Genomic DNA, 57,671 nt, shown 5'->3' on the forward strand with positions numbered 1-57,671 from the left:
GCGCGACGCTCACGCCGCAGGGCAAGCTGATCCTCGACCAGATGGCGGCGGCACTTGCGAAGATGCCGAACCGCACGGTCGACATCATCGGCCACACCGACAACTCGGGGAACCGCACGTCGAACATCGCGCTGAGCCAGGCGCGCGCGGATTCGGTGAAGGGCTACCTGATCACGAAGAGCATTCCGCCGCAGCAGATGACGACGACGGGCGTCGGGCCGGATCAGCCGATCGCGCCGAACGATACGGCGGATGGGCGGGCAAGGAATCGGCGGATCGAGTTTCGGGTGGGGCAGTAGGCGGAGGGCGTTGCCGCCTCGCGGGGCGGCGTTCCCATCGCTTCGTTGGAAGCGGGTCGCGCGGGGCTGTTGCCGCGCAGGCTCTCTAAGCGCTCGCTGGCGGCTGTCGGATCGTGGCCGGCTGCCAGCCTCGTTGTTTCAATCGTCCGTCAATGTGACCGGCTTCCCGTGAACGCGCTCCAGCCGACGGGGTGTGACAATCATCAACAGGATGCTCTTGACGGCAAGGCCCGCGAAGAACAGCGAGCACGGGGTCAGCAACACCGTCGAAAATAACAATAAATCCGCTGACGCCGGCAAAGGTGCCCGTATCCTCACAGCCAGGAACACGGCCGGCGCGGCGAACAGGACGAGCCCCTGAGCGATCCGGGCAATCGGGCCGCGATAGTTCGACAATGTGCTCAACCGCTGCATTGCCGACAGGCTGTACTGAATCTCGCTGCCGGCGTCTCTGAAGGCCTGCACGATGAATTCGGGCTTCCCGAGAACGGCGGATACCTGGCGGGCCGTCATGACAACCCAGAGAAGAGTCCCCGTCACGGCCACAGCAATGCACATGGCGCGAAGCGTCGACGGCATCGGCACGGATGAAACAAAAAATATCCATGAGATACCCGCGGTCCACACGTAGATCGACGCGCTCACGAGAACCGCAGCCACGCCGTATAGCCACAGGCGCCCGCGCCCGTCGTCGACTCTCCATGCGGCGGCCTGGCCGATGCTGGTGGCCAGCGCCACACCAGCGGCGATCTTCCACGGCAGCGAATCGTCGAGAAATAGCGGCGATCCGACCATAACCGCACATCCGATCAGGAATGTGCCGGCGAGCAGGTTCGCTTTGAAAATTGCGAGATATCGATCGTGGATGGTGCAGGGTTCCGTCGTTGCCATTGGCTGCATCGAGTCAAATGCCGTCACGTATTTTCAGGCTGTGGCGGTGCTACGGGAATCTGAGCGTTGCGAAGCGGACGCTGCTGCATGCGGGGCGATATGTGGCCGGTACGACCAGCAACGAATTACAGGTCATTGCGCGAGGATGATTCTCTTGCCGGTTCGCCGCTCAAGCTTCAACGGCAAATACACACGAAAGAATAGCTGCCGCACATAAAAATTCCCGACAAGTGACAGCGTCATTGGAAACGCAAGAAGCGAAAAAACGATACACAACACGTGGGGACCGATGTTCTCGTCAAAAGCGTGCCCCCCAAACGATGCGGCGAAAGGCATCAAAAATACGCAACCACCGACAACGCCCCTCTTTCACGGGATTTCTTGCCGTCAAGCGATCGATATACCCGACACACGAGTGACTCAGAATCGGGTTCCATCAGGCGATCGACGCTCACGAGCCAAGAACGACCTTCTTCCCGGTTTTTCGCTCCAGCTTGATAGCGAGATAAATATGAAAATAAGCAAATCTCACAAAGAATTTCGTCAGAAGCCAGCAAGTGATAGGAAGCCCTATCGCCGACAAGATAATAAACATCCCGTGCGGCCCACCATTCCCTTCAAAAAGCCGGGCTGACAACATGGAATATCCGATAAGAATCGGACCGACCACCGAGACCAGCCAATATGGGACTACAATCGACTTCCCTGGGCCGTCCAGCTTTCCAATAACGGAATCGGACTCATCTGGATACACGACACAATCGCCTTCGTCCTTGAAGAGCTTTTGAAGCAATCCAAGCCGAGCATTTTCCCGAGCAAAGGCAGCCCACGACAACCAGGCCCAGGTTGCCACCACCAACAAGCACATCAAAAGTGCAATTGCACGAATTGCAACCGACATCGGCGCAAAACAAAAATAAAACAACCAGTACGAGCCGAGCAGCATCCACGTCGGGATAAACCCGACACACACCGCACCCCCCTCCCAAATCAACCGCCTCAATCGCCGATTCAGAAAATAATGCACATACAAAAACAGGGGACACCCGATCTCCAGCACCAAGGCAATGACCCAGGGTAACCTGGACGACCAAAAACCGTTGAACGCATGTCAATATATGATTATCGGGATGATTCCAATTACCAATCCGATTTTGGCGACTAACGGATGATCATCAATCCGAGTTCTGTCGCCTTTCCCTGTATCGCCAGAGCTACGCATAGAAACAGGTTTCATGGCGTTGCTCCGAGCGGAAACACTTGCCACGACGACTGCGAATAAGAATTCCCGTAATCTCCAGGCAATTTTTTCTCCGGCTGAGCGCCAATCAAAATATATAAATCCGCAATATCCCTATTGAGCTTCACAAGACTGAAAATGATCACCACGACATCGCCCGTAATCACAATTAATGCGACAGCTCCAAGCGCAACTGTGCCAATAGAAGCACCAACCGCGCCCCTCCTGCAAACCGCAACGAGACGATCCATGTCGTGATGAATATTGTCATCCAAATTTGGGACGTGTCCGAGACGACGGATGCAAAGAGTTTCCCCAAATCGCTCTTCGGCGGCCCATCAACGATTGACGGCTCATAGTCTTGATGCCATGCCATATAGTCCATCGCGATCGTTACGCCCAACCCCTTAGCTGTCTGCCGATTCGGGTAATGCCAATTTGTTTGCAGTCACCCTAGCGGCACGCCTGGGTCCAGTCAACAATCCGGCGCCCTCGCGATCGTCATTACCTTGGTCTCCTTGGACATTGTTTCATATGCGTCCAGTCGATGCGGGAAACGTCGCAACGCTGCCGAATTGGAGCGCGAACGTGCAGAAGCTGCTCGGCGCGCATCTCATTCATGACTTGCAAGCTACGCGCAATGGGCATTTGTCTCACCACCCGGAGCGCGCATCGTAAGCATTGAATGCATATGCTGTGAATTGTTACCACCACATAAACTTGCTGACTACATCGCAATCAATCGGACAGTCACGTAGCGAGAAGGACTTTCTTCCCAGTCTTTTTCTCAAGCTTCAGTGGTAAATACACTCTAAAAAAAAACGATCGCACACACGCGTTTCCAACCAGCCAAACAGATAGCGGAAATCCAAGGACCGATAAAACAATACACGCCATATGAGGGGCGATGTTTTCTCCAAAAATATGATTCGCAGTCATCCCAAATACCGCAGCAAAAGGCATCATATATCCAACTATCGAAAGAAGCGACCCTTTCAATGGATTTCTCGACGTTAATTTATCGATATAACCGATAAGTGAATTTCTGAAAATCAAATTCGAGCCATCGTCGTAATAAATTGTATTCACGACCGCCTCCTTCCTGGCGGCCCGACGGAAATCCGATAGAACCATGAAAGAGTGCCATCCGATAATTGAAAAACAAACAAGAATCACTGACGCCTTCAAATCACCTGACATCGGAATGCTGGATATATAGAATAGCCACGCAAACGCTATCATTGCCCATGGGGCCAATGCCAAGACAGAAACAACACCTTCAACCCAAAGCCTGCGCGACCGCCGGTTCATTACATAATGAATATATATAGCAATCGACACAAAAACCTGAGCCAACAAGACCGACTTCCACAATGAGGCAGCCATCACACCCATTTGAGAAAGCACATAATACATGGCAACCACGATCATGGAGACAGCCAATTCGAGCACAGCCAGCTTTCCATGCATATCTATCGGAGAGCCGCCATCCGCGGAGTCATCACCAACATTAGCTTCCATCATTCTCGAACCCAAACTCCCAACGAAACCAAAAGCAAATCTTAGGGAAGAAGCATCCATTGCGATCCGGAATAATAGCCGTCGTATTCTTTCGGCAACTTCTCCTCGAGCACCCTTCCTGCCTTCCGCACCATAGCTTCAATTTCATCGGCTATAGCCTTGGGATTATGCAGCAACAATTTTACAAATTTTTTCCCGCGAACATCGAATAAATAATCCACAACCCAGCCAACACTAAAAACGAACAAAAATCCACCTATTGCCAATGCACCAACCGTTACCCCTGTCATCGCCGCCAACGCCACAACAAGAGCGTTAACAAGGCTTATTGCCGCTCCGACCAGTGCCGCCTTGAATGCATCCACCAACAATATGGCAATCAAATCTCGAAAATCCTGATTTGGATCTGCGAACCAGACAAAAGTATCTATGCCAGCCCCAATAAAGAATGCGACCAGTGCATTTCCAGAAAAGGATCCCTTGCCTGCGTTCCACGCAGCCGCCCCTACAGATGACCATGACCCCGCCCCTCCGGCGATCATCGCAACCTTCGTCCCGGCCTGCACTTCACGCGTGTAGCCAGCCAACAGGAAGCCTACTGCTTTCCAGTCTTCCGGTCCCGTGGAGAACATGAGTACGGTCTCACGACCACGCTTGGCAAGATGAAATGCTCTATCCCAGAATTTTCGCGCCCACGCCTCTTTGCCCCAAAAGGCCTCTTTGGCATACATAAGCTCATTGCTTACCTGCATCAAGAGCCAGTTTCTCGAAATTATATCACCCGGATTGGGAATGAATTTGAAAGGTTTATCGCCTTCCTTAAAAAATTCGAGCACCCAATTAGGCTCTTCAACCCCAGTATTTCTCTTCACACTAAACATGTGAACCGAGTACTGAATTTCCCGACCATCTTTAGAGACATTTAACGCCTCATTCGAATAAATATTCGCAGAACCCGCTTCCGATCTTTTAGATTGAAACGGACTATCGCTCAACTGACCGGACGAGCCATTAGATTGCGCTTGACGTGCACGATCCAGAGCCGACATTAGAATTGGCGACGGCGGCGTATCGTCCAGCACTCCCGCATCCGAAATCCGGACTAAATCCTTCGCCCATTCCTTGTCGTTGTGGAGCGTAACCAGAACCGGTGCCGGCTTGTCCTTCGGATCGTCCGAACAACCGTTCGTGCAGTCCATCTTGCTGATCGGGTAATGCCCCAGCACCTTTTGGCCCTGCTTGAGAATCAGGCTCCCCTCGAAATTACGGCCGATCCAGATGTGACACGACTCCCCGTCCTTGAACGTCGTCTCACCGGTATTCACCTTTCGCTTCGTGTCATAAAAGCGCCCAGTCGGTCGATCGGGATGCGTCGTCGTGACGGTATACGTCGCGCCAGCATGAAGCTTGATGTCGAACACCACGTCCCGATGCTTGCGCAACAGCACCGTCAGATCCGTCTCGGCTCGGCAGCTCACTGCCTCCCCCGGCAAATCAATACAAACATTATGCTGAACAAGCGGCCTGCCCATTTCACTCTCCCGTCCGTTTGACCTGGCTGGCCACGAACTCGTCAAAATCGATGTTCTTCAATTCCGCCCGGCCTTCCGCGTCGAGCGCGACGCTATGTTCGGTCCCGTCCTCGGTCGCGAACTTGATCGGCTCCCCGTGCGGCACGTTGCCGTCGGCGTCGACATAGCGAATCCGCATGTCCGCCTTGCGGCCCTCGGCCTTGAACGTCTTGTGCATGCTCGTCGGCCCGCTGAATGCGTGCTGCCCGCCTTTCACGTCGATCTGGCCCGGTGCGTGGATCTCGATGTTGCCGTCCTTGATCCGGACATACGCGCCGCCCGCCGTCAGCAGGATCTCCTGCTTCGCGACGCCTTCGATCGATGCCGTCGCCGACAACACCTTGATCGCCTTCTGCGCAATCATCTCGACGTTGTCGCTGTGTGCCTGAATCTCGACCGGCCCCTTGCCGGCGAAGAGCTTCATGCCCGCGTTCTGCACGAACAGGCTGAGCTTGTCCTTGACGCTCGCCACCAGCGACTTGCCGCTCGCGAGATGCGTGCTTTGACCGCTGACAAGGTTCACGTGCCGGTCCGCTGCCACGTGCGCGCTCTGCTGCGACGACACGCCGATCCCCGCCGGGCTCGCGAACAGCATCACCGGCTCCTTGAACGCATTCGCGTCACCCGTCCCGCCGCCCGACGTCCTGCCGCCCGACGATGCCCCCGTCACGCTGTTCTTCGTCGCATCGGCGAACTGCTTCAATGCGTCGTGACCGGGGCCGAGGCTTTCGGCCTGATGCATTTCACTGGCCTGCGACATCGCTTCCAGCAGCCCATCTGCATCGGTCAGTTGGTCCCGCGCCTCGCTCGCATCGAGCGGCTGGCTGTTCGCCTGCTTCGGATGCGTCGTGACGTACAGCCCCTGCCCGGCACGCACGGCACCATACGCATCGGTGCGCAAGTCGAACCCCGAGCCGAGATACGCACCCCGCGTGTTGCCGTTCTGCTCGATCAGGTAGCCGAGATGCAATAGCGAATTCGCACTGCTGCTGAACAGGCGTGCACGGTTCTGGCCGGTCGCGTCGTCGAGCACCATCTCGTTGTGCCCCGACCCCGCGTACTCTTTCGACCGGAAGCCCGACAGGATGCCGTCGCTATGCCACTGCGGCTTGGTTGCCCCGTTGTAGACGCGATGCATGACGATCGGCCGGTCGCAGTCTCCGCCGATGTAACCGACCAGCACTTCCTCGCCGACCCGCGGAATATGGACGGCGCCGTAGCCGCCGCCGGTATCCGACTGCACGACACGCATCCAGCACGATGCGGTTTCGGTGCCCCCGTTCTGCCGGTCCCAGACGAACATGACCTTGATGCGGTTCAGCTCGTCCGTATACACCTCTTCGCCCTTCGGCCCGACGACGACGGCCGTCTCGAGCTGCATCACGGGCTTCTTGTGCTCGAACGGGCTGCGATACGGCACCGTCGCACGTTGCGCTTCGACCTCGACGAGATAGAACCCGGCCGAACCGTCGTCATGACCCACTTCGAACGAAACAGCCGAACCGTGACCGGCTTTCGCCTGCGCAAGCCGCGCCTGCAGGCTGTGCGGGAAGTTCGCTTCGTGGTCCGAGATCGGCAGGTTGTTCTCGATGTACCGCGACACCTTCAAGGCCGCAAATTCCCGGTCCTGCGCCGAATCGCGGTCGTGCTCGGGATGGTCCGCCAGCGTGAAGCGCCGCCCCGCGTCGATCCCCCGCACGCCGCCCACGCCGAAGAAGCGTTTCGCGCGCGACTCCCATTCCTCGAGGCGGATCTTCGACAGATGCTCGCCGCGGTCCTGCCCCGCGTACGTGTATGCGCCGGTGTATTCGTAGATCTCCGTCTGGCCCGGCAGATCGCCCTGGCCGGCCTTCGTGGGCAACGTCGTGCCGTTCGGATTGCCGGGCGTCGACGGCGATTTGTAATCGAACGTGCGCGTGGTGTGCTGCGAACTCTGCAAGGTGCGCGACGCGGCCCACTGCGTGAATCCGGTGGCTTCGCTCCCGGCCCCCGAGCGGTCGAACCGGACGATATTCGGCGACACTTCGTCGAGCGCGTGCAGGTCGTCGGTGATGACGAGCGTGTGCGCGCCGCCGTCCTCGGCGTGCCGCCAGAACCCGAACAGCCCTTCGTCTTCCATCAGGCGATGCACGAAGTTCCAGTCGGTTTCGCTCTGGCGACAGTAGGACCGCGACGGCAGCGGCTTCGACAGCGCAAACTGATAGCGCCCCTTGGCCTGTGGATGCGTATCGAACACGTCGGCCAATATCGCGTCGACCGGCTTGTCCTGCCAGTACCGCATGTCGCTGCGGAACTTGAGGAAGTGCATCCACGAGGCAAAGGTAAGCTGGTAGCCCGACAGGCTGCCGTCCGTGCCGAGCCGGCGCGCCGTATGGACGTAGCCGTTGATCGGGAGATACGAACGGTCCACCTGCTGGATCCACAGCGTCATCGGCTGCGCGATCAGCGTCTTGAGCTCGACGTCGCTCGCGGTGGACACGAGATCGAGCGTCACGCTGAAGTCTCGGCCCAGTTCGGAACAGATCACGGCCCGGCACGGCACCAGCGCGTTGTTCGGCAGCGACGGGATGTCTGTCTTCAGCAGGCGATCCTGCTGAATCAGGCCACCGCGAATCGCCTGCGCCAGTTCTGTCATGTTCATGCGTCACTCATCTTCTTGTTTGCCGCGGACCCGCCCGGGTCCGCGCTCTCAGGAAAGAGCCCTTCTCTCACCGCACGACGGCGTCCGGGCACGCGTCACGCGCGCCGCCACCACATCGTCTTCACGACTGCTCGTCCGGCCTCACACCCAGCAACTCACGAATATGCGACAGCGAGCCGTCGTCCTTCACGACGCTCTCGAGCCACTTGTGCAACGGCATGTCGGCCCATTCGGCGGCCTTGTCGGCGAGATACGCGACCGGGCTGTGCGGCTCGGTCTGGCGGAAGTAACGGGCGACCGCGCGCAACTGGTCGACGGCCTGCGCACGGTTCTGGATGCCGGCGATCATCTGCGTCACCGGGGCGCGCGGAACGGGCTGCGGCTGCACGTGAGTCTCCTCCGTCTGGATCGGGTTGCCGAACACCGGCTCGATGCGCTCGGGCTGCGCCTGCTGTGCCGCCTGCGTGTGCGGCGCGCTGCCCGTATAGCCCTGCTCGCGCGCAAAGCGCTCGGCGAGCCGGTACACGGTCTCGAACGCGTCGCGCGCCTGCCGGAAGCTCGGCGCCGAATCGCCCGCGCGCTCGACGAGCCGTTCCTCGAACGCATCGAGCGCGAACTCGAACGCCTTCAGGTTCGCGAGCAACGCGGTGTAGAACGCGATCGACGTCACGCGCCGCGACGAATCGATCTGCTCGATCGACGGCTTGCCGCGCGCGATGTCGTCCGCATGTTCGGGGTCGCGCTTGATGGCCTGCGCGACGTGCTGCGCCACTTCCCAGTCGAGCGTGCTGAACGCGTTCGACGCGCCGTCCGTCATCGGCACCGCGCGCAGCAGCTCGGCCGTGCGGCCGGACAACCACGCGACGTTGCCGAGCCGGTGCTCGGTGTCACCGTCCTCGGGCAACGGGTGCACGGTGTCCCAGAAATCGCGGCACAGGCCCTCGAGCAGCGCATAGCCTTCGGTGAGGCCGGTGATGCCGTCCTCGAGCGCGAGCGCCTCGGTCAGCCACACGGCGAGCCGCAGGTCCTTCGTGCGCGTGCGCAGCAGCTCGCCCGCATGGTCGACCACGAAGCCCCAGTCGGCCTCCTTGATCTCGGTCACCCACTCGCCCTGGTCGAGCGTCGGATCGTCGTAGCGCCGCGCATCCTGGATCGCGTCGAATTCGTTCGAAAACAGCAGGTCGTCGCCGCTGGGCGACGCATCGCTGATCGGCGTCAGCAGCTCGGGGAGATTGATCGGCATGGTTCGGTCAGTTCATCAAATGCTTGCGTTGCTCGGCCGCGCTCATTCGACGGTGTACGTGAATTCGCCGGCCTCGTCCGCGCGCACCGCGATGCGCGCGATGGCCTCGCCGTCGGCGATCCGGCCGAGCACGTGGCCCGCGATCTCCGGCAGCAGCGTGCCGTTCAGGATGTGGTCGACGTTGCGGGCGCCCGAATCGACCTCGGTGCAGCGCGCGAGCACCGCCTCGACGAGCGACTCGTCCCATTCGAACACGGCCTTGTGGTTCGCCTCGATCCGCCGGCGGATCCGCTCGAGCTTCAGCTCGATGATCTCGGCCAGCACGTCGTCGGAAATCGGGTAGTACGGCACGACCTTCATCCGCCCGAGGAACGCGGGCTTGAAGGTCTTGTACAGCTGCGGGCGCAGCGTCTCGGCGAGCGCGTCCGGATCGGGCAGCTCCTCGGCCGGCTTGTTCAGGCACGCCTGCATCACCGCGGATGAACCGACGTTCGACGTCAGGATGATCAGCGTGTTGCGGAAGTCGATCTCGCGGCCTTCCGCATCGTCCATCGCACCCTTGTCGAACACCTGGAAGAACATCTCGAGCACGTCGGGGTGCGCCTTCTCGACCTCGTCGAGCAGAACGACGGAATACGGGTTGCGGCGCACGGCCTCGGTCAGCACGCCACCTTCGCCGTAGCCGACGTAGCCCGGCGGCGAGCCCTTCAGGCCCGACACGCTGTGCGCTTCCTGGTACTCGCTCATGTTGATCGTGACCATCTTGCGCTCGCCGCCGTACAGGATGTCGGCCAGCGCGAGCGCCGTCTCGGTCTTGCCGACGCCCGACGGCCCGACGAACATGAACACGCCGCGCGGCTTGTTCGGATCCTCGAGGCTCGCGGTCGCGGTGCGCACGCGCTGCGCGATCGCTTCCAGCGCGTGGTCCTGGCCGATCACGCGCGCGGCAAGCAGCGGCTGCAGGTTCATCACGGTGTCGATCTCGTCCTTCACCATCCGGCCGAGCGGAATGCCCGTCCACGCGGCGACGATCTCGGCCACCACGTGGCCGTCGACCTGCAGCGGCACCATCGGCTCGCCGCCCTGCAGTGCGTGCAGCGCCGCGACGCGTTCGGCGAGCTTGTCGCGGGTGGCCTGCACGTCGACCGGCTGGCCGTCTTCCGACGGGCCGCGTGCCTTGTCGAGCGCTTCGCGCAGTTCGGTGATCTCGGCGACGATCGCGCGCTCGGCTTCATAGCGCGCCTCGTCCTTCGCCAGTTGTTCGAGCGCCGTGTCGCGCGTGCCGCGCAGCTCGCCGAGCCGCTCGTCGTGCGACGCGCCGCCCGCTGCCTCGCGCTCCAGCGACGCGATCTCCGCGTCGATCCGCTCGATGCGCTTCTTCGTGTCGTCGATCGCCGCCGGCGTCGCGCTGTGCGCGAGTGCGACCTTCGCGCACGCGGTGTCGAGCACGCTGATCGCCTTGTCCGGCAGCTGGCGGCCGCTGATGTAGCGATGCGACAGGCGCACGGCCTCGGTGATCGCATCGTCGAGGATCCGCACGTTGAAGTGCTTCTCCATCAGGCCGGACATCCCGCGCAGCATCGCGGCCGCGAGCGGCTCGCTCGGCTCCTCGACCTTCACGACCTGGAAGCGCCGCGCGAGCGCCGCGTCCTTCTCGAAGTACTTCTTGTATTCGCTCCACGTCGTCGCGGCGATCGTGCGCAGCTCGCCGCGCGCGAGCGCCGGCTTGAGCAGGTTCGCCGCGTCGTTCTGGCCGGCCTGGCCGCCCGCGCCGATGATCGTGTGCGCCTCGTCGATGAACAGGATGATCGGATGCGCGCTCTTCTTCACCTCGTCGATCACGCTCTTCAGGCGGTTCTCGAACTCGCCCTTCACGCTCGCGCCGGCCTGCAGCAGCCCCATGTCGAGCACGTGCAGCGCGACACCGCGCAGCGGCGGCGGCACGTCGTCGGCCGCGATGCGCAGCGCGAGCCCCTCGACGACCGCCGTTTTGCCGACGCCGGCCTCGCCGGTCATGATCGGGTTGTTCTGGCGGCGGCGCATCAGGATGTCGATCGCCTGGCGGATCTCGGCTTCGCGGCCGATCACCGGGTCGATCTTGCCGTCGCGTGCGCGCTGCGTGAGGTTGGTCGTGTACGTGTCGAGCGCGGGCGTCTTCGACGGGCCGGCCGCAGGGGCGAAGCCGTCGGCGGCCGGCGCGACGTCGCTGCCTTCGTCGTCCGCCTGACGCGGTTCGGCTTCGCTCGAGCCGGCCATGATCTCGTCGAACTTGTGCTTCAGGTCCGTCACGTTCATTTCCGCGAACTGCGACGACATCCGCTGCGCGAACTGCGCGAGATCGGGCGCGGTCAGCAGCGCGAGCAGCAGGTGCCCCGAACGGATGCGGCCGAGCTGCGAGTCAAGCGACGCGATCAGCCAGGCCTGTTCGAACAGCGCGATCAGGTGCACGGAAAACACCGGCGTGCGCGTGTTGCCCGTCTTCAGGCGCGTCAGTTCGCGCTCGAGATCGGCGTGCAGCGCGTGCGGATCGACGCGGCTCGCGCGCAGGGCAAGCGGCAGGTCGCCCGTCGCTTCGTCGAGCAACGCGAGGAACAGGTGCTCGAGATCGACCTCGTAGTGGCCGCGCGCCAAGCACGCGCTCGCCGCACGCTCGGTCGCGTGGCGGCACAGCGGGTTCAGTTTCGTGATCAGGGTCTTCAGAGGCGTGCTCATGGCGTCGATCTCAGTCTCAGGTTCGATTGCGTGTTTGTTGTCGTTCGGAATCAGTGAATCACGTGCAGTTCATAGCGCGCGTCGGAGCGGTCCTCTATCGCGTCGCGCGTGCAGAGGAACGCGTCCCAGCCGAGCCGCGAGCCCGCGCCGAGCACGCTCGCGCCGACCTCGGTGCGCTTGAGCACGAGCTTCACCTCGTATTCGAGCGTGACGCCGGCAAGCAGCGTCAGCATCCGCTCCAGTGCGATGGCGTGCGCGCCGCCGGGCAGGAACGCCTCGTAGTCGCGCTTGGACAGCGGGCCGACGACGATCCGCGCGCGCATGTCGCGCTGCCACACCCGTTCGCCGACGAGCGCCGTCGCGCCGAGCACCGCGTTGACTTCGCCGAGCACGCTCAGCTGGTCGGGCGGCACGTCGTACCACTTGCCGACGAACTGGTCGATCTTCACCGGCACGCGGAAATAGTCGGACAGCGTGCGCTGCAGGTAGGCGGCCGACATCGGCCGGTGCCGCGCGGCGAGCGCATAGCCGGCCACGGCCTCGTCGAGCACGCCGCCCACGCCGGCCGCGAGGCTGTCGCGCACCTCGTCGCTCGGCACGCCCGCGATCGCGAGCAGCAGCGGCAGATAGCGCTCGTCACGATCGAGCTCGTAATGGAACGGCAGCCGGTACTTCTTCCACGCGGCATAGAACAGCGCGGTCGCGCGGTTCGAGAACACGTCGAAGAAGGCACGCGCCGCGTGATCGCGCTTCAGGTGCTCGCGCGCGACGATCTGCTCGGTGTAATGCAGCGGCAGCGCGCCCTGCCCGCCGAGCAGCCCGAAGAACGCGGGCGTCAGCTCGACGTGGCCGAGCTCACCGGCCGCGAGCGCGGCGCCGCGCGCCTCGCCCGTGTCGAGGTGGGTGCCGTCGTCATCGAACGAACGCGCGCCTTCGATCTCGCTCGGCGGAAAGCCGAGCGACAACGTATTGCGGAATTCGATGCGCTGCGCGACCACGTCGCCCTGCCGCCACGCGCCGGGCGCGTCCGACGCCTGCCGCGCGAACAGCCCTTCGAGCACGCGCACCGCCTGGAAGAACTCGAAGCGGTGCGGCTCGTCGAGCAGCGCGTCGACTACGCCAGGATCGATTCGCCGGTCCGGGGCTTGCATCGGATGATCTCCTCGCCGGTGCGCTTCGACACCACGACTAGTTGAACGAAACTGTTGAGGTGCACGTACAGCCCGAAGAAGCTGTCGAGCACACGCACGAACGAGGCCAGGCTCGCGCCGACGAAGTGTTCCTCGTCGATCGTCAGGCGGATCTCGATGCCGCGCACGAAGGTCGCGAACGGCTTGCCGGGCAGCCACTGCACGGCGCCGCGCTGCTCGATGCCGGCCAGGCCGTCGATCTGGCGCATCGACACGGCGGTGCGCCGCAGGTCGTACAGCGTCAGCATTTCCTTCAACGGCGCGAGGCCGTGCGCGACCAGCGACACGTGATTGAGCGCGAGATGCGACACGAGCCGCCAGTGCGCGGCGCGGCCGCGCTCGAAGCGCACGCTCTGCGTCGGGCGGCGCAGCAGTGAAATGCCGCTCGTCTGCGCGCCGCCTTCCTGGAACAGGTCGCCGCCTTCGAGCCCGAACGCGAGCATCGCCGGCAGGTCGCGGTTCGTGCAGGTGAGGTCGAGGCTCAGCGTGTCGGTCTGCGGCGACGTCGGCTCGAAATCGATGTCGACGATCGAGATCTCGGTTTCGTAGCCGGGGCTCTTCTGCGCGACCCAGTCGTTGCGGCGCGCGAACCAGTAATGGCCGATCCGCGCCGATTCACCGTGATGCAGCGAGTAGAACGGCCGGAACTCGATCACCGACTCCTCGTGCGCCTGCTGCCTCACGAGCTTCACCGAATCGATCGAATACACCTCGTACGCGAACGCGCGCCGCGCTTCGGCGATCACCGGATAGGAGACCGCGCGGTGCGTGATGCGGATCGGTTCGCCGTGCTGGCGGAACAGGTTGACGATCGGCGTGCAGAACAGCCGGAAGTGGCTCGCGGTCAGCAGTTCGAGCAGCCGCGCGACATGCGAATCGCTGCGCACGTCCTGCAGCACGAGATGCAGCGTCGCGCGCTGGCAGCGGCCGCTCGCGCGCGCGATCGCCGCGATGTCGAAGTCGACGAAATCGAACTTGTCGGGGAACGCGAAGTATTCGGTAAGCAGGCGATACGCGGGATGCGATTTCGCCGGGTAGTCGATCAACGCGTCGTCCTCGTCGAAGCCGGCGTGTGCGATCGGCAGCTTGCGCAGTGCGGTCCAGCGGCCGTTGCGCTCAGGCTCGACATACGCGCCGAGCACGTTGACGAACAGGCAGTCGGTCAGCGCAGCAACGAACGACTGCTCGCCGTGCAGGTGCGCGCGCAGCGTCGGCAGCTTCAGCGCGCCGAGATCGAGCTGCGCGGCGAGCGATTCGAACGTGATCGAGATCACGCCGGTCGCATTCGACGGCAGCACCGTCGCGCTCGGCGCGAGCGCGACCGGCGTATAGCGGGCTTCCGAGATGCGGATCGGCGCGAGCGTCACGTCATAGGCGGTGCGGAACCGGCACTGCACGCCGCGGATCGGGCGGCTCTTCAGCTCGGTGCCGCGATCGATCACGACCGGTTCGGTCTGCTGGCCGGGGGACGCCGGCGTGAACTGCGCGATCGAGCACGACGGGAACGGCCGCAGGTAGTGCGGATACAGCACTTCCAGCAGCGCTTCGGTGAATTCCGGGTAGTCGTCGTCGAGCTTCTTGTTGATGCGCGCGCCGAGCAGCGCGAACGACTCGATCATTCGCTCGACGTGCGGATCCTCGCAATGCTCGCCCGACAGCGCGAGCCGCGCCGCGATCTTCGGATAGCGTTCGGCGAAATCTCGCGAATAGCGCCGCAAAAACGATAATTCGCGCTCGTAATACGGCAGCAATTCTTCCATCGACGACCCCGAACCTCAATATTTCCTGCCGGACCCTGATCCACCACCGGGCGGTCCGGCCCGCTCGGCGGCTTGATTTACTGCATTCTTGCGGCGCGTGCGCGCGTGACCGAATACTGCAGCGTCGAGGGCTGCAGCATCGCGTCGAAACTCACCGGCTCCTCGGCCGGGTGCACGACGAGCAGCGCCTGGATCGCGAAATAAAGCGCGTTGGTGGCCTGCTCGTTCAGCTCGAACGTCACCTGCACCTGCTGCAGGCGCGGCTCGTGGCGCGCGATGGCCTGCTGGATCGACTTGCAGATGAACGCGCGATCGTAGTGACTCGCCAGGCTCAGCCCCGCGAAATCGTTCAGCCCGTAGGTCAGCACCGACTTCTGGCACTCCGGCAGCGCGGCCAGCTCGTTTTCGGTGTGGGCGATACGGGTGTTGAGGATCGCCTCGACGTCGCGGGCGACCGTGTTCTTGAGCTCGTCCAGCGACAATTGCCGCATCGCTGCCGAGGCCGGCAGGTGCGGTTCGTCGTCGAACAGCTTGTCGAGAAAACTGGGTTCGAATCGTTTCATCGGCCGGGATTCACAGCGAAAACGGCAACGGGGACGCCGTGCGCCCCGTTGCCGCAACCGACCTTAGACCGCGTAGGTCTTGTCGTTCTTCGTCAGACTCCAGGCGCCTTGCGTGTTGCCGCCCTGGTTGCCGCCGATCTTCTGCTGGGTTTGCTTCCACTGCACAGCTGCGTACTTCAGCGAGAACGTCTCGAGCGGCAGACCTTCTTCGCGAACGCTCGGGGCGATGCTCGAGATGATCACGTACTTGAGCTTGACTTCCAGATACTGCACGCGCTTGCCTTCACCGTCAGCGCGCGAGAAATGAACCGTCACCTCGTCGAACGTGGTGCCGCCCGAAGCGTGTTGGTACAGCAGCGGGCTCGACGAATCGATTTCCTTCGTGAAGATCATGTCGCCGTGTTCGCAACGCGTCATCGTGTGACCGCCAGCGGTCGATGCGGTTGCCGAACGCGGCTGAACGATCGAGTGATCCCACGATTTCAGCTCGATCCAGCCCTGGTGGTCCTTGTCCGCGGATTCGCCCTTCACCGCGGGACTACCAAACTGCAAGTGCATATGTAACATGGCCCTTCGACTCCCCAAAGAGGTGGTTTTAACGTCCTACCCAGGCGGCCCGCCCGGGCGATTTACTCGCTTATGAATTTGCCGGTTTGGGCAGATCAGCGACAAGTCGCAGAGAAATCGAGAGTTCGTCGAGCTGAAAGTGCGGGCGCAGGAACGCGACCGAACGATACGAGCCCGGCTTGCCCGGAATCTCCGACACTTGTATGGATGCCTCGCGCAGCGGAAATTGCGCTTTCTGTTCCTGCGAGGCGTTGTCGTCGAGCAGGACGTATTGCGAAATCCACCGGTTGAGGAAAGTCTCCACGTTCTGCGCCGATGCGAAGCTGCCGATCTTGTCCCGCATCATCGCCTTCAGGTAGTGCGCGACGCGCGATACCGAGAAGATGTACTGAAGCTGGGCGGACAGGACGGCGTTCGCATTCGCGCTGTCGGTGCTGTATTTCTTGGGCTTCTGCACCGACTGCGCAGCGAAGAACGCGGCGTAATCTGAGTTCTTGCAATGGACGAGCGGGATGAAGCCGAGGTCGCTCAGCTCCTTCTCGCGGCGATCGGTGATCGCGATTTCGGTCGGGCACTTCAGCGCGACTTCACCGTCGTCGGTCTTGAACGTGTGGGTCGGCAGGTCCTCGACGAGGCCGCCGCCTTCGACGCCGCGGATCGCCGCGCACCAGCCGAAGTCGTCGAATGCGGCCGTCAGGCGCGCAGCGAACGCCCACGCGGCGTTGCACCACAGGTACTTGTCGTGGTCGGTGCCGTCGACGTCCTCGACGAAATTGAAGTTCTCCGCGGTCTGGCCGTCCTTCGGATTGAACGGCAGGCGGCCGAGGAAGCGCGGCAGCGTCAGGCCGACGTAGCGCGAATCTTCGGCGTCGCGGAACGACTTCCACTTCGCATATTCGACCGTATCGAACACCTTGCCCAGGTCGCGCGGCTTGCCGAGGTCGGAGAACGACTCGAGGCCGAGCAGCTCGGGCGATGCCGACGCGATGAACGGCGCATGCGCGGCCGCCGCGACGTGCGACATCTGCTCGATGAAGTACATGTCTTCCGGCTGGCGCGAGATCTCGTAATCGCCGATCAGCGCACCGAACGGCGAGCCGCCGAACGTGCCGAATTCCTCTTCGTAGACCTTCTTGAACAGCGCGCTCTGGTCGAACTCGCTCGCGCCCTTGAAATCGCGCACGAGGTCGCGCTTCGGTGCATGCAGCGCCTTGATCTTGATCGTCTGGCCGGTGTTGCTTTCCTTGACCAGATAGTCCATCCCGCGCCACGTGCTTTCGAGGCGCTGGAATTCCGGCGCGTGCATCACTGCGGAAAGCTGCGTGGAAATCAGGCGGTCGAGTTCCGCGACGCGCGCGTCGATCGTGGCCGACAGGTTGTCCGATACGATCACCGTGCCGTCGAGCACCTGGTGCACGAGTTCGCCGATCAGGTCCTTCGCACGCGCATGCTCGGAATCGGATTTCGCGACCTTGCTCTTCTCGACGATGTCGTCGAGCAGCGAAGTCCCGGCGGCGTAGTCCGCGCCGCTCGCTTGGGCCGCAGCCGTTTGCTGGTTCATCTCAACACTCCGTCGTCATTCGCCGTCTTTGTCGCTGCCCGTGCCCTTCGCGAGCTCCTGCAGCTGCTGCGTGTTCTTCAGCACCTCGGACAGCAGATCCTCGAGCTTGTCGTTGCCGGCGAGCTTGTTGCGCAGGTCGGCGAGCTTCGAGCGCGCCTCGAGCAGGCGGCGCAGCGGCTCGACCTGTTCGACGACTTCGTCCGGGCTGAAATCCGACAGCGAACGGAACTTCAGGTCGACCGCGAACTTGCCGCCTTCCGGGCTCAGGCGGTTTTCCACCTGGAACGCGGCACGCGGCTCGATCGCCTTCATCACGTCGTCGAAATTGTCGCGATCGATGTTGACGAATTTGCGGTCGCGCAGCTTCGGCTGCTCGATTTCGGACTGGCCCGCCAGATCGCCGACGACCCCGACGACGAACGGCAGTTCCTTCACCTCGATCGCGTCGCCCTTCTCGACCTCGTAGGTCAATTGGACGCGCGGCGGCCGTATTTTCTGCAAGCTTTTCTGAATGCTTTCTTTCTTGGCCATCTCGACGGCTCCCAGGTTAGTTGTGGTTATCGCGTCAGTTTTGCGGTCAGTTGCGCAGTGCGCCGAACGGGTCCGCGCCGCCCTTCTGCGGCGTGGCGGGCGGCGTCGGCGTGCTGGTCGCCGCTGCTTCGGCCGCCGGTGCAGCGCCGGCCTTCGGACGATGGACGACACGGCGCGGCTGGCGCGGCTTCACGACCTTCGTTTCCGGCGGGAACAGCGCCGATTCGCCCAGCGTATCGCGCAGCTGCTTCGCGAGCGCCTGCGCATCCGACTTCGCGTCACCCGCGAGCGACGAATCCTGGCGCAGCTCGCCGAGCGACTGCGTCGCGATCCGCAGGCCGGCCACAGCCAGCACGCTCTTCGCCTGACGGTCGGTCGCGTCGCGCTGCAGCGCTTCCTGCGCGGCAACGATTGCCTGGCCGTAATGGTTCTGGGCGAACTGGATTTGCGCGATGCGCGACCACGGCTCTTCGCGCGTCGGATCCGACTTCGCGAGCTGCTGGTACAGGCCGAGGGCTTTGTCCTGATCCCCTGCCTTCGCAACTGCATCCGCATCCGCCAGCGACTTGTTGAACACGTCGGCGGTCGGCGGCGCGGGAGGCTGGCTCGCACAACCGGCGATCACGCCGCAAGCCACTACTACCCCAGACAGTTTTGCGAAGAGACGGTCTTTCATCGTTATATCCACCGGCGCGTGAGTTTTAAATCGTTGAGAATCTGGTTCTTTTGCTTTGCAAGAAGCGCGCGGGTATAGTACCGATCAATTTTTCATAATTCAATCGTCGTGTGAAGAGTAATTCCTTTTAAAACCGGGCGCTACCCCCTCCAATGGCCTCTCGCAGCGGGCTCGCAGCGATTTTTCTTTCGGCCGGAACGGGCAAGTTTTACTGGTTTCGCGACGCGCCGCCCGGACGGCGGAAAAAATTTCCGGGCGCCTGCCTCGACGCGGGCGTGCTTAATAGTTGAACAGTGCAATGCCGGGGATACGCAGCGAACGCGGAAATACCCGGCAGATTTGACAGGGATAAAAGGCAGCCCGCCGGAAATACGATGAGATCGTTGATGATTCGCTACGCGCTGCCACTGGTTGCCTGCGCCCTTCTGGCCGGATGCGCGGCCGCCCCGCTGCTCGGCTCGGCCGCGAGCGCCGTGATGTCCGCGGCCGGCATCGGCAAGCCCGAGGTGCCCGACGCGCAGAAGCCGCCGCGCAACCTCGGCATCACCCTCGCCGCCGCGCCGAACCTCAATGCCGCGACCGACCACAAGCCGCTCGCGCTCGTCGTGCGGCTCTATACGCTGAAGGACCCGACGTCGTTCCAGCAGGCGCCGTTCGACGCATTCACGGATCCGACCAAGGAAAAGGCCGCATTGGGCGCGGATCTGCTCAACGTGCGTGAAATCACGCTGATTCCGGGCCAGCGCTATACGGCGACCGAGAAGGTTTCGCGCGAAGCGCAGGCATTCGGCGTCGTCGCGCTGTTCCGCGATCCCGCACTCCAACGATGGAAACTGACGTTCGACCCGGTGAAGTCGGAGAAATCCGGCATAATCATCGGCCTGCATAATTGCGCGATGACGGTCACCGACGGCACTGTCATCGCACCGCAACAGGGTGCGCCTTCACAACCGCTGAATTTGCTTTCTTCGGTCTCCTGCGGTTAAACAATGACGCACGAATGTCAATTAACAAGAGTTAACAATTGGCGATTTAATTCGGGCACGAACAAATCGATTACATCGCAACGCGACATTAACCGGATTTGACATGAGTTATTCGGCCAAGGTGCTGTGGGGGGAAGGGCTGTTCCTCCGGCCTCAACACTTTCAGCGACAGGACGCGTACCACGAAGCGCGCCTGTTCGAATCGATCCAGGCGATCCAGCCGTACAACTGGGGCGTGCGCTCGGTGCGTATCGACCGCGATGCGCTGGGCAGCAACGTGCTGCGGGTGGCCGAGCTTGCGCTCGTGTTCCCGGACGGCGCGCTGTATGCCGCGCCGCAGGCCGACGACCTGCCGCCGCCGATCGCGCTGGACACGCTGCCTGACGGCATCAACGAATTCGTGTTCTATCTCGCGCTGCACCCGCTGCGCGAAAACGGCACCAACTACAGCGACGATCCGGCCGCCGGCTTCATGACGCGCTTCGTCAGCGAGCAGACGAGCGTCGGCGACAACTTCACCGACGCCGCCGAAGCCGACATCACGTTCCTGAAGACGCAGGTCAAGCTGATCGCGCACAGCGAACCGCGCGACCAGCTGCTGTCGGTGCCGCTCGTGCGCGTGCGTCGCACCGCGACGTCCGGTTTCGAGATCGACGACAGCTTCGTGCCGCCGTGCCTCGCGATCGACGCGTCGCCGATCCTGCACCAGCGGCTGCGCCAGCTCGTCGACGCGCTGCAGGCGAAGGTGAACGCGCTGTACGGCTTCCACCGCGAGCCGTCGAAGAACATCATCGAATTCCGCTCGGGCGACATCGCGTCGTTCTGGCTGCTGCACACCGCGAACGCGGCGTTCGCGACGCTCGCGCACCTGCACCAGCACTCGGCGCTGCACCCCGAGCGGCTGTTCCAGGAACTGCTGCGCCTCGCAGGCCAGCTGATGACGTTCTCGAAGGGCTATACGCTGGCTGATTTGCCGGTGTACCGCCATGACGACCCGGGCCCGAGCTTCGCGCGTCTCGACCTGATGCTGCGCGAGCTGCTCGACACCGTGATCTCGACGCGCTACTTCGCGATCACGCTCGACGAGGTGCGCCCGTCGTTCCACCTCGGCCGCCTCGATTCCGGCAAGATCGACGACAAGACCGAGTTCTACCTGGCGGTGTCCGCGGACATGCCGAGCGTCGAGCTCGTCGATGCGGTGCCGGCCCGCTTCAAGGTCGGCGCGCCCGACGACGTCGACAAGCTCGTGCTGTCGGCGATGCCCGGCGTGCGGCTCTCGTACACGCCGCAGGTGCCGCCCGCGATTCCGGTGCGCCCCGGCGCGTGCTACTTCGCGCTCGATTCGCGCAGCCCGCTGTACGAGCGCATGCTGCAGGCCCAGTCCGCGATGATCTATGCGCCGACTGGCATCAATGACCTGAAATTCGAACTGATCGCGGTCACATCATGAGCTACGCGCCTTCCCTGTTCGGCGACAACGCGCCGGCACCCCTGCATACGCCGGCGTCGACGGACGCCTCGTTCCAGGCCCGTTCGCTGCTCGACCTGCTGTACGACGGGTTCTTCATGCTGTTCCTGCTCAAGAACGGGCGGGAGCCGGAGAGCGCGGGCGAGTTCAGCACGCGCATCCAGGAATTCCTGGCGGACTTCGAGCGCGGCGCGAAAAAGCTGAATATCGCCGCTGAAGACGTGTACGGCGCGAAGTTCGCGTTCTGCGCGGCGATCGACGAGATGGTGCTGTCGTCGCAGTTCAAGATCCGCACGGAGTGGGAGCGCCGGCCGCTGCAGCTCGTGCTGTTCGGCGAGCAGCTCGCGGGCGAGAAGTTCTTCCAGTATCTCGAGGATTGCCGCGCGCAGGGTGCGGCGCGGCTGCAGTCGCTCGAGGTGTTTCATATGTGCCTGCTGCTCGGGTTCCAGGGGAAGTATCTGCTCGAGGGGCCGGAGAAGCTGGCTTATCTCACCGCGCGGCTGGGCGACGAGATCGCGCATATGAAGGGCAAGCGGGCCGCGTTTGCGCCGCATTGGCCGCTGCCGGATCAGATCGCGCATCGACTCAAGCGTGAAGTGCCGGTTTGGGCGATTGGGGCGGTTTTCGCGCTGGTTGCGCTGCTTGGGTATCTCGGGCTGAATACGTATCTGAAGGACAAGACGCTGCAGGCGTTGGCGCCTTATTCCCAAGTCATCAAGGTCGGGCCGGAGTCGGCTAATTTGACGATTTCGTTGCCTTGAGGAGCGGGGTTTCGCTCCGGCGCCGATGCTTCATGAAAAAAGGACCGCTTGGCGGTCCTTTTTTGCTTGTGACGCGCTCGCTGCGTGACGTCAGAACAGGATGAATGTGTCGTTTTCGATGTAGAACACGAACGCGTCAAACAGCTGGGCGAGCGTCGGTTCATCGATCTGATCGTGCGCGTTGATCACGATGTCCTCGATCGTCGCGCTATCCAGCGCCACGTGCCAGCCGGGCTGCCGGGCAATGGCCGGCACTGCATCGTCTCCGGCGTCTTTGGTGTCTTCGGAGAATGCCCCCTCCGTGTCGAGCGTCCATGGCGTCGGCGGGAGATAGAGCCATCCGGAGAAATCGCCCGGGCGTTCGAGAATGTGTTTCAGCGACACGACGGTCGCGGCGGTGGTCGACATGGGTATTGCGGTTGTATCGAAGTGAATGCGGCATGGCCGCCACAAGATCGCAGCGGCCGCGCGTGATTATGCCAATTCCACGCCAGCGTGATTGGCAAGTTGTCGTCGCAGGTCGATCTGCTGGTTACTGGATGGCGGGTCGTGATCTGCGAGACCGACGATATGCACGCCGTCTTCGGACGTGCCAGTCACGACGTCCGCAACGAATCCGGTGTCCATTTCGCTCGGCTCCTGACGGACGTTGTGCGCACTCGATGTAACAGGTTCCAGGCCGAATTCCGGCGAATTCAAACCCGCTATGTCGGTTTCCCGAAATACACGATATCGAATGCTTCGATCCAGCCCGACCATTCAACGGGTAGCGCGTCACGCCACATCCGGTTCGTGTCGATGCGACTATCGGACGCGAACAGAACCACGTCCCGCATCGAAGCGACGTCGATGGTCAACACGATCAGATTGCCAGCCCGCCCGGTAAACGCGGCACGCCGGCAGGTTCCGGGATCTTCGACATCATCGAAGAACACCACGCCGGACGCAGCGAGGTCAGCCTCTCGGCAACGCATGTATCCCCAGTCCGCAATCCGCAGCGGGTGTGCCTGAAATGCAGCGGCAAGTGAGGGGTACTGAACCGTCGTCACGATCGGGATTACCTCGATCCGCTCAGGATCGTGGAAAGCTGACGCTGCGTGCCTGCCGGGTCGAGCCGGTAACGCGGTCCTGTTCAGATATTCGTCAAAGCATTTTTCGCAGACAGGGACAAGCCCGCCAAAGACAGTCGCATGCGCTTCTTCGAAATCCCGGCCAAATGGTGTGTCACCAGGCTCGGGCAACCCGGACTGCTTCGCAATATCCGCCGAAACGAAGTACGAGATGTCGGGGAGCCCATCTCCAAGCCAGTCGATGTCATAGCGGAACGTCTGCAATCGCCCCGCGTCTTTTTTTATATCGGCCGCGATATCACCTGAAACATGCACCACGCCGGAAGCGCGGTGCGTTTTACACAATATCCTGCCCATGTCTCGTCCTATTGATGCCGCTCGTTCGCAAGTAACCATTTGATGGCTCCCCGGACGCAAGGCAACCTCGCTAACCGCAAGGGCCGCAACTGCGGCTCTTGCGGTTACTGAAGCCAATCCATAGCAAGCTTCAGAATTTCCTGCAAATTACCAGGACCGCCGGACCGATGAACTCCGTTTCAGTGGCACTTGTGCTGATCCATTCCTCATCATCACGCTCAATGTTGATATCGGTCGGTATCCTGACTGAAGCACCATTTATCTTGCCCCTCGAGCCCGCACAGCAGACGGCCGGGCGAGCGGGGCTAACTTTCTCTTTCTGGCCGCTTCGCAGCCCCAGACTTCGCAAATTGCCAGCGCATATTTACCCCCGCCCCCTCCTCACCCTCGCCCCGCAGGGGCGCTGACCTTTACGACTGACCATCCTCTTCCGACTCCGCATCGATGGTCGCCAACAACTCGGCCGCCGCGCCTCGATCCAGCGTCGCCGGGTGCGTCTCCATCAATCATATCGCCTGCGAGATCTCTATCTCTTCCGATCTCGGATGACCACATACATCAAGGGCCGCGACAGCGGCCCTTGATGTATCGCTCGCCTGTTCCGGGCTCTTTCGTCCGAATTTTCCCTCATCACTGGACCATCCACACGTCTTCGTACCCTTGATCATCAATGATGAACTTTGATCCTGGCGGAAGTCGCAAATATTTCAATACGGAAGGGAGCAGTTCCGACAGGTGCTCTGCATGCACAGGCTGATAAAAATCATCCCCGTCAGAGTATTCGCCGCAGTGAAAGAACCAACTGATGTTCCCTCCTTCCGACAATACTATCCGTGTCCCATACACTGGCATTTTCTCCAGCGTCGAGATTGCGACAGCAACCATCTCCTCGGAGGCCGCCTCTGGAAGAGCCAGCCGTTTGCATGTGTCTTGCTGAAGCTTGAGCAAGTCCTGCGAATTCCACTGTTCCATTATCAAAGTCCTAACTTACCTTTCATGCATTTCGAGAAGAGTATGCATGGCCCCTTGCCTAAGGCGACGCCCAGGAAACCTGAACCTCATTAGCAATTATCGTTAGTAACGGATCATCGGTCCAGGCCGATATAAAGCCAAATTTCCTGTACCCATCGACTGGCTCCTCAGCCGCTTCACATGTAGCAACAAGATAACCTCCCCCCTTGCTCTCTGCCAAATGAGACAAATCTTGTCCTTCTGGAGAAATTGCTCTCATGCCGAGAACAGCGTGGAAGACAACTTCAAACACCCTATCATTGGCCTGCACAAGCACCGACAGATGCGCATCTCGATAAGAAAAGGACTTAATCCGTGCATCCGCGACACAAAGACCACTACTTTTCGTTTATCAACTTCCCGGGAAATTCGACACCTCCCACACCACATCCCCCATACTCATCCGTGAGAAGCTGCGGCGTGACGATCTGGCCACCGTGGTAGTCCGGGTTCGGCACATGCTGGAAAACAATAAGGGCCGCTTACGCGACCCCATCAACTCTAAACGTTGATTGCGTGCAACACAATTATCGATTACGAACCGATATATTTATACCGCAATCCTAGGCTCCCACCCTTATCGAATAATTCGACATGTAAAATCGGCTCAGCCGCCTTCCCATCAACCCAAATAACGCACTCCACACCCCAGGTTTTGGCGTCGTTCATTTCATAGACATCGATGTATGGCCTAGACCCGATCTTACCGGAAAATGCCACATCCGCAGGAGCAGGGCTGATGTCAAGTTTCCGCCCGAAATAGTCACCCAGACATTCGACCATTTCGTCCAATACGGGCGCAGTCACGCCAAATTTTTCCTGCAACGCCATCGCGTCCATAGAATTCACTGAAATCATAAATTCCGATATAACAGCGTAAACCTTTCCCTCAAACTCTTTATCCATTTCATCATCCTCGCTTTGATGGAGTTACCGTGCGACTTCCCGCACTAGCCCCAATTCCGGAGAAATAACTCCTAGCCTTAAGTACCGCGCATTTCGCAGCCTTCGGACTCAACCCAGCCGCTTTAAGTGAATTGTATGCCACAACGGTCTCACTACCCAGTGTTCCAGCCGCCGACGCATTATCCTGCGTACGGTTCGCCATATAATGCGGTGTTCCGCGTGTCGTACCATCCTCATTTCTACCTTGCAAGCTGATTGCCGGCGCAGCATTGTAGTTATAGTCTGGCAATTTATTTACCGCAGCATCTTGGTAAATGTGGTGTGAATCTTGTAGACCGTCAATTTTCTTCAGATCACCGTGCCTTCCAGTTACAACACCTTCGTCAGCGAGAATTTTCTCGCAATCGTCCGCACAGGGGCATCTCGCAAGCCCAAGTGGATCGATCCAGCTAACTGGATTCGGCGCGTACTGATACACGTTGATGCCGCCGGCGAGCCCGATCGGGTCTTTCGATACGAACCGCCCACTATTCGGATCGTAGTACCGATACCGGTTATAAGCGAGCCCCGACTCCTCATCAGCCTGCTGCCCCTGAAACCGCAGCGAATTCCGCGCCACGATCCCCGCCGCCTTCGAGGCCCGCGCGATCACCTCCCGCGCTTCTCCCCACGCCTTATAACGACGCCGCCCTCATCACGTCGCCGTCATCACCCGTCCGCAATTATGGTGTACCGATCAGGTTTTCGAGTGCCTTAGGATCGGTCCTGGTTACCTCACCAGAAACCGTTGTCAGATACTGCTCGACCTTCGATTGAATCATAAACTACAGCCGGCTCATCTAATCAAGTGCAATCGAGGTACTCGTACCAGAGAATATAGCCAACAGCCATGCTTTCAACCCCTCAAGGTCCTTCGCTGCTTGTACATCGATCTGTATCGACGACAAATCTTCTCTCCACTTGGCATCATCTTCAAGTTCGATGCTCAACTTGCCGGCATTGAGTGTAACGGACTTGACCCCCCCATATCCTGCGACCCCGTCGGCACAAACCTCTATGTAATACGTATCTTGGCCCAACTTCCGGTCTTGCTCGTCGAATTCAGTCCCGCGCTGCAAGATAACGTAGTCGTGCGGCTCATTTCCGCGATCAACCATCCCCAGAACATGAACCCCATCCTCGTACGTATAGGACACATCATTTGCGACAAATTCAAATTTCATTTTATTTGCACCCTTTGGAAGGATTGGCCATCCACGTCTTTTGCTGCCCGTCTTCTTGCCAGTTATATTGGATCGTCGCACCTGACTGCAAAGCCCGTGCGTTCATCTTGCCCTTGCAAGATGTACATGGTGGGTACTGTCCGTCGATGATCATATGATCTCCAGGCGCTAGTGGAACTTGCGAAACCGCACGCGCCTCAGTATGAGTAGCAAGAGTACTCTGCGGAAATCCTAAAGCCTTTTCCTCTGGCGTCATGTTACCGCTTTGAAATACGCCACAGTGCCTTTGGGAGCCCTCCGCGCTGCGAACGGTAACTTGAGCCGTATGCGTCCCTTTCCCTGATCCGAAACGAGCCAACCCTAGCGGATCAATCCAATTCACAGAATTGGGCGCGTACTGCCACCGATTCAGGCCACCGGCGAGCCCGATGGGATCCTTGCTGACGAACCGCCCGCTACTCGGATCGTAATACCGATATCGGTTATAGTGCAGTCCCGTTTCGTCATCAAATTGCTGCCCCTGGAACCGCAGTGCACTTCGAGGAGTAATCCCCGCCGCCTTCGACGCCCGCGCGATCACCTCCCGCGCTTCCCCCCACGCCTTATACGACGCCTCCCACACCACATCGCCTTCATCATCCGTCAGCAATTGCGGCGTGCCGATCTGGTCGCAGTGGTAATAGAACGCGTGCGCCTCACCCACCCGTTCCGGCAACCGTTGCAACGGATCGTCTTCCGGTACATAGCGATCGGTCTCACGGCGTGACGGCGTCTCGAACCCGTCTACCGATGCACTTACGTATTGCACCATCGGCACGAACGAACCCGCTTCGTAAAGGTAATGCGTGCTGCCCTGCTCCCCGCTCTCATACGCCAGCGTGTCGCCATCCCACCCGAACACCGTGCGCTCGCCGTTCACCTCTTTCGCAATCCGACGGCCCAGCGCATCGTAGTAGTACCGCGACTCGCTCCTGCGAGCGACCTCGTCAACCGTCGCTGCAGTCATCCGATTGAGCGCGTTCCACTCGTAACGCTGCTCACCCGCTGGCGATCTGCGATGAACGAGATTGCCGCGCGCGTCGTACGCGAAATGCTCCCCCGCGTATTGCTTCAACAAGTTGCCCAACACCTTGGGCACTTCCGCGGGGAACGTGCTCTCCGTAGCACGTACCGGACTCGGCCGGCTCTCCGTGCGAGGCGCTTCAACACGTGCCGGGTCGATGATGTTGCTCGCCGGATCGAACGCGAACCGCTCCTTGCCCGCCGGACCAATCGACTCCAGCAACCGTCCGACCGGATCGTAACGATAGTCCGTCAACCCTCTGCGATTGTCTTCAATCTGCACGAGCTGGCCGGCCGCATCGTAGCGATACCGGCGCTCTGCCAGCGGCGCGGGTGCATTCGCACGCTGTACCGTGCGCTGCGCCAACCTGCCTGCGCGATCGTATGCAGTGTGTTGATCGATCTTGCTCGGCAGGGTACGTAATATCTCGCGATGCAGATCATCCCGCTCGATCTGAACGAGTTCCTTGCCGTCCAGCATCAGCCCGTGGACGTGTCCCGAGCCATACGTGAGCCAATCGACAGCATGGCCGTCCGGCCGGACCGTTCTGATGCGGTTGCCGATTTCGTCGTACTGGTGATGCCACACGAAACTCCGGCTCGCGCCGAACAGGTCGTAAGCGTGATGCTCACGCACCAGATTGCCGACCGGGTCGAAGAACCGTTGAACGCGGCTATATCGATTGCCGGCCTCGATCAATCGTCCCAGCGGATCGTAGGCGAAACGCTCTGCCTCTTCGCCGACCGACCGGCCATCAAGCCGCCCACCGCGATCGTAGGACATCGTCATGACCTGTCCCGCCTCGTCGACCGACTCGAGACGGCTGCTCGCCTCGTCATACGAATAGCGCGTGGCCTTCCCGTCGAAATCGATCTCCTCGATCAATCGGCCTGTTGCGTCATAGCGGAACGTGTAATTCGCGTGATTCTGGTCGGTCAGTCCGACGATCCGACCGAGCCGGTCATAGCGATACGACAGCGATTGCCCCAATGCATCGGTGCGGATATTGATACGCCCGCTCGCGTCGTAGCCGTAACGCGTGTTGCGGTTCAGCGGATCGATATGCGTCAGCAGACGCCCTTCCGCGTCGTAGCTCAACTGCTCGCGCCCCGCCGGCGACACGACTTCGATCAACTGGCCATTCGCACCATAACGGTATGCCGTTACCCCACCCTCTGCATCCTTCGCTTCCGAAAGGCGCCCCTGGGCGTCATACGCCCACTGCGACGTCTTGCCCGAGCAATCGGTATAGCTGATCAACCGGCCGACGTCGTCATACTTCAGCGCTTTTGCGCCCCCCTTGGCATCCTTGATCCGGGTAAGCAGTCCTCGATCGTCGTACGCATACTCGGTCTTGTGGCCGAGCGGATCGACCTCCGCAACCATGTTCCCCGCGTCGTCATATTCACGCAGCCACGGGTGCCCAAGCGGATCGGTCACGCGAACGAGTTGGTCCTTCTGGTCATACGCCATCTCGACCACGCTGCCGTCGGTACGTTGATGGCGGACGAAGTTGCCGCGCGCATCGTATTCCATGCGCTCAACGGTACCGTCGCGATGGATGTACTGAACGAGTTTGTCGTTCGCGTCCCGATACATCCACTCTTCGCTACCGTCCGGATGAATCACACGGAACGAATAACCCTTGCTGTCGTAGTAGTGGTGCGTGACATTGCCAAGCGCATCGGTCACGCTGACCATCCGGAAGTCCGGATGCCACGCGAGGCGAACCTCATCGCTGCCGTCATCGGCGTATTCGCGGAAGCATTTTGCCTTCGGCCCGTCACCGTTCCACTCGAGGTTCACACCTCGACCGGTGCGATCGGTATATCGCGTCACGAGGTGATGTCGATAACGGTATTCGCGGCGATTACCGTAGCGATCCGTCGCCCCGATCAAGTCGTTCTCGTCGTCGTACTCATAGTTCGCAAGCGTGCCGACGTATTCGCCTTGTGCGTCATGATGAGTGACGCCAACGATCCGCCCTCGCATGTCATGTCGGAACGCAACCTGAACGTGCGGTGCAATCAGGCGATGCAACCGCCCTTCCGCATCGTAGTCGAGCGTCACCTGATTGCCGGCGCGGTCCTTGACGAATGCGAGACGGAACACGTTACCGTGCCGCTCGTACGCTTCGAGCAACACATGCCCGCGCGTCACGGTCAGCCACTGCTCGTCCAGCCGCAACAACGTTTGCCCCTCGGAAAGATCATCATGCGCACTTCCGACGCGGAGCAGCGGGTATTCGATACTTCGTCCGGCGGCGTCGTGATAGACGAGCTTTTCTGAGGCAATATCGAAACGAGTCGTATACGGCGTAATCCAGCGTGCGCCCAGTTCGCCATGCTCGTCGTTCGCGTCGAAGAACGATCGATAGGTACGCGCCCAGACAATGGGCAACGGCCCGTCGATCGTGAAATCTTCGTGATTGATCTGCTCGTCGCCGAGCGCGAATCCGATTGAATTCAGGGTGGCGGCAGGTGGCGTCTTCACCGGGGTATGTGTCAGGCAGCAATTCGGCCCCGGATGATGCGCTTCAGTGGTTTTTTGAACCTCGTCAATTCGATGCTGCGCACGCGTCTCATTGACCTTCGCCGTCGTGTGTTCCTGAATCCCCGTCGTCTGCGGCTTCGGATTGCGCTTGTGCCAGCTCCGCATGCCGTCTTCACCGATCGTGATGATCCACCCGATCTTGCCCGCATCGTTCCCATCGAGCTCGCGAATGCACTTCTGAACCGTCGGAATCCGCTTGTAGATATCGTCAGCGAAGAGCTGCAGCTTCTTCGTCGAATTCGGGTCGATCAAATCGGCGGCCGAGGTCACCGTGTTGATAGCGATCTTCCCCTCGACCTTGCGGATATCCGAGAGGAATCCCCCGATATTGTCGAGAACCTTCCTGCCGTCATACGCAACGATAGCCGCCCCGACACCCTTCAGATGCGACCCGGCCGACTTCACGTTGTGCCCGACTTCGTACTTTTTCCCCGCCGCGTGGGCGAACACGTCGGCAATAGCCTTCATCAGATCGCCGATGAATTTGGCGCAGTGGTCGAGCAGTTCCTTCAGCCCATCACGTATCACCTTCAGGAATTTCTCGATCTCGCCCGCGTAACGCTCCTGCACGTTCGCCACCATCGCCGAGATGATCGAATCGCGCAGCGCCAGCATGGCAGCCTCCCCCGCTGCCTTGCCGCTCTCGACGACCTTCTGTCGAATCAGCTTCAGCACCGGCCGCGCGCCGAGCCGAAGCTCGGCGGTGGCCGGCGGCAGCGGCACGACCCCGATCAGGTCGAGACCGAGGTTGACCCAGTCGAACATGTCGATCGGTTTGTCGCCATGCTCGATCATCGCCTTGATATCGAGCACCGCATCGACTGCCGCAAAGATATTGGCCAGGACCGGCACGTTCTCCGCGACCGTCTTCAGCCGGCCGACGTTGACGACGCCGCCGCTGACCTTGATCAGCCACTTGTCGAATGAATCGATGCCGGCTTGTACGTCGGCCTCCGTGATCTTCATGATCGGAGACACGAACACGTCGGTAGGTTTGGGTTGAAGGACGCCCGCAGTGGTCATGATTTTTCTGTTCTCGAATAGGTGAAAGGGGCGATGCTCAGCTCATTTTCAGCACGGCTGCGGCGCTACGCGCCGTCTGCGCGAGACCGCTGACCTGCTGAGCGGCGGCACTCAACTGGCCCGCTTGCGACAGCGCCGCCTGCGCTCCCGCCGGCAGCATATTGGCCGCAGCCTGCTGTGCGATACCGAGGCCCTGGCCTGCCACCGCCTTCGCCAACGCGGCTCCGCCCTGCGACGCCGAGCTCGCCAATCCCACGACCGTTTTCGCCGCACCCAGTGCATTCGACGCACCCGCCGGCAACATGCCGCCTACCGCCTGTTGCGCCATGCCCACGCCTTGACCAACGGCGGCCTTCGCCAGCGCCGCGCCACCCTGCGTCGCCGCACCGGCCAGGCCCGTCAGCGCGCCGGCGGCACCGCCTGCTGCCGGCAAAAACGAACCGAGCTGCGCCTGCGCGGTTTCCGCGGCGCCTGCCGCCGGCGCCGGATTGCCCGGCCACGGCGCCACATCGAACCGGCTCGACTGCTGATCCTGCGAGCGGGGATCCTCCCCGAACTTGACCTGCACCGCCCCCGGTGGCAGACCGCTCACGATCATGTGCCCGTTGTTGTCGAGCGCTCCTTTCTTCAATAGCCCGCCATTCGCATCGAACACCGAGAACAAGCCGCCCTTCACCGGTTGGCCGTTCCCGTACGTATGCAACAACTCCAACTGCCCCGGCTGATCCGGCCGCGGGCTCGGCAACGGATACCCCATGCTCGCCGGCCCCGCGAACGTATGCGACGCCCCCTTCACATCCACCGCGCCCGGCGTATGAATCTCGATGTTCCCGCCTTGAATGCGGATATACCCGCCGCCGCTCGTCAGCAGGATCCCCTGATCGGCCGCGATCTCGATCCGGTCCGTCGCCGACACCACCTTCACCGCCTTCTGCGCGGTCACCTCGATGTTGTCCGACTGCGCCTGGATCTCCACCTTGCCCTTGCCCGCGAACAGCTTCATCCCCGCGTTCTGCACGAACAGGCTCAGCTTCTGCCCGATGCTCCCGATCAGCGACTTGCCTGCGGCCACATGCACGCTCTGCCCGCTCGCCACGTTCACGTGATCGTTCGCGACCACATGCACCGACTGCTGCGTCGACATCCCGATCCCCGACGGGCTGCCGAACAGCATCACCGGCTCCTTGAATGCGTTCGCGTTACCTGTGCCGCCGCCGGCCGTACGCCCGCCCGACGCGCTACCCGATGCGCTGTCCTGCGTCGCATCCGTGAACGCGCGCATCGTGTCCTGCGCGTCCTTCAGGCTTTCCGCCTGATGCTGCTCGCTCACGCCCGACATCGCCTCGACGAGGCTCTCGCCCGTCACGAGTTGCTGCTGCGCTTCCTTCACGTCGAGCGGCTGGCTGTTCGCCGCCTTCGGATGCGTCGTCACGTACAGGCCCTGGCTCGCCCGCACCGCGCCATACGCATCCGAGCGCAAGTCGAAGCCGCTGCCGAGATACGACCCGCGCGAATTGCCGTTCTGGTCGATGATGTAGCCCAGATGCAGCAGGCTGTTCGCGCTGCTGCTCATCAGCTGCACGCGGTTCTGCCCGGTCGCGTCGTCCATCACGAGCTGGTTGTAGCCGCCGCCCGAATACTCCTTCGACCGATACCCGGACAGGATCCCGTCGGTATGCCATTGCGGCTGGTTCGCGCCGTTGTACACGCGCCCGACCGCGAGCGGCCGGTCGCAGTCGCCGCCCACATAATCGATCAGCACTTCCTCGCCGATGCGCGGCACGTGCACGCCGCCGTAGCCGCCGCCCGTATCCGACTGCACGACGCGCACCCAGCACGACGCGTTCTCGTTACCCGGGTTCAGGCGATCCCACACGAACTGCACGCGGATCCGGTTCAACTCGTCGGTATAGACTTCCTCGCCCTGCGGCCCGACGACGATCGCCGTCTCGAGGTGCATCTCGGGCTTGTGATGCTCGAACGGGCTGCGATACGGCACGCTCACGCGCTGCGCTTCGACTTCGACGAGATAGAAGCCGGCCGATCCGTCGTCGTGCTGCACGCGAAACGCGGGATCGGTACCGTAGTTGTCCTGTGCCTGCGTCAACGCTTCGCGCAGGCTGTACGGAAAGTCCGCGCTGTCGCTTGCGACGGGCAGATTGTTCTCGATCCACCACGTCACCTCGATCGCGGCGAATTCACGCTGATCGGCGGGATCGCGATCGTGCTCGGGATGGTCGGCCAGTGTGAAGCGCCGGCCGGCATCCATCGCGCGCACCCCGCCTGCAGCATGGAAACGCTTCGCCCGCGACTCCCACTCCTCCATCTTGACCTTCGTCAGATGGTCGCCGCGCGTCTGGTCGAGATACGTGTAGGCGCCCGTGTACTCGTAGACTTCGAGTTGATCCGGCAACTCGCCCTGGCCGCCCATCGTCGGCAGCGACGTGCCTTTCGGGTTCGACGGCTGCGACGGATTCTTGTAGTCGAACGTGCGCGTCGTGCGCGTCACGCTCTGCAGTGTGCGCGTACCCGACCATTGCGTGAACGCGTCGGGTTCGCTGGCCGCGTCGCCGCGATAAAAACGCACGGCTTCCGGCGACAGCGGCGCGAACGCCTGCAGGTTGTCGGTGATGACGAGCGTATGCGACTTGCCGTCGTCGGCCTGCTGCCATGCGCAGTAGAGCCCCTCGTTCTCCATCAGCCGATGCACGAAATGCCAGTCGGTGTCGTGCTGGCGCGTGTAGGAGCGGTTCGGCAGCGGCTTCGTCAGCGCGAAGCGGAAATGCCCCTGCGCCTGCGGGTGCTGGTTCAGCACGTCGCTGATGATCTGGTCGACGGTCGTGTCGTTCCAGAGACGCTGATCGCGACGAAACTTCAGGAAGTGGGTGAAATCGGCGAACGCGAGCTGATAGGTCGTGAGCCCACCGTCGGCACCGAGCCGGCGCGCGGTATGCACATAGCCATTGATCGGCCGGTAACCAAGATCGCCTTGCTGGATCCACAACGTGACGGGCTGGGCGATCAGCTTTTTAAGTTCCACATCGCTGTCGGTCGACAGCACGTCGAGCGTGAACTCGTATGCGCGCCCAATACGTGAGCGACCGACTGCCCGCTGAACGGTCAGGACGTTGGCCCCCAATGGCGTATCGAGCTTCAGCAACCGGTCCTGCTGAAGCAACCCGCCGCGCAACGCGGCGATTGTGTTCTGCATGTTCATGAACGGCCTTTTTTCTTTTGACACGCCCTCGGATGGCGCGAGCATTCGGTTTTGCTCGCGCGATTTTACAGACAAAACTTCGCAAACTCTCGAATCTGACCTGATTTAAACGAGCAGAATCCGACCCGCCCGCGTGCCACGCTGGCGGACGGCAACCATGCCCGCCGTGCCGCACATCGATGAAATCGCTTTCAATCAGGGCCAATTCGACTTCCGGCGCGGCCCGGTTGCGAGTAGTGTCTACGTGCCCGTCTTGCGGCCCGCCGCGCCCCACCCGGCGCCGGCGCTCACCCACACCACGCTGACCACTGGAGATCTGCGATGAAACGTTCGAAGTTCCTGCTGTCGGGCCTGCTGCTTGCGTCGGCCCTCGGCTTTACGGCCGTTGCCGCGCACGCGGAAGACCTGCTCGATTCAGTGAAGAAAGCCGGCGTGCTGCGCGTCGGCCTCGAAGGCACGTATCCACCGTTCAACTCGCGCGGCACGTCGGGCCAGCTCGAGGGCTTCGACGTCGACGTCGCGAACGCGGTCGCCGGCAAGCTCGGCGTGAAGACGCAGTTCGTCCCGACCGAATGGAGCGGCATCATCGCGGGCCTGCAGGCCGGCAAGTTCGACGTGATCGTCAACCAGGTCACGATCACGCCGCAGCGCAAGGAAGCCCTCGACTTCAGCCAGCCGTACACGTACTCGGCCGCGCAGCTGATCCAGCGCAAGGACGACTCGCGCAACTTCAAGTCGCTCGACGACTTCAAGGGCAAGAAGCTCGGCGTGACGCTCGGCACCAACTATGACCAGATGGCGCGCACCGTGCCCGGCATCGAGGTGCAGACGTATCCGGGCGCGCCGGAGAAGCTGCGCGACCTCGCCGCAGGCCGGATCGAGGCGACGCTCGACGACCGCCTGATGCTGCCGTACATGATCAAGACGTCGAACCTGCCGCTGCGCGCGGGCGCGGTGCTGAACGGCGGCAAGCAGGAAATGGCAATTCCGTTCCGCAAGGGCAACCCGAAGTTCGAGAAAGCGATCAACGACGCGCTCGATTCGCTGCACAAGGACGGCACGCTGAAGAAGATCTCGATGCACTGGTTCGGCAGCGACGTGACCGTCCCGGTCGCGCAGTAAGCGGCCCGGCGCTTCAACGCGTCACGCCCTTCGTCTCGACGAAGGCGTGACGCCTCCCCTCAAGCCGCTTCGTCGAAGCGCGCCAGCAGCATCTGGCCGATTGGTGTCAGCGCCGGGCGCGCGGCCACGGCATTCATACGCACCTGCGTATCGTCGACCAACCGCTTCTCGACCAGCACGGCGAAGGCCGGATTCGACGGATCGACGCTGTCCGGCGCACGCGCGACGCGCAACAGCATCGAGAATTCATGCGGACTCAGCATGGTCTCTGTCTCCTGATCGTCCGCGGCCCGGTTCGAACCGTCGTCGATCGTATTTTCGAATGAAATGGCGCGATGCATGACCGCTGCGCCGCCGGGAGCGAGATCCCGGTCGGCCCCCACCTGCGACGCGGGCACGTCGTCGCGAGCGGGTTGCGCACGTTCCCGGTCCGGCAGTGCCGCCACGACGGGAACGTGCAACGTTATGGGCGCCCCATGACGCGACCGTGACAGGAAAACGGGGCGCAAATTGGTGCACGTCACACGCCGTTTCGGTTCGAGGGCGCCACGATTGACGAAGACGGGCCGTATCGCCTGTCAGGCCGTCAGCTGCCCGCTCGCCGGCTGTTTCGCACCCCTTCATCGCGGATCGACCGAATACGGAAAACTCCCCCGCTTCGATCCGTTCGCATGGCGCATGCAGCGCACGACCACGTTCACCGCGCGCCCGAGTGTCATCCCGACGAGCACGCCCCATACCGCGAACGACAACATCACGAAGCCGCCCGTCGCCGCCCACGGCGCATGCACGGCGACTGCGTAATGGATGCCCGTTTCGGCGACGAACGTCAGCATCAGCGTGACGAGCAGGCTCGCATCGCCAGGCAGGCGCACGCGCAGGCCCGACGAGGCCGGACGGAACGCGAGCCGCCACCGGCTTGCGTGCAGCCAGCCCAGCGCCGCGCCGCCCAGGACGGCCGCCAGCGCGACTGCGTTCGCGTCGATGCCCGCATGCGGAATGCGCCCGTTCAGGCTGACGATGCCGAGCATCCCGAACGCGACCGGCGAGATCAGCGGTCGGACAGCCGGCACCTCGCGCGGGAAACAGCGCTTGATGCCGATATAGAGCAGCACGCAGAACATCACGTACACGTAAGGCTTCAGGTGAAGGAGCGCAGACATGGTCGGAGTCGCCTGATCGGATTGGACACGGCAACACCGTACTGCGCGATTCCGACAGGCGGCGGGGTTTGCGACGGGCGGCCGGAATTCCCGGACGAGTGGCGCGTCGCGGCGATGATCGTTCGGCTGATCGGGCAGACCGGTTGTCACGGGGCGGCGCTATGGAGCCAATGCGGGGTCGGCATAAGGGCGCCACTTGAGGGGCGGCACATAGGCGCCAGTCCAAGGGCGGCGTAATGGCGCCACGTTAGGGGCGGCGCATAGGCGCCAGCAGCATCAGGGCGAGAACGCGGTTCGAACTTTCCGAGTCGGTACGCTCCGTTCTTTTTGAACGGAGCGTCCATGGCCAACAGGAGGTTCGAATTGTTTGAATACCGCCAAGTCCTTGTCCGCATGCGGCAAGGCGATTCTGACCGCGACATCGCGCGCGGCGGTTTGATGGGGCGCAAGAAGCTGACGACCGTGCGCCGCGAGGCTGAAGCGCGTAGTTGGCTGGATCCGGTGCAGCCGCTGCCGGACGACGCTACGATCGCGGGTGTCTTCGGGCGCACGCCGCACCTGCCGCACACCTGTGTGTCGACGGTTGAGCCATATCGCGAACAGGTCCGCGAATGGCTTGCCGCCGGCGTTCAGGGCACCACGATCCATGCCGCCCTTCAACGCAATCATGGCTACGCCGGCAGCTATTGTGCCGTGAAGCGCATGCTGCGCCATCTGGCTGCCGAGCGCAGCGTGGCCACCACAACGATCCTCGACTTCGCACCGGCCGACGCCGCGCAGGTCGACTTCGGCGCGGGACCCGTGCTGACGGTCGAGGGCATTGCGGTCCGGACGTGGATCTTCGTGATGACGTTGTGCTGGTCGCGCCACCAGTATGCCGAGATCGTGCTGGACCAGACCGTCGAGACGTGGCTCGCCAGCCACCGGCGCGCCTTCGAATGGTTCGGCGGCTGTCCCGACCGGGTCATCATCGATAACGCGAAGTGCGCGATCATCCGGGCGTGTCGATACGAGCCGGCGGTGCAACGCTCGTACGCCGCGCTTGCCGAGGGATATGGATTCCGGATCGACGCCTGTCCGCCGCACGATCCCCAGAAGAAGGGCGTCGTCGAATCGGGCGTCAAATACGTCAAGAAGTCCTTCGTGCCGCTGCGCGAGTTCCGGGATCTGGCCGACGCCAACCGGCAACTGCGCGAATGGGTGATGCAGCAGGCCGGCACTCGTATCCACGGCACCGTCCACGAACGGCCGCTGACGCGCTTCGGCGTCGAGCGCCCGTTGCTCGCTGCATTGCCGGACGTGCCGCCGGTACTGTCGGTCTGGAAGGAGGTGGCGGTCCATCGCGACGGCCACGTCGTCTACAAGCACGCGCTGTACTCTGCACCGTTCACGCTCGTCGGCAAGTCGCTCTGGCTGAAGGCGACCGATACGGTCATCCAGCTGTTCCATCGGCATGAACTCGTCGCAACCCATCCGCGGCAGCGGGCCGGCGGTCGCCACACGGTGCGAGATCACCAGCCGCCCGAAGCGCAGGCCTGGCTCGAGCACGATCCGCAGTGGTGTCTGGCGCGCGCGAAGGAGATCGGGCCGTCGTGCCACGGCGTGATCCTCGCGCTGTTCAACGACAAGGTGCTCGTCAACCTGCGCGGCGCGCAGGGGATCATCCGGCTGCGACAGAAAGTCGGCGATCAGAGGCTGGAAGCAGCCTGCGAGCGTGCGCTCGCGTTCAGCAGCGCGAAGTACAGCACCATCAAGGGCATCCTCGACAAAGGCCTGGACAGCGAACCGGTGCCGCGTCCCGCGTCGGCCCCGACTGGCGCTTACCAGAACGGCGGCCGCTTCGGCCGTGATCTCCAATCCCTGCTGATCCACTGACACCATGAACCCGAGTCCCGAATTGAATTCCATCCTCAAACAGCTGCGCCTGTCCGGCATCCTCGACTCGCTTGAGCAGCGCAACCGTCAGGCGATCGACGGGCAGCTCGCCTATACCGAGTTCCTTGCCATGCTGCTGCACGACGAGGTTGCCCGTCGCGAACACAAGAAGCTCGGCACCCGTCTGCTGCGCGCCGGCTTCGCGATGGGCAAGACGCTCGAGACGTTCGACTTCGACCGGCTGCCTACGTTGAACCGCTCACACGTTCATGATCTCGCGACAGGCCGGTATCTCGACGAGAAGGTCGCGATCCTGATCGCCGGTCCAACCGGCACCGGCAAAAGCCACTTGGCCCAGGCGCTGGGCCACTGCGCCGCCCGCCAAGGCCGCGATGTGCTGTTCATCTCGCAGACCGAGCTGCTCAAGCGATTGAACGCCGCGCGCGCCACCGGCGCCTATGACCGCAAGTTCCAGCAGTACGCCCGGGTGCCGCTGCTGATCGTCGATGACTTCGCGCTCAAACCGCTACGTACCCCGCAGGACGAGGACTTCCACGATCTCGTCGCGGCCCGCTACGAGCACGCGGCGACCATCCTGACGTCGAATCTCGACTTCGGTGAATGGGGCGCCGCGTTCCCCGACAACCGCATCCTCGGCACCGCCACACTCGACCGACTACGCCACGGCGCCTACCGGCTCGTCCTCGAGGGCGACAGTTACCGCACCCCGAAACCGATGCCAGATCCCCCTCAAAATGCAGTTGCCAAAAACGGCAAAAAACCGCAACCTTGAAACCGTTCGAATCCGCGTTTTACCCCCGGTTCTGCTGGCGCCATTACGCCGCCCATCCCCGGCTCCTTTACGCCGCCCCGCGACACCGGTGCACCCACGCATCCGGAGGCCGGCAACTTCCGAACCAACAGGCCGGCCTTTGACGAGCCGGCCGGCGCTTCATGCTCGACACGACGCCGGCCGCGCCCAGTGTCCTTCCGCAGCCCCTTCCACTACACTCGTGACGGAAACCGGCCAACCGTCGGCAGCCGACGCGCTTCGTCGCGGCCGCGCACCGTTCGTCGCAATGCGTGCGCAGCCGGCCCGCCCGGCAGTAAGGTCAAGACCATCCGCGCATCGCGCGCCCTCCTCACCCGACACCATGCGAGCCACGTCCGACCCTTCGCCGCTTTCGCAGTCACCCGCCGGCGCGGCGCCGCGATTGCTGCGCGATCCGGCCGCACTGCTCGCCTTCGCGTGCTTCAACTCGGTCGTCGGCCTGGGTTTCTGGGCGCTTCATTTCCGGGAACCGCTGTTGCCCGACCTCGTCGTCGCCAACGCGATCGGTTTCTGCGCGCTGCTGCTCAGTCACGCCGCCGACTGGCTCCTGCCGCGCAAGCCGGGGCTCGCGCTCAAGGCTATCGTGATCGCACCGGCCAGCGTGCTCATCGGTTTCGAGATCACGGCAGCGATCATCAGCGGAAACGTGCCGCACGTGTTCGGGCGCGCCCGCATCGGCACGTGGGACAACTACGGGCCGTCGTTTCTCATCTCGGCGATCCTGTTTGTGTGCGTGTCGCTGTTCCTGCAGTCGATGCGCATGCGCGCGACGCTCGAGACCGAGCGCCGCGAAGCCGCCGAGGCGCGCCAGGCCGAGACGGCCGCGCGCCTGGCGCTGCTGCAGGCGCAGATCGAGCCGCACTTCCTGTTCAATACGCTCGCGAACGTGCAGAGCCTGATCGAGCGCGATCCGGCGCGCGCGTCGACGATGCTCGACAGCCTGAACCGCTACCTGCGTGCGAGCCTGCGACGCACGCGCGATGCGACGTCGACGCTCGGCGAGGAGCTCGAGCTCGTCGACGCGTTGTTGAAGATCGCGTCGATCCGGCTCGGCGAACGGCTGTCGTATGCGATCGACGTGCCCGCGGATCTGCACGCGCTGCCGTTCTCGCCGCTGCTGCTGCAACCGCTCGTCGAGAATGCGCTGCTGCACGGGATCGAGCCGTCGATCGACGGCGGCGTGATCGTGATTCGCGGCAGGATGCGCGGCGACAGCCTGGAACTGAACGTGATCGATACGGGCGTCGGCCTCGGCAAAGGCGACACGCGCCTGCATGGCGGCGTCGGCCTTGCCAACGTCGCCGCGCGCATCCGGACGCTGCACGGCGAGCGCGGCCGCGTCTCCGTCGAGACGAACGCCGCCGCCGCGCATGGCGTCACCGCAACCCTGCTGATTCCGATCGACTGACATGCCGACCGCTCTCATCGCCGACGACGAACCGAACCTGTCCGCCTCCCTCGCACAGCGGCTGGATCAGCTCTGGCCCGAACTGGATATCGTCGCGATGCCGCGCAACGGCATCGAAACGCTGGCTGCGCTGAACGCGTCGCCGCGCCCGGACATCGCGTTTCTCGACATCCGGATGCCCGGCATCGACGGGCTGAAGCTCGCGGCACTCGCGCCCGACGTGCATGTCGTGTTCGTCACGGCCTACGACGAATACGCGGTCGACGCGTTCGAACGTGCGGCGGTCGACTATCTGCTGAAGCCGGTGACGGACGAGCGGCTGCTGCGCTGTATCGCGAAGCTGCAGCGCGGCGGGCCTGCGCTTGCGCAGGGCGATGCGCTCGCGCAGGCGGCTCAAGCGCGGAACGCGGCGCCGATCCGCTGGCTGACGGTAGGCATGAAGGATGCGACGCGGCTCGTCTCGGTCGACGACGTGCTGTACTTTCAGGCTTCGGAGAAGTACACGGAAATCGTGACGGCCAGCGAACGGCTCGTGATTCGCACGCCGCTGAAGGAACTGATGCAGCGGCTCGATCCCGAGCGGTTCGCGCAGGTGCATCGCGGCGTGATCGTTGCGTACGCAGCGATCGATCGTGTCGAGCGCGATCTGTTGGGACGGTTGCGGATCCGCGTGCACGGGCAGCGAGAGATGCTGCCGGTCAGTCGGGCGTATGCGGGGTTGTTCAGGCAGATGTGATGCAGATCGGGGGGAATGCCTGTTCAGCAGCCCCGCTGGAAACTGGCCTGAAAGCGACGAAGGGCTACGAGACAAGATCTCGTAGCCCTTCGTTCAATGTGGTGCCGGCTGCAGGACTCGAACCCGCCACCTGATGATTACAAATCATCAAGATGGTATATTTCTCGGCGTTGACTCGAATTCCGAAAATCGCCGAAACCCAGTAGATACGGGCTACACACCGAATCAACTCGTTTATCCGCGTTGACACGAATCGCTTTAAAACTACAAAATCCGGTTACACAGCGGTTACATGGATGTCCGTGTAACTCTTCCATAGGATGTCGACGGTGGCCAAGGTCAATTTCACGGTGGGAAGGGTCAAGGGACATAGCTGCCCTGCTGGCAAATCCCAGGCGTTTTTGTGGGACAGCAGTGCATCCGGCCTCGGCCTTCGTGCCACGGCTGCGGGCACACTGTCTTACATTTTTCAGGGTAAGCTGAACGGCACAACGGTGCGCGTCACAATCGGCTCGCCAAAGGATTGGGGCATTGACGATGTACGTGATGAAGCCCGCCGCCTGCAACGGCTGATTGACGCCGGCAAAGACCCCCGTGAGGAAGCCGCCGACCAGCGCGCTGCCCTAGCCGCACGAAAGGCCGAAGCCGAGCGCCAGGACGTAACGTTCGCTGACGCCTGGACAGCTTACGTGGCCGACCTTGAAGCGAAGCCCTCTCCGAAAACGAAGCGCCTTCGCAGCGCTCAGTACATCGAGGACCACCGTAAGTTAGCCGCCCCCGGTGGCGCGAAGAAGAAGCGAGGAAAGGGGCTGACGAGCCAGGGCCCGCTGCATGCGCTTATGCCAATGAAGCTGTCGGACATGACCGGCGACGCGATTGCCGGGTGGATGGAAGACGAAGTTACCGAGCGGCCGACCAGCATCGCTTATGCGTACCGCATGTTCAAAGCCTTTGCGGGCTGGTGCGAGGGTCAAACGAGATTCCAGAAACTGCTGCCGAACGACTGCTATTCATCGCCGAAGGTGACGGCCCTGCTACCAAGCGTGAAAACGCCGGAAGGCGACTGCCTGGAACGCGAACAACTGCCTGTCTGGTTTAAGGCGGTGCGTGCCCTTCCCAACCCGGTGGCCGCCGCTTACCTACAAGGCCTTCTCATCACCGGCCCGCGCCGCGAGGAATTGGCCGAGCTGCGCTGGGAAAACGTCGATTTACGCTGGAACAAAATAAAGCTGCGCGACAAAGTCGAAGGCTCCCGCACCATTCCGCTAACGCCGTATTTCCGCTCGCTACTACTCGAACTGAAGCGAATCAACGATACGCCGCCGAGCGTCAAGCAGCTTCAGAGAATGGTAGAGGCTGGACAGCCATGGCAGCCATCACCCTGGGTGTTTCCAAGCGATGCATCGGAGAGCGGGCACATCGAGGAGCCGCGCTTCGCACATGAGTCCGCCATTAAAGAGGCCGGCCTGCCGCATGTGACGCTGCAAGGTCTACGCCGCTCGTTCGGCACGCTGGCCGAATGGGTAGACGTGCCCGCCGGTGTCGTGGCCCAGATTCAAGGACACAAGCCCAGCGCCCTGGCAGAAAAACACTACCGCCGCCGCCACATCGACTTACTGCGCGACTGGCACACACGCATCGAAGCGTGGATGCTCGAACGAGCGGGTATCGACTTCAAGCCTGAACAGGTTCAGCAAGATTCTTCGGCGCTATAGTGACCATGCCTCGAAGGATGCGGTCCAAAGTTGGCCATGCAGAAAGCGTGGCCAACTTGGCCAACGTGACCATTCCAACTGAATGTAGTCTCAGTAATACTCTGGATTCGCTTCGTGCTCGCAGCACTTAGATTTACGCTGGAAACGCCCGCCCTAAGTCAGTGTAAATCGGTCTAAGCTCGTCAGGCGTCAGCGGCCAGCGTTCGGCGGTCACGGCAGGTGCGGAATCCGCCATAAGATACGCCAGAAGTATCCACGGTTGGCGGAAAAGATAATGCGTCGCCGCGCGGCCTCGGACCCGCTCGGCAATGAACGGTTTCTGAACGAGCAGCTCCGTCAGACGTTGGCGCAAGTCTGCGCCCATGTTCTGGCGAAATGCTTGCAATACAAGCCGATTGCTTAGGTCCGTCTGAGGAGCAAAACCGATGTGCTCCGAGTAGACCGTAGCCAAAGTATCAAGCGCTTCACGCTCGGCCTTGGTTGCCGAATTAAGTTCATCTACAGCACTGATAAAGTAGTCATCGACCGCCTCAATCAGCGCCATGCTCTTTGCGACAGTCCGCTCCACCGTCTTGGCTACTTCGGACCCTGGCTCACGCTTATAAATATTGTCGTGCGTCAGTTCGCTGTGCGCATGTTGCAGTAGTGTCCGAATCTGCACTTCGCATGGCGTGTCTTTCTGAATCTCTATGTCGGATTCCGTACGAAATGTTTCTGCAGCCTTCAGGACATAGTGCGTCGACTGATACGTGAACTCCAGTGGCCTGGTTTCGCGTTCTGCTTCGTAGTCCCTATCGAGACTACATGTCCACCTAGTAGATTGCTCGATGACGTGCTGAATCTTCTTGATGTCCGAGGTAAGCAAAACGACGAAACGAACGCCAACCTTATCCTCGATATTGACGTACGGGTCTGCATACGGCTTGTTTCGATGAAAAGCTTTGCCGATGAGGGAGTCGTCCGTTTTCGTTCGGGGTTCCGGCGGAATCTTGAGAAAAGCGTGCGCGTCGAAGCGGTCTACCGTCGCGTGCAGACCGTCAATAATCTGATTCTTGACGAATAGCCCCCAAGCGGCGTACGACTTCCGCTCGGCGTGCCATCGTTCAAGGAATTCAGATTCGGTCATTCTTGCGTAGAGATTCGGTCTTTGATGATTACCTGCGTCCACTTCGGCGTGACGCCTTCCTTTGCTTCGCCGTCGATTAGCGACACTGTAACCAGCTTGTCGAACGAGTCGGCGGGACCGCTGATACGGACGCGGCTAGCGAAATTGAGTCGGCGCAATTTCATCGCCGACGCGACTTCGGTCGTGTCCTTGTTGACGGCGACTTCCGGAAACCCTTTTTCGACCATGTACGCGCGATAGGCGTCGCGCGCCTCTGCGTCTCCGAAATACGCATCTGCGAAAGAAGCGATTCCGACAGTCGGTGTCTGGTCCGCACGCAAATACGTTACGAGCGCGTTATGCAGCACGATTTTTTCTTCCTCGGGCTTGTCCACCGCCTGGATGAAAGCCTTCGTCAAGTCGAAGAATTGTAGCGTCTGACGTGCACTAGACTGGGGAAAACCCAGCCCCAAAAATCCATCGTAGAAGTACTTGGCTGCGCCGTAACGGTTGGCCACCGTCAAGGTTTCATCATAGATGTACGCGTCCCAGCCCTCGGGAAATTCGCCTGCGGCCGGCTCCTGCGGTTGCATGAAAAGTCCGACCTTATAGAGCTTGGTCTGCGCGGTCAGCATAAGTGACTTCAAGAACTTGAGCTTCGGCTTCTCACCCGCGGCTTCGCGTTCCCGCATGAACCCATTATGCACTTCAGCTTTGATGACGCCAACCAATCGGCGCGCCGGATGACCAGCAGTACCGCTGAACACGACGACTACACCACCGGGTAGATTTCGGTTCTTTTGTTCGTCGGCGAGCTTATCAGCGATGCCCCGAGACGCAGCAATGAAGCCTGCATCATCGGCATCAAGGGCTACGGATGCGCGGTGGACAAGGCTTTCCGCGCTTGCTTTTACGATGGACATCTGGACGCACCGCGTCGCGCTTGTCATGGCCGTTACAACGCGGTCTCGAAGAGCCTCGGATGCTTCGTCATCCAGCACCTCGAGTTCATCTCCAAACTCGGGTTGCACCTTGTTCCCGTCATTCCCCCGCTTGAAAACCTCATGCAAGACGACCCGTGAAATCGTGAGGTTGAGAAGCTGCATCGACCCTCCAGCCTTATATTTATGAGGCCCCGCGCGAATTTAAGCGCCAGAGCGCGGGTTATTGTAACTTGGCCATATCTTCAGCATGGACAAGTTGGCCAACATGGCCAGGTTGCTACACTGCCACCCAATCCGCCGACAGCGTTTCCGCCTGTGACAACACCGTATCCGTCGCTTCCTCCTGTCGGTCGGGCGGATACTTGTAGCGCTTAAGCAATGTCTTGACCATCACGCGCAGCTTCGCGCGCACGGTTTCGCGTTTCGCCCAATCGACCGTCACCGAGCCGCGCAGCTTCACGACCAGCTCGACCGCGATTTTCTTGAGCGTATCGTCGCCGAGTTCGCGCACCGCTGCCTCGTTGGTTGCCAGCGCATCGTAAAAGGCCATCTCGTCGCTGTTCAGCCCCAAGCGCTCGCCGCGCTCGGCAGCTTCCTGGAAAGCCTTGGCCATCTCGATAAGCTCCTCGATGACCTGCGAAGTCTGCACCGTTCGATTGTTGTAACGCGTCAGGCTCTGCTGCAACAGTTCCGAGAACTTCGCGCTCTGCACCACGTTGGTCTTGAAGCGCGACTTGATTTGGTCTTTCAGCAGACGCTCCAGCAGCTCGACTGCCAGGTTGCGCTGCTTCATGTGCCGCACGTCATCGAGAAAGGCTTCGGACAGCACGCCGATGTCCGGGCGCTTCAAGCCTGCGGCCGAGAAGATGTCGATAACCTCGTCGCTGACCACCACGCTGCTGATGATTTGCCGCAGCGCGTGCTCCTTCTGCTCGTTGGTCAGAGTTTTGTTGACGTTCTCGCTCTTGGCGATGGCGGCCTTGACCGCCTGAAGGAAGGCCAGCTCGTCGCGGTATTGGAGTGCGGCATCGAGCGTGCAGCAGAGCGCGAACGCTTGGCCCGCAGCCAGGACGGCATCCGCAAAGCGTTTCTTGCCGTCCTTCTGTCCGAGCACGTGGTCGGCTACGGCCGGCAACAGTTGCCATGCCTGCGTGCGGAACCCCGCGTAATCGACGCCGTACAGCAGGTCGTGCAGCACGTCCATCTTTTCCATCAACACGGCCAGTGCTTCGCGCGCGTCGATGGTCGGCCGGCCGCGTCCGTTGGCCTGTGTGTAAGTCGCCAGTGCCGCTTTCAGCTCGTTCGCAATGCCGATGTAATCGACCACCAGGCCGCCCGGCTTGTCTTTGAAGACCCGGTTAACGCGTGCGATGGCCTGCATCAGGTTATGGCCCTTCATCGGCTTGTCGATGTACATAGTGTGCATGCACGGCGCATCGAAGCCCGTGAGCCACATATCGCGCACGATAACGAGCTTGAACGGGTCGGACGTGTCCTTGTAGCGAAGTTCGAGTTTCTTGCGGATGTCCTTCGGGTAGATGTGCGGCTTGAGCAACGCCTTGTCAGACGCCGAGCCGGTCATCACGACTTTGATGACGCCCTGCATCGGGTCGTCGCTATGCCACTCGGGGCGCAGCGCGACGATAGCGTTATACAGGTGCACGCAGATGTCGCGGCTCATCGCGACCACCATCGCCTTGCCGTCCAGCGCGGCCAGGCGGTTCTCGAAGTGGGCCACGATGTCGGCAGCGATTTTCTGGACGCGCGGCGGCGCACCGACAATCTTCTCCAGCGCAGCCCATCGGCGCAGCGTGGCGACCTTCGATTCGTCGTTGGCCTCGTCTTCGGTCAGTTCGTCCACCTGGTCGTCGAGGTCGTCGGTGTCGGCCTCTTTCAGTTCCAGCGCAGCCAGGCGGCTTTCGTAGTAAATCGGCACCGTCGCGCCGTCCTTCACGGCCTGCTCGATGTCGTACACATGCACGTAATCACCGAACACGGCACGCGTGTCGCGGTCGTCGAGCGAAACCGGCGTGCCGGTGAACGCCACGAAGGTGGCACCTGGCAGCGCATCGCGCAGGTACTGCGCATAGCCGTAGCGCACGGCCGAACTGGCCGATGAGGTGCCGTCCTTGCCGGCGTTCGTCAGGCGCGCATCGAAACCGTACTGGCTGCGGTGTGCCTCGTCGCAGATGACGACGATGTTGTGCCGTTCGGAAAGCACCGGAAACGTGTCCTCGTCCTCGCCGGGCGTGAACTTCTGAATGGTCGTGAAAACGATGCCGCCGGACGGGCGGTTGGCGAGCAGACGGCGCAGTTCGGTGCGCGTATCGGCCTGCACGGGCGTTTCGCGCAGTAGTTCGCTGGCTCCGGCGAACACGCCGAAAAGCTGGTTGTCGAGGTCGTTGCGGTCGGTGACGACCAGCAGCGTCGGGTTCTGCATCTCCGCGCTGGCCATCAGCGCGCCGGCCAGGCAGGTCATTTCGATACTCTTGCCCGCGCCCTGCGTGTGCCAGACGACGCCGCCCTTGCGCGAGCCGCCGGGGGCCGAGGCGTGCAGCACGCTATCGACCACGGCGCGCACGGCGTGGAACTGGTGGTACGCAGCAATCTTCTTGACGAGCGTGCCTTCGTCCTCGAACAGGATGAAGTGGTGCAGGTAGTCGAGCAGGTAATCGCGGCGGAACAGGCCATGCGTGAGCGTTTCGAGTTCGCGCATCGTGCCGAGCGGGTCGGTTTCGCGGCCGTCGATGGTGCGCCAGGCCAAGAAGCGTTCCTTGCTCGACGTGAGCGAACCCATGCGGGCCGTGGTGCCGTCCGAGATGACCTGTATCGCGTTGGCGTGGAACAGGTCGGGAATGTCTTCCTGGTAAGCCTGAAGCTGATTCCATGCGCCCCAGATGTCGGCATTCTGGTCGCCGGGGTTCTTCAGTTCGACCACGACTATCGGCAGACCGTTGAGGAACAGCACGACATCGGGACGGCGGGTTTTCTTCGCGCCTTGGATGCTGAACTGGTTGACGGCCAGCCAGTCGTTCGCGGCCACGTCGGAGAAATCGGCCAGGCGCACGCGGTCGCCGCGCGTCTCGCCGTCCTTTTGGAACTCGACCGGCACGCCATCGACCAGCCAGCGGTAGAGCTGGCGATTGGCGTTGACGAGACCGGGGACGTTCGGGTTCAGCACATGGCGCAGCGCGTCGTCGCGCGCGGCGGGCGGGATATGAGGGTTGAGCTTCGCAACGGCAGCAGCCAGGCGATGACGCAGGACGACATCGCGGTACGTGTCGCGTTCGGTGCCGGGCGTCTTGCTGTCGGGCGGGGAAATGTCGGGGCCGTGAGCGGTTTGCCAGCCGAGGTCGGCCAGCAAGCTAAGCATGGCCTGTTCGACTGCATCCTCGCTGATGACGCTCATGCCAGTGCCTCGTTCATTTGCGCCTCGGCTTCGGGGAGACGGAGTTTGCCGGTGACTAGGCGGGGTAGCAGCGTGTCGCGCAGTTCTGTCAGTGCCATCGCTTGCCGCTTATTTTCAAGAATTCGTTCGAACATTTCTGCAACGCGCTTGTGAAACACTTCAACTAGAGTTGCTGTGGGAGTCAGCACAGGCAGCGCTTTGATGACTTTTGAGTTCGTAGCCTCAGCAATAGAAGAGGTGCTGCCAAGGCTTTTATAATCGAAATTCTTGAGATAACAATATGTGAACGTGAACGGCGGGGATGACTCATTAGCCGTGAAGTGAGCAATGGCCTCGTTAGTTGCCATAGACCCGTCGGTAATCGTCAGTCGCCCCACAGTTAACTTGAAACTCATCAGCACTGTATGAGTTGGCGCAACTCGCACATTGAACCGAGAAATGGCATCCGCCGTCAGATATTCGGACGTTTTTGAAGCGAATATGCCTTCGTCGCCCATATCCTTGATGGATAGCCAGCGTACATCTCTGCTATCCACCGAGAACCATTGAGACTCCTTCCGGGGCGGTGTCTTGCCAATTCCAATATTGAATAGCTCCTGTGCTTGACAATAAGTCCAACCTGCCGGAATCTCTCCCACCGCAGAATCCTCGAACGAGTCGGGAAACAGCGCAGCGGTATCGGCGTCCATGCCTTCCGGCACACGACCCTCGGCTTTTGCTCGAACCGGGTCGAAGTCAATGAACCAGCTTTTGAACAGAGCTTGGGCGATGGCTTCTAGCGTGGCGTTAGTTTGGCGCAGGAGGTCGATGCGGTCGTCGAGGAGACGAAGTAAAATCGCGACTTCTCGCTGATGCGTCAAGGAAGGGACGGGTACCGATAAGCGAATCAAATCCGAGCCACGAATGCCCGCAGCACCAGCTCCTTGCTCGACGATAGCATCCATTACCACCCGACCTTCGGGAGAGCGGAAGTAGTAGAAATAGAATTCAGGAACCGCCTCATCTGGATTGAGTCGGCATCGAATCAAATGCGATTCGAACACGGTGGGTTGCTTGTTACCGAGAAAAATAGAACATTGGCCTGCGCCATCTCGGACCAAAGACTGGCGAGCAAACAGCAAATCACCGGACTTCAGCAGAAAATCCTTTTCCTTTTCAGACACCGGCACAAGGTCCATGTCGATGTCGAAAATTCGAGGGTTCGCAAAAAGCTCCCCCATATTGACCATTGGCAAGCCGGAGCCACGGACCTTTTTTGGCCTAGTCAGCCCATTCTTGGATGGGCATGAAAGCAACTCACCAAAAGGGCGATATTCATACTGCATATCCAAGCCCCGCCAGTTTCTCGCGAATCACCACATCCAGTTCCGCTCCTTTCGCCATCTGCTCGGCAAGCTCCGCAGTCAGACGTTCCATCTTCTCGCCGAACGCCTCGTCGTCGTCTTCGGCTTCCTCCGCGCCGACATAGCGGCCAGGCGTGAGTACATATCCGTGCTCGGCAACCTCGGCCGCCGGCACCGAACGACAGAAGCCAGGCACATCGGCATATGGCGCGTCAGCCCCGTCCTCGCCATCCGCGCGCCAGCGGTGCACGGTCAAAGCAATGCGCGCAATGTCCTCGTCATCGAACACGCGTAACACGCGCGATTCCATCCGCCCGAGCTTGCGCGCGTCAATGAACAGCACTTCGCCGCGCCGGTCGCGGCTCGGCTTGCCTCCAGGAACCGGCGTCCCGCTTTTGTCCTTCGCGAGGAACCACAGGCACGCCGGAATCTGCGTATTGAAGAAAAGCTGCGGCGGCAACGCGACCATTACGTCGACCACGCCGGCCTCGACCATAGCGCGGCGAATCTCGCCTTCGCCGTTCTGCGAGCTGGACATGCTGCCGTTGGCCAGCACCACGCCCGCCTGCCCGCGCGGACTCAAGTGATGCAGGATATGTTGCAGCCACGCATAGTTCGCGTTGCCGGCCGGCGGCACGCCATACGCCCAGCGTCGGTCGTCGGCCAGCCGCTCGCCGCCCCAATCGCTGATATTGAATGGCGGATTGGCGAGCACGTAGTCGGCGCGCAAGTCGGGGTGCTGGTCGCGATGGAAGGTATCGGCCGGCTCCTTGCCGAGGTCGGCCGCGAAACCGCGAATCGCCAGGTTCATCGCCACCAGCCGCCAGGTGGTCGGGTTGGCTTCCTGGCCGTAGATGCTGATGTCGTCCGCCTTGCCGCCGTGCGACTCGATGAATTTCTCGGACTGCACGAACATCCCGCCCGAACCGCAGCAGGGGTCATACACGCGCCCCTCGTGCGGAGCCAGCACTTCGACCAGCACGCGCACAACCGAGGCCGGCGTATAAAACTGTCCCCCTTTCTTGCCTTCCGCCGTCGCAAACTGGCCAAGGAAGTATTCGTACACCTCGCCGAGCAGGTCCTTTGCGTGGTGGCCTTCGCCGAAACCGACCGTCGAAATCAAGTCCACCAATTCGCCAAGCTTGCCTGGTTCAAGCTGCGCGCGACCGAAACGCTTGTCGAGAATGCCCTTGAGGCTCTTGTTATCCGCCTCGATAGCTTCCAACGCCGAATCAATCCTCACGCCGATGTCCGGCTGCTTGGCTTGCGCGCGTATAGATTCCCAACGCGCGGATGCCGGCACCCAGAACACGTTGGCCATCGTGTAGTAGTCGCGTTCTTCCAGGGCTTCGGCATGGTCGGCAGCATCGGGCAGATACAGGTCGTCTTCCTGGTTGCCGAACGCCGCCGCGAGCTGCGCGCGGCGTTCGTCGAACGCATCGGAGATGTACTTCAGGAAAATCAGGCCGAGCACGATGTGCTTGTACTCGGCGGCATCCATCGACGAGCGCAGCTTGTCGGCTGCGGCCCAGAGGGTTTTCTTCAGGTCTTGGTTCACGGACAGAGCGGAATAATGGTCTCGGCCAAGATAATAGTCCCATCGGATGGGACTCGTCATGCTTGGCGCACCGCAATCGGCCGATATTCCTATCTGACGCGTCAACCCCAACACGACTTCACAAAAACCCCACGACTGCCGATATACGGTATTGGGCCATGTTGGCCAACTTGTCCAACGTCCCGAAGCTGGCCACGTTGGTCAAGTTGAAATCTGATACGTGAGGGAAATGTGTATAGCCTGACAAACCGCCTGAACGATGGCGGCCAATTCGTCAATCTGTGGGAGCTATTGAAGCAAATCGAGCAAGCAGAAATGGCATACATCGACGGTGCAGCCTACTGCTTGCTTGCCTTTCTGAAAGGCGAGCCGGCAGGCCTTGAGCGCCTGCGACGCCGGAACGAGTCCGGCATTCTGCTACCTCTCGACGGCGATACTCGGTCGCGTCTGTTGAAGCAGCTCGGGCTCGTGGCGGACCATGCCACGTTATTCGACGATGACGGGATGCCGAACGATGACGCACAGCCGGTCTTCGAGCAGTTCGTCTTCTACACATCGGAAATCTATCCGCTGCTGGCTTCCCACGATATTGCCGTTTCCCTTCCGGGCGACGACGGCACCGACGAACGCGTTTTTCAGAATGGCGCGCGCATTCCCGGCTGGGTACTGGCCTACGACCATCAGCCCTGGGTATCGTGTGACCGGGCGATAAAGATTCTCATGGCGCACATAAGCGACGCGAGGCTAATGCTGCCCAAGTACGAAGACATGTACTCGACATGGGAAACTGCACTGTCAGATGCCATCGCACGTGCGGCCATTTCCGTGACGACGATTTCCGGCAAGCAGATGCTCTCGCACATCGACATCAGCGCTTGGTGCCAACAGCATGGCTATGCATGGCCGCTCGAAGCGCCTGCGGACGCAGAAGATGCCCGACCATCTGAGCCGCGTGTCACGCTCCGGCCGTTACAGCAGCAAGCTTTCCAGGAACAGGAAATTCTGCGGGTTCTGGCTGAGTTCGGACATGACCCGCTGAACCTGCCCAAATCCCCCGCCGGACAACCGGGCGTCAAAGCCCAGGTCCGCAAGAAGCTCAACTGGCAAGGCTCCACGACGTTCGACAAGGCATGGGAGCGATTGAGACGTAACAAGGAACTCGCCGACGCCCGGTAGCCTTCCCCGTGCCCCGTCCCCCAACTTGGGGGAGCGGGGGACGCTTGTGGGGGACGGTATAGGGGGAAATCTAATGCGTATCACCCTAACGAAACGCCGAACGGCGAAAGGTGATACAGATGAACGTCAATCAATCCCCGGCAGTGTTTTCCGCCCGCCCCTTCCTCACGACCGAGGAACTGGCCACGCTGATGTGCGTGCGCCCGCAGTCCATCCGCAAGCGCTATATGGAAACCGGCAGCTATCACGGCGTGCGCCCGACGAAGCTCCCGAATCGCTTCCTCGCGTGGCCGAACAATGCCGTTCAACAACTCATGGGCGAGGTGGCAGCATGAATCTCGTCACGTCCATCGCACAACGCCCGGCAAACACGAATCCGCTGCTGGCCGCTGCAAACGCTCCCACCCGAGTAAGCGACGGGGTACTCACCGTCAGCGCTGCATCACTGTCCCCGCTGCCCGTCAAGTGGCTCTGGAATGGCTATCTGGCGCGAGGCAAGGTGTCCCTCCTGGCAGGTGAACCGGGCACCGGTAAAACGACTCTCGCCATGTCCATGGCCGCGATTGTTTCGCGCGCCGGAGAATGGCCCGATGGTACCGTGGCAGAGTCGGGCAACGTCCTCATCTGGTCGGGCGAAGACGACCCGCAAGACACGCTGGCACCCCGTCTGATGTCTGCTGGCGCAGACCTGAACCGAGTCCATTTCGTCACGGCTACCCGTGTCGAGGGCAAGGTGCGTCCCTTCGACCCAGCCCAAGATATGTCTGTGCTCAAGGAAACGTGCGAGAAAATCGGCAACGTCCGGCTGATAATTCTCGACCCCATCGTGTCCGCCGTGTCGGGTGACAGTCACAAGAACACGGAAACTCGTCGCGCGCTGCAACCCGTCGTCGAACTGGCTATGAGCATCGGTGCTGCACTGCTCGGCATCACGCACTTCAACAAGGGCAAGCAGGGTACCAATCCCGCGCTGTGGCTCAACGGCTCGGTCGCTTTCACTGCGGTAGCACGCGTCGTCATGATTGCAGCCAAGGTGAAACGCGAGGGCTGCGAAGACGTTCGTGTTTTCGCACGCGCCAAATCGAACATCGGACCTGATGGCGATGGTTTCGAGTATCAAATCGAGCAGTTTGAACCCAAGCCTGGTATTCCGTCGTCAGGTATCGCATGGGGTGAAGCGCTCACCGGCTCAGCACATGACCTGCTCGCCAGCAAGGGAGGCGACGGTGCGCGCGGAGGCAGCGCGGCCAATTCCGCACGAGAATTCCTGAGCAACCTGCTCAACGGTGGCGACCTTCCGGCCAAGACCGTCGAAGCAGAGGCAGAAAGTGCCGGCATCGCACTGCGTACCCTGCGGCGCGCGTCGGACGCCATGAACGTCGAAAAGTACAAGGGCAAGGACGGCAAGTGGTACTGGAGCCTGCCCGAGTCGGCCAACATGGCCAACGTGTCCAGCATGGAATAGATGGCCAATATGGCCAACAAGCTTCACGCGCTCAACACGTGAAAACAACCACCCAGCCGGCAATTGACCGGACTGGGCGGCTGTCGCAGCGACATCGCCACGTGGCCTCTATACGTTTGGCCCTCGCGTGTATGTGCACCTCTCCCCTGCAACTGCTGACCCGTGATGCCTGGTTACGTGCGATAGCCATCAGCGCGTGTACGCGCGCATCGCATGGCCCGTTTGAGTGACGGACAGAAAGGGTCATCTACTGCACGCACAGGCTGGCTAGTCTGGCGTGGATACCTGCGCCCAGACCGCCGATTTGTGGCGACCTGGTGTATAACTGAAACGTGATTCCCACATGACCGTATAGCACGTCAATCGACGATGTTGCGTATATCCGCAGATAAAATTCCAAAAAATAAATTTACGGCAGCTTATTATAAAAATACAAATTTAACGAGGTCGGCATGACGATTAATTATCGCTTCACCCATTGACGCCACACACCCAATGATTTATTATGTTTTCATCAACTTAATTTCTGTTGATTTGTTTTCCACCGATGTAGGCGGTTTCCAAAAGCATGAAACCTGCATCAAGATTGTCCGGTGCAAGGCACGCGAGCAATACCTGATGTCCTCCGCCGACTCAGGCGGTTTCTAAAAAAAGCAGCATTGGCAGTAGCAACACCTAAGCAAAAGCAGTTCTCCGCCCATAGGCGGTTTTCAAAAAAGGCCAGATTCCTCCTGGCCTTTTCCCATTCTGAGCCCGCCGATAAAAATCGGGCACCGCGGGACGATGGCCCGAGCGATAGACCCTATGTGCCTTTTCCTGGTCAGCCGCGTTTTATAAAATAACAGCAATAGAACGTTATTTCACTGAAATGCGATGTCCGTGAAATGGTACGTGTCATCGACAAAGACAATCAGCCGTTTTACCGATTCCGCCGACCAGCCGGATTTCTCCAGTTCGCGCACGAGGCGAATACGGAATGCCGACGTACAGATGAAGATGACTTTCGCCCAGCGCGGCCCGCCGAGTAGTACCGACCCGTCTGTCCGATTCGCATCGTCATGGAATGCGTTCAGGAAGGCGTGCAGCTTCGCCTGGTCAGTCTTGTTGCGGCGCGATTTCTCGACCTCGACCCACCAGACTTGTCCATCGGACTGTAGCAGCACATCGGGTTTCTTGTCTGCAATGCCCTGCTCGCCACCGAGCCATTTCCCGACCGCGATTTCGCGTTCGGTCGAGACGCGGAATCCGGCCACGATGCTGGCGAGCGCAACGTCGTTCGCAATGCTGCGATGGCGGAACTGCGCCGCACTGAAGCGCCGTACCAAGTCCTTGCCGCTGGACGCTGGCACGCCGAGCTGCGCGAGCCGGCGCACGCCGGCTTCTGCCAGCGCGTAAATCAGGCTGCCATCAGGTGCGCGCGCCCGCAGCACCTGATGCGCCTCATACAGCCGGCGCAGTGTGCGTTGTGCCATCAGCCGGGCGGTAGCGGTCGGCATGAGTGGCCGCATGTCCGGCTCGCCTGCCGGCTTGCGCAGCCAGGGCTGCCAGAGCAGCACCGCAAGCGATTTCGTCGGCAGCCAGCCGAAGCGGTTCAACGCGCGAAGCACGCGCACCTCGTTCTGGCTGGCTGTAATCCGGCCGTCCTGCGCTGTCACGGTATGTCTCCGATGGTTTCGACATATCCGTATAGCGCGTGACCGCCCGTATGTGCCCCTGTATGCCCGAGGTCATACAGGGGGAACGAAGCCGCTTTCGCGGCAAGGCCACCATCCCCTTACTCAGCCTGCACGGCTGCACGGGGATTCGTCGGGCTGGACGCCCGCCGTGTCCTTAAAACCAGCGCCCCACGCTGCGCGCGGGCAAGGTACTCATCCGTCTGCGCTGGACGCTCCGCCGACTCCGGCTGGTGGCCTACGGTCGATGACCTGACTACCTTGCCCGCGCGCAGCGTGGGGCGGGGCTTCGCCCCCAAATCATTACCGGTCACTGGGGTGCCCTCTGCACGTTGGGACGCGCAGCAATGATTCGGCTCCCCCAAGCACGCACTTGACCCGCGTGGGCGCGAGTGCAATTGCGTGTGCTGCGGCTGGACGCCTTGCCCCACATCGCTACGCGATGCGGCTCCCCTACGTAGCCGGCCCATTGGCCGACCACTGCGCACCTTCGGCTTGCGGGTCACGCACGCTGCGCGTGCAGGGGTCGCGGGCGCGCGTGTCCACTGGCCCCGTTCGCCCGCGACGCCGGTGCTGTCGCGACGGCTGCCTGCCGCCGTTCTTCCCTGCTGCTTAGCCCAAGCGGATGACTGTACGCCAGGCGTGCCGCCGTACAAGGTTGAACGCTGCGCGCACGCTCCTCACCCGGTTCCTTCGGACTGCGGCTTCCGGACGTGACCTTGCACGTCGTCCCTGTTGCCTGTCGTCGCAGTGCACCAGGGCGAAGCAGAGGGAAGAACGGCGGCAGGCAAAACGCCACCCCACGCCGGCACCGGGAACGGTTCGGGGGCTCTGCATCAGGAACCCGGTCAGCTTTTGAGAGGCGAACACCATGCAAGACAACACACACAACCCCAACGACGTTTTCGGCAAAACGATTTCGAGTTACACCCGCGCTCAGGCGATTGCTGATGGCGTGCTGGTCGATGTAAGCGCTATGGCGCGAGAAGCCGGTTTTCGTGTCCCGGTTGCGCTGACATCAGCGGTATGGGCGGATTGCGTGGCATGGACCGACGCTGACAGCGGAAGAGGTGAAAGCGGTCGGCTTTGGGATGTTCTGTGGATGGGTGCCCTGGCGGCAAAACGCGCACATGGCGCACAGCGTATCGCGTTTGAGCTGAACCGCGTTCCGCGCGACGGCCGTATTACGCAGCCTCGCCCCGTCGTGCTGAACCTGCACATCGGCCCCGGCGACAACGCCGAGCCAACTATCACGATTCTCATGCCCAACGAAGACTGAGTTTCCGCTGCCTCGCCGATGACGGCGGGGCGTTTTCCAACCGCTCAACAAGGAGAGCGCTATGACTTATCACATCAACCCAGCAACCGGCTTGCCGATGACCGGCGACGATTACTCTGGCGTAGACGTTGCAGGGAACCCATACGGCACGCGGCTCGACTCGCGCCAGCCTTGGTCAGCGCCCTTCTGGGACGTCATGTAACCGAAACGACGTTGACCCGGATTGAAGCAATCCGGTTACACGGCGGTTACATGAATCGCATA

The 57,671-nt window shown here is 61.4% G+C and carries 46 protein-coding genes (1 of these 46 running past the window's edge); 14 read left to right on the forward strand and 32 right to left on the reverse strand.

What is annotated here, in order from left to right; all coding sequences use genetic code 11:
- Window positions 1-299 carry the 3' portion of an OmpA family protein gene (locus tag CFB34_RS22055; protein ID WP_179243604.1) on the forward strand. The gene continues 664 nt to the left of window position 1, outside the view, so 299 of the gene's 963 nt are visible here — the last part of the coding sequence; its start codon lies beyond the left edge, outside the window; the stop codon is at window positions 297-299.
- Window positions 300-437: 138 nt separating this feature from the next.
- On the opposite strand, the gene CFB34_RS22060 is transcribed toward CFB34_RS22055, so the two are convergent.
- The 15 genes from CFB34_RS22060 to CFB34_RS22130 form a co-directional block, all read right to left on the reverse strand.
- Complete coding sequence (locus tag CFB34_RS22060; RefSeq protein ID WP_089439104.1) at window positions 438-1,190, reverse strand: hypothetical protein; 753 nt, start codon at window positions 1,188-1,190, stop codon at window positions 438-440.
- A gap of 451 nt (window positions 1,191-1,641) precedes the next feature.
- Window positions 1,642-2,253 carry a hypothetical protein gene (locus CFB34_RS22065; protein ID WP_143329418.1) on the reverse strand — a complete coding sequence of 204 codons (612 nt, stop codon included), beginning with the start codon at window positions 2,251-2,253 and terminating at the stop codon, window positions 1,642-1,644.
- 170 nt (window positions 2,254-2,423) lie between these two features.
- Window positions 2,424-2,705 (reverse strand): hypothetical protein, encoded by a 282-nt coding sequence (locus tag CFB34_RS22070; RefSeq protein WP_143329417.1) that lies wholly within the window; start codon window positions 2,703-2,705, stop codon window positions 2,424-2,426.
- A gap of 475 nt (window positions 2,706-3,180) precedes the next feature.
- Window positions 3,181-4,011: a hypothetical protein gene (locus tag CFB34_RS22075; RefSeq protein ID WP_143329416.1), complete on the reverse strand. Its 831-nt coding sequence runs from the start codon at window positions 4,009-4,011 to the stop codon at window positions 3,181-3,183.
- Complete coding sequence (locus tag CFB34_RS22080) at window positions 3,993-5,483, reverse strand: hypothetical protein (protein WP_143329415.1); 1,491 nt, start codon at window positions 5,481-5,483, stop codon at window positions 3,993-3,995. The genes CFB34_RS22075 and CFB34_RS22080 overlap by 19 nt, the downstream gene beginning before the upstream one ends.
- A 1-nt stretch (window position 5,484) precedes the next feature.
- Window positions 5,485-8,163, reverse strand: coding sequence for a type VI secretion system Vgr family protein (locus CFB34_RS22085; RefSeq protein ID WP_089439101.1), 2,679 nt, complete (start codon window positions 8,161-8,163; stop codon window positions 5,485-5,487).
- Window positions 8,164-8,284: 121 nt separating this feature from the next.
- On the reverse strand, window positions 8,285-9,406 hold the full coding sequence (tssA, locus tag CFB34_RS22090) for a type VI secretion system protein TssA (protein WP_089439100.1): 1,122 nt from the start codon (window positions 9,404-9,406) through the stop codon (window positions 8,285-8,287).
- 42 nt (window positions 9,407-9,448) lie between these two features.
- Window positions 9,449-12,118, reverse strand: a complete 2,670-nt coding sequence (tssH, locus tag CFB34_RS22095) for a type VI secretion system ATPase TssH (RefSeq protein WP_089439099.1) — start codon at window positions 12,116-12,118, stop codon at window positions 9,449-9,451.
- A gap of 50 nt (window positions 12,119-12,168) precedes the next feature.
- Window positions 12,169-13,269 carry a type VI secretion system baseplate subunit TssG gene (gene tssG / locus CFB34_RS22100; protein ID WP_071335506.1) on the reverse strand — a complete coding sequence of 367 codons (1,101 nt, stop codon included), beginning with the start codon at window positions 13,267-13,269 and terminating at the stop codon, window positions 12,169-12,171.
- Entirely contained in the window at window positions 13,233-15,068 is a 1,836-nt protein-coding gene (gene tssF / locus CFB34_RS22105; RefSeq protein WP_089424357.1) for a type VI secretion system baseplate subunit TssF, read from the reverse strand. The genes tssG and tssF overlap by 37 nt, the downstream gene beginning before the upstream one ends.
- A 77-nt stretch (window positions 15,069-15,145) precedes the next feature.
- Window positions 15,146-15,631, reverse strand: coding sequence for a type VI secretion system baseplate subunit TssE (tssE, locus tag CFB34_RS22110; RefSeq protein ID WP_006477092.1), 486 nt, complete (start codon window positions 15,629-15,631; stop codon window positions 15,146-15,148).
- A 63-nt stretch (window positions 15,632-15,694) separates the two neighbouring features.
- The gene (locus CFB34_RS22115) at window positions 15,695-16,198 is read right to left on the reverse strand and encodes a type VI secretion system tube protein Hcp (protein WP_006477093.1); all 504 of its coding nucleotides are present in this window, start codon (window positions 16,196-16,198) and stop codon (window positions 15,695-15,697) included.
- A gap of 70 nt (window positions 16,199-16,268) precedes the next feature.
- Window positions 16,269-17,759, reverse strand: coding sequence for a type VI secretion system contractile sheath large subunit (tssC, locus tag CFB34_RS22120; protein ID WP_011350759.1), 1,491 nt, complete (start codon window positions 17,757-17,759; stop codon window positions 16,269-16,271).
- A 15-nt stretch (window positions 17,760-17,774) separates the two neighbouring features.
- Entirely contained in the window at window positions 17,775-18,290 is a 516-nt protein-coding gene (gene tssB / locus CFB34_RS22125; RefSeq protein WP_027783377.1) for a type VI secretion system contractile sheath small subunit, read from the reverse strand.
- 46 nt (window positions 18,291-18,336) lie between these two features.
- Window positions 18,337-18,966 (reverse strand): tetratricopeptide repeat protein, encoded by a 630-nt coding sequence (locus tag CFB34_RS22130; RefSeq protein ID WP_089439098.1) that lies wholly within the window; start codon window positions 18,964-18,966, stop codon window positions 18,337-18,339.
- Window positions 18,967-19,340: 374 nt separating this feature from the next.
- Between CFB34_RS22130 and tssJ the strand changes: the two genes are divergently transcribed.
- From tssJ to icmH, 3 genes are all read left to right on the forward strand, one after another.
- Window positions 19,341-19,952 (forward strand): type VI secretion system lipoprotein TssJ, encoded by a 612-nt coding sequence (tssJ, locus tag CFB34_RS22135; protein WP_089439097.1) that lies wholly within the window; start codon window positions 19,341-19,343, stop codon window positions 19,950-19,952.
- A gap of 103 nt (window positions 19,953-20,055) precedes the next feature.
- Window positions 20,056-21,402 (forward strand): type VI secretion system baseplate subunit TssK, encoded by a 1,347-nt coding sequence (gene tssK, locus CFB34_RS22140; RefSeq protein WP_039352024.1) that lies wholly within the window; start codon window positions 20,056-20,058, stop codon window positions 21,400-21,402.
- Window positions 21,399-22,181, forward strand: a complete 783-nt coding sequence (gene icmH / locus CFB34_RS22145) for a type IVB secretion system protein IcmH/DotU (protein WP_089439096.1) — start codon at window positions 21,399-21,401, stop codon at window positions 22,179-22,181. Before tssK ends, icmH begins: the two co-directional genes overlap by 4 nt.
- Before the next feature lie 90 nt (window positions 22,182-22,271).
- Here the strand turns inward: icmH and CFB34_RS22150 are convergent, their stop codons facing one another.
- The 9 genes from CFB34_RS22150 to CFB34_RS22190 all read right to left on the reverse strand — a co-directional run bounded on the left by CFB34_RS22150 (window position 22,272) and on the right by CFB34_RS22190 (window position 34,604).
- The gene (locus CFB34_RS22150; RefSeq protein WP_089439095.1) at window positions 22,272-22,589 is read right to left on the reverse strand and encodes a hypothetical protein; all 318 of its coding nucleotides are present in this window, start codon (window positions 22,587-22,589) and stop codon (window positions 22,272-22,274) included.
- A gap of 66 nt (window positions 22,590-22,655) precedes the next feature.
- Window positions 22,656-22,808, reverse strand: a complete 153-nt coding sequence (locus CFB34_RS22155; RefSeq protein ID WP_157644956.1) for a hypothetical protein — start codon at window positions 22,806-22,808, stop codon at window positions 22,656-22,658.
- A 77-nt stretch (window positions 22,809-22,885) separates the two neighbouring features.
- Entirely contained in the window at window positions 22,886-23,608 is a 723-nt protein-coding gene (locus CFB34_RS22160; RefSeq protein WP_242808693.1) for a hypothetical protein, read from the reverse strand.
- A 630-nt stretch (window positions 23,609-24,238) separates the two neighbouring features.
- Window positions 24,239-24,580, reverse strand: a complete 342-nt coding sequence (locus CFB34_RS22165) for a hypothetical protein (RefSeq protein ID WP_039352014.1) — start codon at window positions 24,578-24,580, stop codon at window positions 24,239-24,241.
- A gap of 573 nt (window positions 24,581-25,153) precedes the next feature.
- The gene (locus CFB34_RS22170; protein ID WP_089439094.1) at window positions 25,154-25,525 is read right to left on the reverse strand and encodes a hypothetical protein; all 372 of its coding nucleotides are present in this window, start codon (window positions 25,523-25,525) and stop codon (window positions 25,154-25,156) included.
- Window positions 25,526-25,529: 4 nt separating this feature from the next.
- Window positions 25,530-26,177 carry an RHS repeat-associated core domain-containing protein gene (locus tag CFB34_RS22175; RefSeq protein ID WP_315855625.1) on the reverse strand — a complete coding sequence of 216 codons (648 nt, stop codon included), beginning with the start codon at window positions 26,175-26,177 and terminating at the stop codon, window positions 25,530-25,532.
- A 187-nt stretch (window positions 26,178-26,364) separates the two neighbouring features.
- Entirely contained in the window at window positions 26,365-26,748 is a 384-nt protein-coding gene (locus CFB34_RS22180; protein WP_039352006.1) for an Imm10 family immunity protein, read from the reverse strand.
- A 1-nt stretch (window position 26,749) separates the two neighbouring features.
- Complete coding sequence (locus tag CFB34_RS22185; protein ID WP_179243603.1) at window positions 26,750-31,387, reverse strand: RHS repeat-associated core domain-containing protein; 4,638 nt, start codon at window positions 31,385-31,387, stop codon at window positions 26,750-26,752.
- A gap of 37 nt (window positions 31,388-31,424) precedes the next feature.
- Window positions 31,425-34,604 (reverse strand): type VI secretion system Vgr family protein, encoded by a 3,180-nt coding sequence (locus CFB34_RS22190; protein WP_089439093.1) that lies wholly within the window; start codon window positions 34,602-34,604, stop codon window positions 31,425-31,427.
- Window positions 34,605-34,925: 321 nt separating this feature from the next.
- On the opposite strand from CFB34_RS22190, the gene CFB34_RS22195 reads away from it, so the two are divergent.
- A complete protein-coding gene (locus tag CFB34_RS22195) occupies window positions 34,926-35,726 on the forward strand; it encodes a transporter substrate-binding domain-containing protein (protein WP_089439092.1) in 801 nt (266 codons plus the stop codon).
- A gap of 59 nt (window positions 35,727-35,785) precedes the next feature.
- Here the strand turns inward: CFB34_RS22195 and CFB34_RS22200 are convergent, their stop codons facing one another.
- Window positions 35,786-35,989, reverse strand: a complete 204-nt coding sequence (locus tag CFB34_RS22200) for a hypothetical protein (protein WP_011350748.1) — start codon at window positions 35,987-35,989, stop codon at window positions 35,786-35,788.
- A 357-nt stretch (window positions 35,990-36,346) separates the two neighbouring features.
- Window positions 36,347-36,889, reverse strand: coding sequence for a hypothetical protein (locus CFB34_RS22205; protein WP_089439091.1), 543 nt, complete (start codon window positions 36,887-36,889; stop codon window positions 36,347-36,349).
- A gap of 363 nt (window positions 36,890-37,252) precedes the next feature.
- On the opposite strand from CFB34_RS22205, the gene istA reads away from it, so the two are divergent.
- The 5 genes from istA to CFB34_RS22230 all read left to right on the forward strand — a co-directional run bounded on the left by istA (window position 37,253) and on the right by CFB34_RS22230 (window position 43,455).
- Window positions 37,253-38,764 (forward strand): IS21 family transposase, encoded by a 1,512-nt coding sequence (gene istA / locus CFB34_RS22210; protein ID WP_027809980.1) that lies wholly within the window; start codon window positions 37,253-37,255, stop codon window positions 38,762-38,764.
- Window positions 38,765-38,768: 4 nt separating this feature from the next.
- Entirely contained in the window at window positions 38,769-39,557 is a 789-nt protein-coding gene (gene istB, locus CFB34_RS22215) for an IS21-like element ISBmu1 family helper ATPase IstB (protein ID WP_012213993.1), read from the forward strand.
- 220 nt (window positions 39,558-39,777) lie between these two features.
- Complete coding sequence (locus tag CFB34_RS22220) at window positions 39,778-41,004, forward strand: histidine kinase (protein ID WP_242808694.1); 1,227 nt, start codon at window positions 39,778-39,780, stop codon at window positions 41,002-41,004.
- 1 nt (window position 41,005) lies between these two features.
- Complete coding sequence (locus tag CFB34_RS22225; protein WP_089439089.1) at window positions 41,006-41,740, forward strand: LytTR family DNA-binding domain-containing protein; 735 nt, start codon at window positions 41,006-41,008, stop codon at window positions 41,738-41,740.
- 329 nt (window positions 41,741-42,069) lie between these two features.
- Entirely contained in the window at window positions 42,070-43,455 is a 1,386-nt protein-coding gene (locus CFB34_RS22230; protein ID WP_089439150.1) for an integrase family protein, read from the forward strand.
- Between the two features lie 133 nt (window positions 43,456-43,588).
- Here CFB34_RS22230 and CFB34_RS22235 read toward each other — a convergent pair whose 3' ends face one another.
- The 5 genes from CFB34_RS22235 to CFB34_RS22255 all read right to left on the reverse strand — a co-directional run bounded on the left by CFB34_RS22235 (window position 43,589) and on the right by CFB34_RS22255 (window position 51,814).
- Window positions 43,589-44,581 carry a hypothetical protein gene (locus CFB34_RS22235; RefSeq protein ID WP_089439088.1) on the reverse strand — a complete coding sequence of 331 codons (993 nt, stop codon included), beginning with the start codon at window positions 44,579-44,581 and terminating at the stop codon, window positions 43,589-43,591.
- On the reverse strand, window positions 44,578-45,666 hold the full coding sequence (locus CFB34_RS22240; RefSeq protein WP_089439087.1) for a nucleoid-associated protein: 1,089 nt from the start codon (window positions 45,664-45,666) through the stop codon (window positions 44,578-44,580). The genes CFB34_RS22235 and CFB34_RS22240 overlap by 4 nt, the downstream gene beginning before the upstream one ends.
- 115 nt (window positions 45,667-45,781) lie before the next feature.
- Window positions 45,782-48,913: a type I restriction endonuclease subunit R gene (locus tag CFB34_RS22245; protein ID WP_089439086.1), complete on the reverse strand. Its 3,132-nt coding sequence runs from the start codon at window positions 48,911-48,913 to the stop codon at window positions 45,782-45,784.
- Complete coding sequence (locus CFB34_RS22250) at window positions 48,910-50,238, reverse strand: restriction endonuclease subunit S (RefSeq protein ID WP_089439085.1); 1,329 nt, start codon at window positions 50,236-50,238, stop codon at window positions 48,910-48,912. The genes CFB34_RS22245 and CFB34_RS22250 overlap by 4 nt, the downstream gene beginning before the upstream one ends.
- On the reverse strand, window positions 50,228-51,814 hold the full coding sequence (locus CFB34_RS22255; protein ID WP_089439084.1) for a class I SAM-dependent DNA methyltransferase: 1,587 nt from the start codon (window positions 51,812-51,814) through the stop codon (window positions 50,228-50,230). The genes CFB34_RS22250 and CFB34_RS22255 overlap by 11 nt, the downstream gene beginning before the upstream one ends.
- A gap of 231 nt (window positions 51,815-52,045) precedes the next feature.
- Here CFB34_RS22255 and CFB34_RS22260 point away from each other — a divergent pair, with 231 nt between their 5' ends.
- The 3 genes from CFB34_RS22260 to CFB34_RS22270 all read left to right on the forward strand — a co-directional run bounded on the left by CFB34_RS22260 (window position 52,046) and on the right by CFB34_RS22270 (window position 54,455).
- A complete protein-coding gene (locus CFB34_RS22260; protein ID WP_089439083.1) occupies window positions 52,046-52,990 on the forward strand; it encodes a hypothetical protein in 945 nt (314 codons plus the stop codon).
- A 119-nt stretch (window positions 52,991-53,109) separates the two neighbouring features.
- Window positions 53,110-53,325: a hypothetical protein gene (locus CFB34_RS22265; RefSeq protein ID WP_059949872.1), complete on the forward strand. Its 216-nt coding sequence runs from the start codon at window positions 53,110-53,112 to the stop codon at window positions 53,323-53,325.
- A complete protein-coding gene (locus CFB34_RS22270; RefSeq protein ID WP_242808695.1) occupies window positions 53,322-54,455 on the forward strand; it encodes an AAA family ATPase in 1,134 nt (377 codons plus the stop codon). The genes CFB34_RS22265 and CFB34_RS22270 overlap by 4 nt, the downstream gene beginning before the upstream one ends.
- 860 nt (window positions 54,456-55,315) lie before the next feature.
- Here CFB34_RS22270 and CFB34_RS22275 read toward each other — a convergent pair.
- A complete protein-coding gene (locus CFB34_RS22275) occupies window positions 55,316-56,110 on the reverse strand; it encodes a hypothetical protein (protein WP_089439082.1) in 795 nt (264 codons plus the stop codon).
- Between the two features lie 889 nt (window positions 56,111-56,999).
- On the opposite strand from CFB34_RS22275, the gene CFB34_RS22280 reads away from it, so the two are divergent.
- Window positions 57,000-57,407, forward strand: coding sequence for a DUF6573 family protein (locus tag CFB34_RS22280; protein ID WP_089439081.1), 408 nt, complete (start codon window positions 57,000-57,002; stop codon window positions 57,405-57,407).
- Window positions 57,408-57,671 lie beyond the last annotated feature (264 nt).

The sequence above is a fragment of the Burkholderia sp. HI4860 genome, assembly GCF_002223045.2.
Lineage (GTDB): Bacteria > Pseudomonadota > Gammaproteobacteria > Burkholderiales > Burkholderiaceae > Burkholderia.

What these genes read in the sequence shown, in the direction of transcription:
- CFB34_RS22060 (WP_089439104.1), bottom strand. Translation starts at nt 1,190, where the DNA reads ATGGCAACGACGGAACCCTGCACCATCCACGATCGATATCTCGCAATT.
- CFB34_RS22075 (WP_143329416.1), bottom strand. Translation starts at nt 4,011, where the DNA reads ATGGATGCTTCTTCCCTAAGATTTGCTTTTGGTTTCGTTGGGAGTTTG.
- CFB34_RS22080 (WP_143329415.1), bottom strand. Translation starts at nt 5,483, where the DNA reads ATGGGCAGGCCGCTTGTTCAGCATAATGTTTGTATTGATTTGCCGGGG.
- CFB34_RS22085 (WP_089439101.1), bottom strand. Translation starts at nt 8,163, where the DNA reads ATGAACATGACAGAACTGGCGCAGGCGATTCGCGGTGGCCTGATTCAG.
- tssA (WP_089439100.1), bottom strand. Translation starts at nt 9,406, where the DNA reads ATGCCGATCAATCTCCCCGAGCTGCTGACGCCGATCAGCGATGCGTCG.
- tssH (WP_089439099.1), bottom strand. Translation starts at nt 12,118, where the DNA reads ATGAGCACGCCTCTGAAGACCCTGATCACGAAACTGAACCCGCTGTGC.
- tssG (WP_071335506.1), bottom strand. Translation starts at nt 13,269, where the DNA reads ATGCAAGCCCCGGACCGGCGAATCGATCCTGGCGTAGTCGACGCGCTG.
- tssF (WP_089424357.1), bottom strand. Translation starts at nt 15,068, where the DNA reads ATGGAAGAATTGCTGCCGTATTACGAGCGCGAATTATCGTTTTTGCGG.
- tssE (WP_006477092.1), bottom strand. Translation starts at nt 15,631, where the DNA reads ATGAAACGATTCGAACCCAGTTTTCTCGACAAGCTGTTCGACGACGAA.
- CFB34_RS22115 (WP_006477093.1), bottom strand. Translation starts at nt 16,198, where the DNA reads ATGTTACATATGCACTTGCAGTTTGGTAGTCCCGCGGTGAAGGGCGAA.
- tssC (WP_011350759.1), bottom strand. Translation starts at nt 17,759, where the DNA reads ATGAACCAGCAAACGGCTGCGGCCCAAGCGAGCGGCGCGGACTACGCC.
- tssB (WP_027783377.1), bottom strand. Translation starts at nt 18,290, where the DNA reads ATGGCCAAGAAAGAAAGCATTCAGAAAAGCTTGCAGAAAATACGGCCG.
- CFB34_RS22130 (WP_089439098.1), bottom strand. Translation starts at nt 18,966, where the DNA reads ATGAAAGACCGTCTCTTCGCAAAACTGTCTGGGGTAGTAGTGGCTTGC.
- tssJ (WP_089439097.1), top strand. Translation starts at nt 19,341, where the DNA reads ATGAGATCGTTGATGATTCGCTACGCGCTGCCACTGGTTGCCTGCGCC.
- tssK (WP_039352024.1), top strand. Translation starts at nt 20,056, where the DNA reads ATGAGTTATTCGGCCAAGGTGCTGTGGGGGGAAGGGCTGTTCCTCCGG.
- icmH (WP_089439096.1), top strand. Translation starts at nt 21,399, where the DNA reads ATGAGCTACGCGCCTTCCCTGTTCGGCGACAACGCGCCGGCACCCCTG.
- CFB34_RS22150 (WP_089439095.1), bottom strand. Translation starts at nt 22,589, where the DNA reads ATGTCGACCACCGCCGCGACCGTCGTGTCGCTGAAACACATTCTCGAA.
- CFB34_RS22155 (WP_157644956.1), bottom strand. Translation starts at nt 22,808, where the DNA reads ATGGACACCGGATTCGTTGCGGACGTCGTGACTGGCACGTCCGAAGAC.
- CFB34_RS22160 (WP_242808693.1), bottom strand. Translation starts at nt 23,608, where the DNA reads ATGGGCAGGATATTGTGTAAAACGCACCGCGCTTCCGGCGTGGTGCAT.
- CFB34_RS22165 (WP_039352014.1), bottom strand. Translation starts at nt 24,580, where the DNA reads ATGGAACAGTGGAATTCGCAGGACTTGCTCAAGCTTCAGCAAGACACA.
- CFB34_RS22170 (WP_089439094.1), bottom strand. Translation starts at nt 25,525, where the DNA reads ATGGATAAAGAGTTTGAGGGAAAGGTTTACGCTGTTATATCGGAATTT.
- CFB34_RS22180 (WP_039352006.1), bottom strand. Translation starts at nt 26,748, where the DNA reads ATGAAATTTGAATTTGTCGCAAATGATGTGTCCTATACGTACGAGGAT.
- CFB34_RS22185 (WP_179243603.1), bottom strand. Translation starts at nt 31,387, where the DNA reads ATGACCACTGCGGGCGTCCTTCAACCCAAACCTACCGACGTGTTCGTG.
- CFB34_RS22190 (WP_089439093.1), bottom strand. Translation starts at nt 34,604, where the DNA reads ATGAACATGCAGAACACAATCGCCGCGTTGCGCGGCGGGTTGCTTCAG.
- CFB34_RS22195 (WP_089439092.1), top strand. Translation starts at nt 34,926, where the DNA reads ATGAAACGTTCGAAGTTCCTGCTGTCGGGCCTGCTGCTTGCGTCGGCC.
- CFB34_RS22200 (WP_011350748.1), bottom strand. Translation starts at nt 35,989, where the DNA reads ATGCTGAGTCCGCATGAATTCTCGATGCTGTTGCGCGTCGCGCGTGCG.
- CFB34_RS22205 (WP_089439091.1), bottom strand. Translation starts at nt 36,889, where the DNA reads ATGTCTGCGCTCCTTCACCTGAAGCCTTACGTGTACGTGATGTTCTGC.
- istB (WP_012213993.1), top strand. Translation starts at nt 38,769, where the DNA reads ATGAACCCGAGTCCCGAATTGAATTCCATCCTCAAACAGCTGCGCCTG.
- CFB34_RS22225 (WP_089439089.1), top strand. Translation starts at nt 41,006, where the DNA reads ATGCCGACCGCTCTCATCGCCGACGACGAACCGAACCTGTCCGCCTCC.
- CFB34_RS22235 (WP_089439088.1), bottom strand. Translation starts at nt 44,581, where the DNA reads ATGACCGAATCTGAATTCCTTGAACGATGGCACGCCGAGCGGAAGTCG.
- CFB34_RS22240 (WP_089439087.1), bottom strand. Translation starts at nt 45,666, where the DNA reads ATGCAGCTTCTCAACCTCACGATTTCACGGGTCGTCTTGCATGAGGTT.
- CFB34_RS22245 (WP_089439086.1), bottom strand. Translation starts at nt 48,913, where the DNA reads ATGAGCGTCATCAGCGAGGATGCAGTCGAACAGGCCATGCTTAGCTTG.
- CFB34_RS22250 (WP_089439085.1), bottom strand. Translation starts at nt 50,238, where the DNA reads ATGCAGTATGAATATCGCCCTTTTGGTGAGTTGCTTTCATGCCCATCC.
- CFB34_RS22265 (WP_059949872.1), top strand. Translation starts at nt 53,110, where the DNA reads ATGAACGTCAATCAATCCCCGGCAGTGTTTTCCGCCCGCCCCTTCCTC.
- CFB34_RS22270 (WP_242808695.1), top strand. Translation starts at nt 53,322, where the DNA reads ATGAATCTCGTCACGTCCATCGCACAACGCCCGGCAAACACGAATCCG.
- CFB34_RS22280 (WP_089439081.1), top strand. Translation starts at nt 57,000, where the DNA reads ATGCAAGACAACACACACAACCCCAACGACGTTTTCGGCAAAACGATT.